This is a genomic window from Granulibacter bethesdensis, from assembly GCF_001889545.1.
GTDB lineage: Bacteria > Pseudomonadota > Alphaproteobacteria > Acetobacterales > Acetobacteraceae > Granulibacter > Granulibacter bethesdensis_B.
Genome location: NZ_CP018194.1, coordinates 2630001 through 2687671, shown reverse-complemented (window position 1 = coordinate 2687671; position 57671 = coordinate 2630001). Strand labels below are relative to the sequence as shown.

The window sequence follows — 57671 nt, the reverse complement described above, 5'->3', positions numbered from 1 at the left end:
TGGGAGAAAGCAGGCCTGCCACGCACTTCGGCGATGCTGGCGATGTTTTCATCCGTGGTGGCTTCATCGGAATAGATGAAATCCGCCTGTGTTTCTCCGGCTGCTTTCAGAAGATGATAGACGGCGTCAGGCTCCAGATAATCATCATGATCCATGAAGGTGACGTATTGCCCGGATGCGGCACGCAGGCCAAAATTCGTTGCCCGGGCAATGCCGACATTCTCACCGGTTCGCAGGATACGGATGCGGGGATCCTGCTGTGCATAGGCGCGCAGGATGGTTTCGACATGAGGCTCGGGGGAGGCATCGTTGATGCAGAGCAGCTCCCAGTTATCGCACCATTGGGCGCGGACGCTGTTCAGGGCCTCAATCAGCCAGCTCTGTGGTGTATTATACACTGGCATAATGATTGAAAGGCGTACTGGCCCGGCACGATAATTCATCATCCGCTTCAGACGAGGCACGACGGCAGGCGGAACCTCCCGCTGTGGCTGAAGATAGCGCAGAATATGCTTGTTCTGCTGTGCGACCCGCGGTGATCCGATCAGGTATTGGTCTGTTCCGGCAATACGCACCAGCACATCCTGTCCGAGAAGATCGAGCAGCTGTGTACCAATATCGATTTTGAACGCGCAGAGACCATTATTATATCCGGCATCCAGCAGATCGCCGCGAAACAGCTTGGCTTCCGCGGTGCCAATGATGTTGCCATTGCAGATGGCTTCAACTTTGACCGGTTTTTTGGGATTATCCAGATCAACGGCCCAGCCATGGGCGGACATGCCATGAAGAATGTCGAAACAGCCGCGAATGCTGGAAGGTGGTGTGGCCTGGAATGATCCATTGATCAGAGTCATCTCCGTTCCGGAGACGACGACCCGTGCCGGAGAGGGGCCTTTGAAACCCGGCTTCGATGTCAGGCTGAATGAAAAGGCCGAATGTCCATCACTGATTCCGGTATGTTGCAGGTCGGGCCGGAAATCATCTGCGATAATCTGTGAAATCACCTCATTATTGACGATCAGATCCAGCGCTACACGGCGACCGGCGCCGGTCAGATCAATGGCCCAGCCGGATACCAGCCCGGCCTGCACCAGATCCACGAAACCGAGCCATCCGATGTCCTTTGCCGTAATGGTCACAGGGGTATGAATGACGGCGCCGGCAATACGGATGATGGCGATGATTGTTTCATCCGGTCGACACATCAGGGAAAGCGGGATATCGAACGTATACTCTGCAAGACGGGCAGTTTTTTTCTGCCGTATGGCGAAACCACGTGCGACGATCACGTCATTTTCAGTGGTCAGATCGACCAGCAATCGGTCTGCCAGAAAGGCGCTGGCGGAAAAACGTCCGGTCAGCCGCCCGTCGCTCACAACATGTTCTTCGGCCTCAAGCCTGTAGAAATCTGCCAGTGAATAAGCGGCATCGAACAGGGACCGTCCGGAGAGGGGGTCCAGCAGTTCAAGCGTATGAAGAATCTGGGAATCCGGCAGGGCAATATCAGCGATGAGCTTGCCGCCTTTGCCAGGTTTCAGGGGGATGGTGGTGGTCAGTATCTGATCCAGCACGACGGAAGCAAATTCCGGCATTGTGGAGACCAGAAAAGGCTCAAACGTAATATTGAGGCCGGTTTCAACCCGCCTGGCTACGATCTTGCTCGTCAAAATCCGGCCTCATTTTCTTGATTGGCATGAAAACCCTCCATCAAAACAGATGGAGGCCGTCAGGCAGGGGGGGAACCATAATATGAATATAGAACTCAGAAAGACGCGGAAAAGGAGATTATTTTCTATCTCTGGCATTCTATGCTTTACCGCAGCGGGCGACCTTCCCGGTATCCTCTCAGCAGATAGTGGGCGAAGGGATTAATCTGTGCGTCCCGAACATCCGGGTTGGCATTTTGATAGGCTTCCGGGTCGAACGCAGCGTTGGGCTGCCGTCCTTCTCTCCAGCCAACAGTAAAGTAATGGTCAACTGGATCAATACCGGCTTCAGCGACATCAATATAACGCGAGCGGTAGAAATCAGGGTCAAAGATCAGCACGTTTAGAATGTTTTCCACAGCAGGTGTATCTCCACCCCGCAATGAAATCACATTTGACGGGGTTTCCGATGGCGGGGATTGCATGTCGCGAGCATTTTGGAACATTTTTTTCTTTTGCCAGACGGAAATAGCCATGGACTTGGCTCCTATGTTCGCGGACCAAAGAAAGCCAAAATCCTGTTTCTTGGCAAGAAATTTCTAACAAAAAAGAAATATAATTTTTTGGTTATTATGGTTTTTATTTATAAACTATTTGGATTTTGTAAACTTTAGGTTGAGTGTTCACAATTTTTTATCCCGCACCGGTAAAAAAATTCCGACACGATGAACACAATGAAGGGATTTCGCCTTCGGGGAGCGCACGCCCCCGAAAACGAAATCCCGCATACCGAATAATCAGCGTGTTCTGGCTGTTTTGACGGGAGCAGCTTTCGGCGCTGGAGGAAGATCTTCCTCAAGAATGGTCAGGTGCACGGAATAGGAAATTTCACCATCATCGGTGTCCTTGTGGATCGTGCCAATGACTTCATCCTGAACAGCCACTTCTACGGACAGTCCAGCCTTGGGCGGGACAATCAGCTGAATCCGGTCGGTGCCAAGCAGGCGGCGCAGGTAGGTCTGCACGCGGTCGATATCAGTACGGGTCATGGACATGAAGATCACTTATCGCTGTGAAGGAGAGCGATTTACCCAATCCTGGCCATCAGGGTCCAGCGTGGAAGGATAAAATAGCCCTGTTCCAACGTCTGTGAAGGGTCATGACAGCATGGGCGGACACCGGAAAATGGTCCGTACAGCACCGGATCATGGAGGTGTACCACGGATGATGTGAATGGCGGTCCAGGGGCGACAAGCGATTTCGGGAAGAGGCAGCCTCTGCTTGTCATGCGACTGATCAGCCGCTGTTAAGGTCAGTTTCTAGGCCGGATCAGCATTGGCTGCGACCAGGGCGCGCAGGCCGGACAGGATTGTGTCCGCTGCAGGGGGACTGCCTGGAATGACCAGATCAAGAGGGATGTCTTCCATAGTGCCGGTGCTGGCATAGCTTCCATGCAGCGGATTACCCTCTGCGGCTCCGTCACCGACGGCGATGGCCCATCGCGGGCCTGGCATCGCCTCCCATGCCTGATGGATGGCGCTCGTCAGGTTGTGGCAGCCATAGCCGGTGATCAGCAGGATATCGGCATGCAGCGGCGAGGCGACAAACCGTAATCCATGACGGGCCAGCAGACCGGGCGCGGCGCGCAATGCCTCCAGTTCAAGCAGGCAGGCGCTGCCTCCGCCGCTCTCTGCATGCAGGATGGACAGGGCCTGTCCCAGCCTTGGCCGTGCGCTGCTTCTGCGCCGGGCGATCAGTGCGGCGACGGTTTCCGCATGCGGCTGGCTGGCGGCATCATCCCACAGCCCGGGATGGGAAGCCTGAAGGGACGGAAACCATCTCATGAGTGTCTCACAGATCAGCCCCGGCGGGCGAGAGCGCGAAAGAGGCCAGCGCCACTCCCAGCAGATCAATGTCCGTGCCGGGCAGAGCGGCCTCAATAGCGGGAATCAGCCGCCATGATGGATCGGCCGCATGGGCGGAGACCACCATTCCGCCCTCGATGCGCAGCCAGTGCCAGCATGCGCCACGGGCCGATTCCACCCCGCCATAACCTTCTCCGCTGGCATTGCCTGTGCCGATCGGCATGGGATTGGCAATCGGTCCGACCGGCAGGGAATCCAGAAACAGCAGTGCCAGCCGCAGGCTCTCCTGAATTTCGGCCAGACGGACCCGCATTCTGGCATCCGCGTCGCCATTTGCCAGCACCAGCCTGTGCACCGTGCCATGCGGAGCCTGTTGCCAGGTGGTGCGCAGATCATGGGGCCGGCCCGATGCGCGTCCGGCGGGGCCAGGTACGGCGAGGGAAACAGCATCCGATCCGGACAGGACAGCACAGCCACGGAGACGGGCGCAGAATCCATGCCCACTCAGGCTGGCAGCCGTTTCATAGCGTTCGATCAGCTCCGGCATGGTCCGGCCGAGGGCCTGCAAGACTGTTTCCAGTGCGGTGCCGTCCAGAAGATCGGTCAGCACCCCGCCAGGAATAAGCTGGTCGATCATCATGCGGTTGCCAAACGCATCCTGAATGGCGCGCAACAGACGCTCCCGCCATGTGGACAGTTTCGCGGCATAGGTGTCGGCGCCGGCGGCGCTGGCCGTGGTGGCGAGGACATACAGATGGACGGTACAGCGTTCCAGCTCATTCATCAGGCCACGCAGCAGCAGGGCGCGGGGAGGCGGCTCCAGCCGCAAGGCGGCCTCGGCGGCACGGGCGAAGGCCAGACCGTGGGCGAGCGCTGCATCGCCGGTGATCCGGGCTGCGATCCTGATCGCGTCCCGCAGGGGTTTCCCGCGCATCAGCCACGGGATACCGCGATGAGTATAGCCAAGCCGCCATTCCGCCTGCCGGATGATGGTGCCATGCAGATGCAGGCGCAACTGTGCCGGCTCCCGCATCAATGGATGCACAGGCCCAATGCTGCGCTCGTGCAGCGTGATATCGGGCCGGGGCGATACAAAGGAGGAGGCAAAGGGCGAGGCCATCCGCCACTCCGCCTGCTCGGGCGGTGGCAAAGGCGGTCCGGGCCGGGCGGAAAGCGGGGCACTCATCGGCCATCTGCCGTGATCGAGCCATGGGCGGCTATCCACGCCGTGCTCGGCCTCATAGCCCCACAAATCGCGGATGGCCCGCTCCTGCCATGCCGCGGCGGGACGGAAGGGGGAAAGCGCGGGGAAGCGCCCCCCTTCGATCGGGGTTGCCACCGGCAGGATGCCATGCGCGGTGCGATACAAGGCATGGCAGCGCGCCTGATCGGCCCAGAGCGCCAGCAACCCGGCCTGGGGGCTGGCTGCAAGTTCCTGCCAGAGCGGGGCGGTCAGTAGCCTCCGTGCCACGGTATGGGTGGCGGCATCATGGTGGGTGGCCTCGGTGTCGGCGCCCTGCAACAGGGAGTCCAGACTACTCATTGTGTCACCGCAGCGGCAGCAGAGGCGAACCAGCGGGATGGCCCATTGCCAAGCCCCAGCAGGATGCAGGTCAGCAGCAGAATCAGGGCGGGCAGGGTTGCGGTCATATCAAGCGGCAGACAGGCGCGGGAGGGTGTCGGCGGCCTTCGGGCGGGTCGCAGCATCGGCGCCTGACGGAGCAGCGCATAGCCATTGCTTCCAAGCCCGGCCGCCAGCAGCAGGGCCAGAAGAGGATGCGTCAGGGCAGTCCCGGACAGCAGGGTGATCAGTCCCGCCAGAGTGCCCCCCGGCAGCCCCGCCAGACTGAAACGGGCCGCGAGTCGCAATGCATCCAACCCGCCATGTCCCTGCGGGGAGGGTGTATGGTCGGAGACAGCTCCCACCTGCCGTGCTCGGCCGTCGAGCAGCAGACAGGCGCTCAGGGCCAGCAGCCCGAGCGCCGGATAGAGCAGACCCTGACTCCCACCCGCCAGACAGCCGCCGCCGAGACAGGAGAGTGGTCCGCTCCAGCGCCATGAAAGGGTGAAGCCGCAGCGGATCGCCAGCACCGCACCGGCCAGTACGGAGAGAATCCCCAGCGTGCCATAGATAAAAGGCGGCATGCCCGCGCCGGACTGTTTCAGCATGAACAGCAGGGCGGCAGCAGGCAGCCCGCCGGTGATCAGCGCTTGTCCTGGCGGTGGCAGGGCGCTGACGGTCTCCCGCAGCCATTGATGCACCGGGGCGAGGCCGGCGGGGACGGCCAGCCCGGCGGCGAGGCAGATCAGGCCTGGCATGGTGCGGACCAGACCGTGCCCCTGTCCGGAGAAAAGGAGACCGGAGGAGGACGCCTGAAGGATGATCAGGCCGAACAGGGACAGCAGACAGGCCATCATCCCGACTGTCAGCGTCTCTCCCCGCCGGGACATGGCCGCGGAAGGGGAAAAGGCAGCCAGAACAGTCAGCACGGCCATGGCGATGCTGATCCCGGCCCAGCCTGCCCAGGGAGAGGGGGCAAAGGCCAGCAGAATTCCCGCCAACGCGGTTTGCTGCCCGACCGCCAGGATTTTCAGCCGGGTGAGGGAGATACGCATGGCAGCGACCTCATCCGCGCACCAGCCAAGCCAGGCTGTGGCGGCCATCACGCTGATCAGGGCCGTCAGCAATGCTCCTCCCGCGGCCGGATCAGCGGACATGGCGGTCAATGAAGCCCCTGCCAGCCCTCCTGCCAATCCCGCTGCCAATCCCCCTGCCAAGCCCAGCGTCAGACAGGCTGATACCAGACCGGCCCAGGCTGCTCCCTGCCAGCCGGACAGCGCCATGCTCAGTGCGGCGGTCAACAGCGACGGCAGTGGCAGCAGCCATGGCCACCATGCCGGATCGGTCAGAAGGGAAAGCCAATCGGGGGCATGATCCGTCATGGTGCAGCCTCCGTCTCAGCCCGTGCTTCCCGCTGGCGCAGGAGGCGGAAGGCTTCCTCCGTCAGCAGGGCGGGCAGCAGGCCCAGCAGACTGTAGAGCGGCATCAGCCGGTGAATATCCAGTGCACTCATGACCAGTGCGATTGCCAGCCCGGCCTGAAGCAGTGCCGGACCGAGGAAATCGACCCTGCTGTCACGGGCCAGCCAGAGCAGAGACAGCATCCCCATCGTCAGGCTGATGGCGATCACCGTTGCGGGATCGGGCAGTGATGTGGATAGCGTCGCGGTGGATACCGGAGCGTGAGAGACAATGGGCGTTAATCCGATGCCGCCGGAGACGACCAGGGCGATAATCAGGCCGGTTCCTATCATCCAGACCGTATCGGGCAGGGTTGGCTGACCGGTTTTGAGATCCGGTTCTGATGACAGGGCGAGCGACCTGCTCCGCCATCTTTGCCCAAGAAACAATCCTGCCAGAAGCACCGTGAGAGCAACTCCGGCCATGGGCCAGGCCGGACGATCAGGCAGACAGAAAGCCGTTAACAAGGCATTCATCGCGGCCACGATTGTCACCAGCATGGTCTGGGCCAGCACGACCTGTCGCGCGGCCCGAAGCCTGGTACAGAGCGCGGCGATCATGGCTGAGAACAGAATCATCGCCAGAAGCGGGAGGAAAACGGTGCCTGGTGTGATGGTCATGCCGGATATTGTCCCGCCAGCAGGCACAGGACGGCCAGAAGGGTAAAGACGCTGCCCAGCAGAAGGAACGCAGCCCCCCGTCCGGCCGCCGGAAAAGGCAGCCGCGCCTGCGCCAGACCCAGCAGGACGGCGAGAAACAGGATTTTGCCCCCCCATGTCAGAATGGCGAAGCCCCAGTGCAGGAGGCCGGCCTGAAGGGAGATCATGCCAAAAGGCAGAAACACGACCGCCATGATGCTGATCCAGGTCAGCAGACGCAGGGACTGTTCATAAGAAGCCATGGCCAGCAGCGGGCCGGAGAGATGCGCCATGTCATCCGATGGCGTGCCCAACATCCCTGCGCCGGCCAGCGCGGCAAGGCACAGGCCGGGCAGCAGCAGTGAGATCAGCAAGGCGCCACCGGGCATCATCCCGGTCGTATGCAGGGCTGTCAGGACCGGGTTTCCGCCCAGCATCGTCAGGGCGGAGAGGCTGAGGGTCACGATCAGCTCCATCCAGCCAGCCTCCCCGCCCTGTCGCAGCGTGCCAATGCTGTTCTGGCTCAGCCCCGTATCCATGCTCCCCATCACTCTGGCGATCAGGGACAGTGACAGCAGGCCCAGGATGAGGATGGCGTCACCCCCTCCGGTCACAGGGCCATCGATCAGAAAGGAAGGCGTCAGAAAGGCGGCCAGCGCGGTTGCAATCAGGGAGACGCATGGCAGGAGCAAGAACAGGCTGGTTGCCTGCGCGGGAATGACGATGCCGTGCTTTATCGTCGCCCGGAGCCATGTGTAAGGCGCGAGGGGAGACAGCCAGCCGCCTCCACTGGCCCTGATGCGGATGCTGGTGATGATCCCGGTCACCAGCGGTGCCAGCAGGGCCAGCAGGATGAGGTGCAGCACGATATACAGTCCGGGGGAAAAGAAGCTTCCCGTCATGGCCGTGCCTCCAGAGCGGCCATGGCCAGCAGCAGGCAGAGCACTGCCAGCAGCCCGACAGAGGCCCCGGCCGGGATGAAACGTTCTGCCCGACCCGGCAGCCTGGCTGTCAGGATCATCCGCAGCAGCGACTGCAGGCCGGACAGGGCCGGATGGGTGGGTTTCAGGGGCGGCAGCGGGGCCAGGAAAGTATCGGCCACCGAATCAGGATCGGGCTGGGTGGCCGGATCGCCGAAGGGTAGCCAGGGTGGTGCCGGTGCATCGCCATCATTCCATGGCGCGGCATTCCGGGTCGTGCTGCGCCGCCCGTGCAGGAAGTGCCGCAGCAGGGCGGTGCCGCAGATCAGCGCCAGCGCGATCCACAACGGGGTGTAGCTCAGCATGCTGTCGACCTGCGCGCTGATCCCGATCCAGCCAGTCCGATCATCCATGGTATGACCGCACAGCACTGCCAGCGCCCCGTGCAGGAGGTGCAGGACAGGGCCGGGGATCAGCCCTGACACGATACAGGCCGCAAGCCCTGCCTGCATGGCCCGTAGCCCGGCGGGACGGCGCGGCTCCGTGCTGGCGGCGGCCCGTGGCGCACGGGGGCGGCCGAGAATGGCGATGCAGATCAGGCGCAGCACCGCTGCTATTCCCAATCCCGAGGCCAGTGCCGTAGCGACCAGCCCGAGCGTCAGCAAGGCATCCAGACCGGCGTCCTGAATTCTCTGCCCGCCGATCAGGGCCTGAACCAGCATCCAACGCCCGGCATAAAGCGGGGAAGGCGGCAGCATTGCGCCGGCCAGGCAGGCTGCGCCGGTCAGCAGGGCGATGCGTGGCATCCCGATGATGATGCCGCCAAGCCGGTCCAGCATGGTGGTGCCGGCCCCTTCCTCGATCAGTGTGGTTCCGGTCCCCAACACTGGCATCAGCAGGGCGGCAGACAGGACGATGATCAGGACGGAAGCCAGGGCAAGGCTGGCAAGATCGGGCAGATCAACCGCCATGGCGGCCACGGCCAGCCCGCAGCCCAGAATCGCAAGACCGGTCTGGCTGTCCGCCATTCCATTCACGCAGCGGCCAATGCTGCGTCCCCGCAAGGTGCTGATTCCACCGGCCAGGGCCAGAATGGCTCCGGCCAGCATCAGTGGAGTGCTTTCTCCCGGTCCCCCCGCCTTACGCAGGAAATCGAGTCCCAGCCGTCCGAGCAGATAAACCGGCACAATCACCTGCAAAGCAGGCCGGACGATCTGCGCCGGCGTGGCAAGGGCCGGGGCCGGGCTGCGCTGTACCGGCAAAGCAGGGGTAAGGGTGGCAAGGTCCGGGGCCGCCGGTTCCGGCCCGGACGTGTGCTCCTCTGTCACGATCCGGGATAGCTCGGAGGAGGGGGCACGCAGGGCGGCCATCGTCGTCAGAACGACGATGGTCAGCAGTAACAGGGCAATCCAGACCAGCGGTCTGGCTGACTCGACGCCCTGTACCGGCCCCCTGCCTGCGGGAGAGACGTGCTGCATCAGCATGACCGTAGAGATGATCAGCAGCGGAATCCCTACAATGGCGGCCGCATTCCCCGAATGGGGCGGGGTATGGGCCGGGCTGAACGTGTTCGTTTCCGTGCCGGGGGACGCCCCGTCATGCGTAGGGCCGTCATGCGTAGGGCCGTCATGCGTAGGGCAGGCCCACAGGGCGACGAAAAGCAAGGCGATGCCTCCTGCCAGTGTCATGACATCGGCTGCCATGACGGTCAGCATCAACGCGGCTGTTACAAAGGCCAGCCGCGTGGCTCCTCCTCCGGGTCGATCCAGCCCGGTGGCGCTGGCCAGCCCGAGCGCACAGAATCCGGCCAGCGCTGTAAAGGCGGAAAATCCGTCCAGCCCCAGACGCAGGGCAACGGCATCCGACACCAGCGCGGGCAGGGCGCCGCCAACCCATGCTGTTCCATTCCATGACGCGCCCCCGAGCAGAACAGACAGGCAGGCCATGCCCCCCACGGCACACAGCACGATGTGGCACAGCATCAGCCGCTTCAGCCGTGCCGGCAGGATCCGGCGATCCTGCCGCGGCGGTGCGGCCATCAGCCTTTCGCCCGCCAGTCCCAGGCAGGCAAAGGCGCAGAGCAGGATGGGCAGAATGGCCATGCCTACAACCCTTTACAGGGACAGGTCAGGCGCGATTGAAAAACGGTGCATGTGATCACCGCAAAAACATAGCCGGGAGCCTCGTCATCACGGAAGCATCTTCCTGTTGAATTTAGCTGGATACGCGCCGAGACGGCTATTCCCCTTTTTACCGCCGGTCGAGCAGTCTTTAGTTGCGAATCACTATCATTATCGACATACTCGGCAGATCACCGGCTGGAGCGTGTGATGGAACGCACTTTTTCACTTGGCACTGCCACCCTTGTCAGCCTGATGGCCGCAAACCGGCCAGCGGCGCCACGATTGCTGGACGATACTCTGGAGTTTGGCGCCCCGGATGAAATAGGGGGTGATGAGTATACGCCGGAAACGGCCGCTCATTACGCTTTGCCTGCCTGACAGGGGCACGTGGACAGGATCAGTGGCGGTGCCGTTGACCGACCAGCGCGCGGCGCTCTGCCTCCGATAATCTGGGGCAGGTGGAGCAAAGCGTCATGCCCGGCACCCTGTCCCGCAGGCAGCAGATCCGCCGCTGACGCAGCGGAACCGCTTCTCCGTCCAGTATGACAGAGACGGTTCGCAATGGTGCATGCAGCCAGTTCTGGCGTGGAAACCACGGGGTCTGGCGTGGCTCCATGATCAGGGCCTCATACTGCGCGGCCTGATCGGCCAATGATGGCGTTTCGGCCATGCGGCGGAACAGGAAATCAGCCATGTTGCCCGCATTGGACCATGCCACGCGCGGGGAAAGGCCAGTGCAGTCCCGCAACGCGGTGAACACGCTTTGCATATGCTGCCCCAGCGCGATGGTCATGATCTGCTCAGGCGTTTGGCGTGGCGGGAGGGCTGCATCCAGTGCCAGTTGATCCGGGCGATCCTTGAGCAGAACCAGTCCGGGCGGCACGGCCTGTGCGGGATCAAGCGCGTTGCGCCCGTCCCGAATGGCCAGAATAAACAGCGATGGTAGCACGGCCCGCGTGTAGGCCTTGCTCCAGAGTGACCCGATGGCGCGTGGATCGGCGCCTGCAGGCAGGGTTTTGGCGAATCGCTCTATACCGGGGGCCAGTGTCTCCCGCCGTGTCAGCAGGGAGACGTCCACGCCATCAGCCGGAGAAAAATCGGCAGGAGAGGCCATACGTGCCTCGCACCATGCCGCTATGTCTTCGTCTTTACGCATCACCTGCTATCTGCCGATTATCGGACGGCTTTGTCCATGATTCCCGGAGCGGGAAAAACGGCAGGATCAGCGGCAGGATCACCAGGGCGGTCGCAGCGGGCCATGCATTGCCCAGGGTGAACAGAAAACCGCCCAGCGTGGCTCCCGCAGCATACCCCAGCGTCAGAACGGAGGATAACAGCCCGGAGGCAGCCCCCTGTCTTCCTCCGGCGGCAATGCTGACCAGGGCCGCGCAGGCCGGACCCGCTAAGGCCAGCCCTTGCCCGAGCAGGCAGACACCGGCCCCGAGGCTCCACACGCTCTGTCCGCAGGTCAGACAGAGTGCGGATAGCCAGATCACGGCTATGCCGACCGCCAGAGTGTGCCGGGGCCATGCGGTCAGACGGGGAATGACGCTCATCTGGTTTGCCAGCATCAGGGCTGCCATCAGGGCGGTGATCCAGCCCAGCCTGATTCCGGCCAACTGTGCGGTCCAGCCCAGCCTGTGCTGGAACAAGGGGCCAAGCACGAAATGCAAGGTGCCAAAAGCAATGTTGACGATGGCGGCCAATATCAGCAACCGCCGAATCGCCGGATCGCGCCAGCATGCAGTCCCTGATCGGGGCCTGATGTTCCTATGACCGCTTTCCGGGGGCGGGCGGCGCAACAGGATGCTGCCGAGTGGCAGGGGCAGCAGCGCCATGATCCAGAGCGGCATCGTGGCCCCCAGCGGTAAAGTGGCCGAGACCAGCAGCGGACCTGCCAGCCGACCGGCACTGAACCCGGCGCTGATGGCGGCAAGCCCCGCCATACGACCTTGAATTCCGGTCAGATCAGCGACCCAGGCCTGTGCCACTGGAAGCAGGCCACCTGTCGCGATGCCATGTAACAGACGGCATATCATCAACAGTCCGAGACAGAGTGAAGGGGTTAAAGTCCCGTTCATCGCCGCTGATACAATGCCCGCCAGAAAAAGCTGGGCTACGCAGAAAATGGCAAGGCAGGCCATCAAAGTCTGGCGTCGACCGGCCCGATCGCTCAACCATCCTGCCAGAGGCGCACCACCAAGCATGGCCAGCATTCCACAGCTGGTAACAATACCAAGTGACAGAACAGATAATCCTGTTTTGCTCGATAAAATCGGCAGAAATGCAATCAATGATGATTGCGTCAGCCCTACACAGCAGACAAGCGAAGCAAAGCCGAGACGATCTGAGCACGACAAAGTGATCGCATCGGGCGATGCTGGATCAGCAGGGCTGATGCCCGCGGAGAGGGAGGTGTTTCGGGGTTGCATTTTGGCATTAAATTAGGAATGAATATCAATTGCAATATGCCGCAAGGTGATTCTCCGCAAAGCGGCACGATATGCAACAGAAAGGGAAACGCCTGTGCTGGAAGCCATGGATACCCGCGATACGTCAGCATGCATTGAACGTCGTCCCTTTGAGGCCGGAATGGCGGCGACGACATTGCTGAACGGTTTACTGCGCGAATGGCGTGGCTGGAAAAAGCTCGATCCGCAGGAAGCTGCAGCACGATGTGGGGCATATGTGCATTGTCCGGCCGGTGCGGTTTCAGTTCCCCTGTTGTTGCAGGAAGGGGAGTTGCTGCTGCCGCTTGCCGCCTCCACTGAAACCGGGCGGTTCAGATTTGCGGGGTCTCCACTGCTGCGGCGTCATGGTACCACGCGATCGGTCGATATGCGTTTGCTGCTGGATCTTCTTCTGGATCACACGGCTTTTGCTCAGGCGGCATCCCTGCCGACCAGGATGACTTTCCGTAAACGTGTCATGGACAGCGCCGAACGTGTCTCAGCCGCCTTGCTCAGTCATCAATATAGAACACATGATCAGACAGAGAATGTGCCTGATTTTATCACGGCGGAACAGGGTCTGATCCTGGGCCATCCGTTTCATCCCGCGCCCAAATTCCGTGAAGGCTTATCCGAAAGTGAGGATGCGGCGTACGGACCTGATCATGGCAACAGCTTCGCGTTACGCTGGTTCGCAGTCCATCCGGATCATATGATTGGCGACAGTGTTCATGTGGCCGATATACAGTCCCTGCTGAAAGATATGGTTGCATCGACCGATGCTGGTCAGGAAATACTGCGTGCCGTTCCGGAAGGCTGGATCTTGTTGCCGGTTCATCCCTGGCAGGCCGGTCATCTTCTGTGCCTGCCCGAACTTGCCAGTCTGCGCATGGAGGACCGGTTGCGCGATCTGGGCGTCATGGGACCGCAATTCCGCGCGACTGCATCCCTGCGCAGTTTATGGAGTGCGCAGTCTCCACTGATGATGAAATTCTCGCTGTCGATGCGGATTACCAATTCAATCCGCACGATTCTGCCGCGCGAGCTTGATCGTGGCCTGCATCTGGCGCGTCTGCTGCGTGGCCCGGTCGGGCAGGATGTCTTTGCCCGCTATCAGGGTTTTTCAGTGATCGAAGAACCTGCTCATTTGTCGCTGAAAGGGCCCGATGGGAAGATTTTGATCGAAAGCTCTGTTGTCTTCAGGGAGAATCCATTTTCTGATAAAGCCAATGGAGTATATGCGGGTGGTCGTCATGCCGCGATGCTTGCGACGCTTTGTCAGGATGATCTGTTCGACAGCAGCGCTCCCAGCAGACTGGGCCATATCATCCATATGATTGCTACACGCGATAAACGCAGCCAGTCTGATGTTGCTGAGGAATGGTTCCGTCGTTTCCTCGGCATTCTGATGGAGCCTGTGCTGTATCTCCATGCCCGTCATGGTGTGATGATGAGTGCCCATCAGCAGAATGTCGTGCTTGGTTTGCAGAATGGCTGGCCGGAACAGGCCTGGTTCCGTGATTGTCAGGGTACGGCGATTGCAACTGATATGATCGAGACTCTGCGGACCCACGTGCCGGAGCTGGGACGATGGACAGACAATATCATTGATGCCGCACTGGGGCCGCAGCTGATCGGGTATTATCTGATCGGTAATTCCGTGTTCGGTGTTCTTGATACACTTGTGCTCGACAAAGTTGCACAGGAACAGACCCTTCTGGGTATTTTACGGCAAAGGCTTCAATCCATGAGTGATGATGGGCTGCGTGATCAGTCCGTCATTCGCTATCTGCTGGATTGTCCGTCGATCTGGATGAAAGGCAATGTGATGACGTATCTGAGGGATGTCAACGAAAACGCGGATACTGCCAGCCCCCTTGCCAGTTATGTATCTGTTCCCAATCCGCTGGTGCGGCCATGAGTGGTGTTCTGGAGCATCCGGTTGAGCGATCGGTTAAGGATATGACTCCGGTCTGGACATTCCGGGATGCACATGGCCGCTCTGTCATGATCATGAAAGAAGGCGAACTGAGCATACTGCTCAATGGGTCGGTCGCCGCCCATACGCGCCTTCATTTCGAGGAGGAATTTGCCAAAGCCATTGGCCTGTGTTGGTCTGTGCCGGAAAAGGACAGAAATTTTCTGATCTATGTACTGGCTGATTATGCTTTTTCAGAAGGGGCTGATTGTTTTTCAGTTCCTCTGGAATTAGTTTCCGATCCTGCCGATGCATCGTTTCCGATTCATGAGATACGGAATAATACCGCTCTGCTGTACCGGCAGGGGCATCGTCAGCAAAGGGATTTCTGGCAGGCCGGTCCGCCTGCACATCGCCAACCGCTTCTGCGTCGTACACTCGCAGATGGGCGTGATCATCCGTTGCGTCCGCCAGCCCCGAAAGGTGTGTTCTATCGACGGCGTGATGCCATAACCGGTCATGAATTTACCTTGCGTGCACTGGATATCGGCCGTGATCTTGAACTGTTCCATATGTGGCAGAACCAGCCGCGTGTGGCGAAATTCTGGGATGAAGCCGGCCCGATTGAAAAGCATGAAGCCTATCTGCATCGTATGGAGGCTGATCCGCATGCATTCTCCGTGATCGGCGAACTGGATGGGGAGCCATCGACCTATTTCGAGATCTATTGGGGCAAGGAAGACAGGCTCGGCCCGCATTATGAGGCCGATGATTATGATCGTGGCTGGCATGTACTGGTAGGCGAAAAACGCCATCTTGGCCGTGACCGTACGCTGGCATGGTTCCGGACGATTACGCATTGCCTGTTTCTTGATGATTGCAGAACACGAAAAGTCGTGGGAGAGCCGAGTGCCACTCATAGCAATATGCTGCGGCTCTGTGAGGAATCCGGTTACACGCTGGAATATGAATTCGATTTTCCGCACAAGCGTTCGATGCTGATTACCTGCACGCGTGATCACTTTTTCAGGGAGTGCATCAGATGAAGGTATCCAATGAATTCAGCGTGATGCGTGATCGTCAGGATGCTCTGCGCCAGGCCTCCTTGCAGGCCTCTCTGTGGCGGCGCGTCAATCTGACCTGTCTTGCCAAATCCCTGTCTGAGCTGGCCTATGAGGAAGCATTTCATCCCGAGGAAGAAGCGGGCGGATTATGGATGTTCCGCTTTGGTGATGTGCATTACCGGTGTGAAGCGGAGCCGCGTATCTGGGGACAGCTGACGATTGATCCTGATAGTATCGTCAGGATTGAAAAGGGAGAAGAAATACCAGCCCATGATGCTGCGCAGTTTTATGTGGATGCGCAGGCTGCACTGGGTATGAGTGATGCAACACTGGCAATGTATCTGCAGGAGCTGTACGCCACGCTGCAAACAGATATGGAACTGCTGAGAAGACGGGATGGTCTGTCTGCGACTTCCATGCTTGATCTCGACAATGATCGTTTGCAGGCCAGGCTGGATGGGCATCCCAAAGCCCCGGCCTCGAAAGGCAGGGTTGGCTGGGGATTGGAAGATCAGCGGGCCTATGCTCCTGAATATGATTCCGTGTTCCGCCTGCACTGGATTGCTGTGGCGCGTGAAGCCTGTCTGGGTGGGATGACGCGTGATATCAGCGAAGATGATCTTCTGTCGGAAATGCTGCGTGTCGATGATCTGCGGGAGATTGATCGTATTCTGTTCGACCGTGGATTCGACAGGATCAGTCATCGTTTGATCCCGGTGCATCCATGGCAGTGGCAGAATTATATCCAGACGCATTTTGCAGCCGATATTGCGTCAGGCAGGATTGTGCCACTGGGTGAACGGGGTGATCTTTATCGACCACAGCAATCCCTGCGGACGCTGGCCAATGCGGAAAGAGCGGCGACGCATGATATCAAATTGCCGGTAACCATTCTGAATACGTCTGCATGGCGAGGCTTGCCTGGTAAAGGCATTCTGACCGGTGTCGGCCTTTCATCATGGCTGAGTGAATGTGTCGCGAAAGATTCTGTTTTCCAGACTACGAAAGTCCTGATCCTGCGGGACATGGCCGGTTATGCGGTGCCGCAGACTGTATACGGAAAAATTGCTCAGGCTCCCTACCGTTTTCATGAACTGCTTGGTGCAGTATGGCGGCAGCGCGCGGAGCCGTCACTGGCAGCGGATGAGCGTGCCATCATGCTGGGGGCATTACAGGTATGTGGCGGGGATGGCGTGCCATTGATCTCGGCCTGTATCCGCCGTTCTTCCATGCCGTGCGACATCTGGCTGGAGAGGTTGTTTTCTTCTGTCGTGGTCCCGCTCTATCACCTGATGTGCCGGTATGGCGCCGGGTTTATCGCGCATGGGCAGAATGTCACGCTGTTATTGAAAGACTGGATACCCTGTGGTGTGGCGCTGAAGGATTTGCAGGGGGATTTCGATCTCGTCACGCCTGCTTTGCCGGAGCATGAAACCCTGCCGGAAGGATTGGCTGATCAGGTCGGCAGACGTCCGGCTGAGCATCTGATTCATCACCTCCAGACGGGCCATTTTGTCAGCGTCCTCCGGTTCCTGTCTGATGCTTTGCTGGTGCATGATGGATATCCCGAGCAGGCTTTTTATCAGGGTCTTGCCCGTGTCATCCGTCAATACCAGGCACGCTGTCCGGAATTGGCGGGGCGTTTTGAGATGTTTGATCTTTTTACCCCGACCATGATGCGTATCTGCATCAACCGCGCCCGTTTCTCCATCGGGTATGGCGACACGCCGGTCCGGCCGAAACCTGAAATCGGAACACCTCTTCACAATCCTCTTTATGATGACTGGTCACTGCGGGGTGATTGGAATCATTCCTTACACCAACATGCAGCTTTGCAGTCAGGGAGTATAGCCTGATGACGGATCGTTTTCAGTTTTCTGCGTCTCCGTTGCAGGATCTTGCGGCAATCGGGATCGGGCCGTTCAATCTGAGCGTCGCAGCCCTGCTGGATGCTGTGCCGGAGGTGCAGGCGCAGTTTTTTGATCGCAGCCCGCGCTTCGCCTGGCATCCTGGCATGATGCTGCCTGATGTGACCTTGCAGACGTCATGGCTGAAGGATCTGGTCAGCGCCGTGCAGCCGACCAGCCCGTTCAGCTTTACTTCCTATCTGGTGGCACGGCGCCGGTTCTACGAATTCATCACGGCTGGATTTGATGGAATCTATCGCCGGGAATTCGATGATTATCTAGGCTGGGTGGCGGCGCAGCTTCCATCGCTGCATTTCGGAACACCGGTGGAATCCGTTGATTTCGATGGCCGTCACTTTGTGCTGACGCATCGCCATGGTGAAGTCAGATCGCGCAATGTGTTGATCGGAACGGGACATCATCCCTATCTGCCGCGCTGGGCGGCTGGTCTGGAAGATATGTGCCTGCATACATCCCGTTTTGCCGAGAAAGACCGTGATTATACGGGCCGCCATGTCATTGTGGTCGGTGGCGGGCAGAGCGGCGCGGAAATTGTGCTTGATCTGCTGCGTCGGGGGCCGGACCGGGTGAGGGGGATAACCTGGATCACGCGCCGGATGAATTTCTCATCGTTGGATGAAGTGGCTTTCAGCAACGAGTATTTTACGCCGGCCTATGTTGCGCGCTTCCATGGATTGCCGCCTGATCTGAGGGCACGTCATGTTGCCGCGCAGAAGCTGGCAAGTGACGGGGCTTCCCCGACCACGCTGAACGAGATCTATCGCGCGCTGTACCAGATCCGGCATCTCGATGGCCGACGCGACTTCGTGCGGCTGATGCCATATCGGGAGGCGGAGGCTGCAAGGCGTCAGGGAGAAGGGATCACCTTGCATCTGCGTCATCATCTCGATGGCCAGATGGATGAGGTGACCGGGGATGCGGTGATCTGTGCAACCGGATACAAGTCAGTGGTACCAGCCTGTTTGGGGTCGCTCCAGAAGCGCCTCAAACTGGATGAGGAAGGGCGTTACACATTGCGGCCCGACTTTTCGGCTGTCTGGGATGGTCCTGCTTCCGCCCGCATCTTTGTCCAGAATGCCGGGCGTCACAGCCATGGGATTGCCGAGCCTCAACTCAGTCTGATGGCATGGCGGGCGGCGACAATCATCAACAGCCTGCTCGGCCGACCGCATTTCGATCTGGAGGAGCAGGAGCCGCTGATGGATTGGGGAGAAAGGGAGGATGAAACTTCCTGTCTCGCGGCTGAATAAAGGGCCGGGTTAGTGGTTTGTGGGGCGGGATGAGTGTTGTATCTGCCGCTCTGCAAACCAGCCGAAGCTGATACCGATCACTCCCCACAGCACGGCCTGGGTGCCAAAGGAAGCAACCCGGAAATGCCAGAGCAGATCAGCAGGAAATGTCACCGGTATTTCGTTGATGACCGGCATGGCATGCCCGATCAGAAGCAGGGCCAGCAGAGCGAAAACGATCCCGGCCAGCGTGCTGTTCCATCCGCCCCAGCGCGCTGCGAAACGCTGCCGGATCACAAAGGCCAGTGTCATGGCTGACAGGGAGATCAGCAGCATCTCGAAATGCAGGGCGGTGCGCTGGGTGATGGTATCAGCCTGTCCGATGGCGGGGGGATTGGGTGGATAGACCAGCCCAGGTATGAGGCAGATGGCGACAAATCCGCTTCCTGCCAGCAAGGCGGACAGGCCACGTGGACCAAGTGGCAGGCGGCCCAGCATGGCGGCAAAAACGAGGCTGAACAGACCGCCAAAAGCGGTCCCGTACACGGTCACCCCGGTCAGCAGCCCCAGCCCGGCCTGAGTGGTGCGGGATACCAGTTCAGGTTCGGCGTCTGCTTCCTCTGCGGTGCCGTCAGATGCCTGATGAGTGTGATGGGCTGCGTGTTCAGCGGCAGCTTCAAAGGCGATGGCGCGGTCTACCTGCGGTTCCCCATACAGGCGCGCGAACCCGAACGCGGCAATACCTGCCAGAAACCCGGCAAGCATGCCCCGGATCAACAATGTCCGGATCATGATACGGTCAGAATAGCGGCGTCAGTGGCAGGGAAAGCCGAGCAGATGCCGACCGTCATGCACGAATTCATGTACATACATGCCGGAAATCAGGGAGGTTGCCCCTTCCTCAACCCCGACGAAATACAGCGCCAGCAGCATGACCACCCCAAACAGCGTCCAGGGCAGAAGATCTCGCAGCGGAACAGGACGAGGCAGCGGGGTGTCGGTTGGACGGGGAATGGCTGAATAAATGGCAGACATTGGATAGAAACTCCTGACGGGGAGACGCGCCCCGGTGAAACGGGAGGTGAAATGGATAGAGTCTGCAAAAACAGGGTCTGACTTTCAGCCCTCTCAGGCTGATTACAGTGGCGCGACCGCACCGGATTTACACCGGCTTCCATATGTTTGCAGTGGACGGACCGTAGAAAATCCCGGCCTTTCCTGTCAATGCAAAGCGTGTTTTGCGAAGGGGAGAAGGCTGTGACGCTTCGTCTGATCCTGCTGTGTCATGCAGCCACCGAAGCTACCCGTCAGGCGCGGTTTCCACACGATGAGCCGATCAGGGAGCGGGAAAGACAGCGTCTGGCCACATGGAATTCCTCTCTGCCTGCCAAAATGGCTCACCTGTTCCTTTCCCCCGCATCAAGGGTGCAGCAGACGGCGGAGGCTTTGCACCTGCCTGAACGGGCCGGGCGGACGGAGATAACAGCGGCGCTGGCGGATCTGGATTACGGCGCATGGCGCGGCAGAACCATGGCTGATTGTGCGCAGTCCATGCCGTCGGCGGTCCAGACATGGATCAAAGACCCTGATGCAGCGCCGCATGGCGGGGAGTCGATCTCCGCTCTGCTCAGCCGTGTATCTGCGTGGCTGGATGGCGTGGCCGATCATTCAGATGGGTATGTCATGGCGGTGACGCATGCTGCCGTGATGCGGGCTGCTGTCATCCACGCGCTGGCTGCGCCGGCCGATGCATTCTGGAGGATCGACATTGCGCCGCTCTCGCGTGTTGAGATGAATGCGGGGGATAGACGCTGGCAGTTACGGGGGATCATCCCGGCTCATCATGAACCGGGATGATCGGAACGCTGTTCAGGCCCCGGCTTTGGCCTCCCGACGGCGACGATGCAGCACGAATTCGGTATAGCCATTCGGCTGCTCAGTGCCAGCGAAGATCAGATCCCGCGCGGCTAGAAAGGCTGGACCATCGAAGGCGGGTGCGATGGGTCGATAGGCGGGGTCGCCCGCATTCTGTCCATCCACCACCACGGCCATGCGGCGCAGTGTTTCCTCGACCTGTTCCCGGCTCACCACGCCATGGCGCAGCCAGTTGGCGATGTGCTGGGCGGAAATACGCAGCGTGGCGCGGTCCTCCATCAGGCCGACATTGTAAATATTCGGCACTTTGGAGCAGCCGATCCCCTGATCCACCCAGCGGACGACATAGCCCAGAATACCCTGAACATTGTTGTCCAGCTCGTCCCTGATTTCCTGAGCCGTGAGTTTTCCCGCCTCATCCAGCAATGGCAGGGTCAGCAGGGCGTGCAGGGAGGTGCGGGCCCCTTCTCTGGCAATGGCGGCCTGCCGTTGGGCCACGTCGATCTGGTGATAATGCAGCGCGTGCAGCGTGGCGGCGGTGGGGGAGGGAACCCAGGCAGTATTGGCTCCGGCGCGCTGGTGGTCGATTTTCTCGGCCAGCATCGCCGCCATGTTGTCGGGGGCGGCCCACATGCCTTTGCCGATCTGGGCATGGCCGGGCAGACCACAGGCCAGCCCGGTATCCACATTGCCGTTTTCATAAGCCGTGAACCACGCAGTCTGCTTCATGTCGTTCTTGCGCAGCATGGGACCGGCTTCCATGCTGGTATGGATTTCGTCTCCGGTGCGGTCCAGGAAACCGGTGTTGATGAAAAACACCCGGCTGCGGACTGCTTCGATACAACGCGCCAGATTGAGGCTGGTCCGGCGTTCCTCATCCATGATGCCCATCTTGATGGTGTTGCGGGGCAGATTCAGTGCATCTTCCACCGCGCTGAACAACCGCCCTGCCCAGGCCACCTCATCCGGTCCGTGCATTTTCGGCTTGACGATATACAGGCTGCCGCTCCGGCTGTTGGTGATGTGCCTGCCGGGCTGCCCGCGCAGATCATGCAGTGCGATCAGGCTGGTGATGAATGCATCCAGAATGGTCTCCGGCACCTCTGCCCCGTCCAGCGTGACGGCATCGGTCATCATGTGATGGCCGACATTGCGGATCAGCAGCAGGGACCGGCCGGGCAATGTCAGGCTGCTGCCACCGTCCGGAGCGGTGTAAACCCGGTCCGGATGCAGGCTACGCGCGACGGAGGCACCGTTTTTCTCGAACCGGACGGTCAGGTCGCCGCGCATCAGACCCAGCCAGTTGCGATAGACCTCGACCTTGTCCTCCGCATCCACTGCCGCGACAGAGTCTTCCGCATCCATGATGGTGGACAGGGCAGATTCTAGAAGCAGATCGGCAATACCGGCTTTATCATTGCGACCGACGCGATGGTCGCGATCGAACAGGATTTCCAGATGCAGTCCGTGCCGGACCAGCAGAATACTGCGCGGTGCATCAGGCGCGCCGGTATATCCGCAGAATCCGGACTCATCGCACAGCCCGGTCACATGTCCGTTGGCCAGCGCGATCCGTAACTTGCCATTATGCACCGCATAGAGCATGGCATCGGCATGGCTGCCTTCGGCCAGAGGGGCTGCGATGTCCAGCACGGCGCGGCCATGTCTTATCACCTCGGCTCCGCGTGCTTCATCATAGCCGCGCGTCGCGCTTTGCTGACGTCCGACGGCATCTGTGCCGTACAGCGCATCATACAGGCTGCCCCAACGCGCATTGGCGGCATTCAGAGCATACCGTGCATTGTTCACCGGAACGACAAGCTGCGGCCCGGCGATATGGGCGATCTCATCATCCACCTGTGCGGTATCGACCTGAAACGCGGCCGGTGGCGGCAGCAGATAGCCGATTTCATGCAGAAACGCGCGGTAGGCGTCGGATTGTGCCGCCAGTGCAGCGCTGACGCCGGATTGTGGCAGGGCATGGGTGTGGTGCCACTGGTTGATCTCGGCCTGCAACGCATTCCGTCGCTCAAGCAGGGCGGCGTTTGCGGGGGTCAATGTGCGCAGGGCGGCGGCGAGTGCGGCCCAGAATGCCTCGGCCGTGATGCCCGTTCCGGGCATCGCTTCATCTTCCACAAAGCGGTGCAGAACCGGCGCAATCTGAAGGCCGGAGGGCAGAATGGATCGGGTGGAAAGGGTGATCGCGTTCATCGTGATCCGGTTCCTCGACAAGATTGGGAACGCGACCGGTCACGTGTCTCTGCGTGCCCGTCGCCCCCGTCTGTCTTGGTGCCTGAGAGCGTCATCCGGCTGGCGTTTCCGCAAAAAGCCGGATTTCCCCTTCGGCGGACCCTGCCGGGCCTCTCTCCAGAGTGTCCTGAGCGTGCGGTTCATGGGCCTGAGAGGTTCCCGGGGGGTTGCTCCTTCGGCGGCCATTCTCCGTGAGGAGGGAAAGCACTCTCCCGCACGCCGTCATCAGACAGCCTTACTGTGTGAAGGCTGCACGGCACCGTCAATGGAAATTTAAAAAAATCTTATTATATGATTTATAATTTTTATCGATAAAACGAAGTCAGAATCCCGGTCCAATACCGCCGCTGACATAGCCACCCCGAATCCGACCGTCCTGGCTTTGGAAGCGCCCGGTATGGCAGGCGGTCAGTCCGAACAGAGTCAGTGTCAGCAGGGCAAGAATGAAAAGGCGGGAAAGCTGCTTCATTTGTCTGCATACATTTCGTTGACCAGTACCAGCCCCAATGTGTGACAGGCGGCAGCGATTGCAACCAGAATCAGCCCGTCAATAATCAGTCCCAACGGTGACAGTGTATGACCGGCGATGATGACATCATGGCCGAGAACGGATGTGGCCTGACTGATGGCTTCCTGCACATGCTCTTCCTGCACGTTGACCATTCCTGCGGCGTGCCTGACCGCCAGCCAGATACCGCCGACAACCAGCAGCAATGGTGCGAACAGGGCTGCGATCTGCTCGATCAGCGACAGGAAGAAGTGCAATGTGCCCCAGATGATGACGCGCAGGGCATGGGCCATCAGCCCGGGCATGGCGCGGCCGGCATCTTCCATGAGGCGCGGCGTTTCCTTGTGGTCGAACGGGCTACCGATATCGGACAAAACATGTCTCCGTTTCAGGGCGGGATCATCGGGGGGCGGTCCCTGTTGGCAGGGGCTGCTTGCTCCGCCGCGACCGCAGGTGGCAATCGGACAGGGGTGGGTCTACGCTAGTCGCGCCTTTCCTGTCGCGCGAAAAAGCGGTTCAAGGAGGCAGGACGGGATGAAGGATGCGCGGATGAAACGGGATGGAAGGCGGATTGGTTCTCTGGCCGGGCTGGCCGTCATGATGGCGGTGAGCGGATGCTCGACACATTCCAGACCGCCCCGCAATCCGCTGGTGGCTCTGCCGGGACCGTATAAATCGCTGGCAGAGTATCGCAGTGATGGCAAAAGCTGCCGCGACAAGGCGGGTGATCCGGCTTTGCTGGCCCGGCTGCCGGCTTCTGAACCAAAGCGGACTTATTCCTATCCGGATTATCTCACCTGCATGCAGGAGCACGGCAATGTGCTCATGGCCGCCGGATATGTCGCCGCCATGATGAAGGCCAAGGCGGCCAGTCAGCAGCCTGCCGCTTCTGCTCAGCCCACCCCGTCTCCCGCCATGGTCTCCCCCATGATGATGGGAGGGGGCATGCCGACCTATTCCGGGTTCAACGACTACTATCCCTGGCTGACCGGGGAGGATGTCGTGAACGGAGTAGGCTTTTTCCCCTGAAGCCGACGCAGACAATCCGCGATCGTGGCGATGGTGTCCCCGGCTGCGGATAAATAGCGGCCAATGGTCAGGAAGCCATGGATCTGCCCTTCCAGACGCTGCATCGAGACTGCCACCCCGGCTTCGCGCAGTTTGATGGCATAGTCTTCCCCCTCATCACGCAGCGGGTCGCAACCGCTGGTGATGATCAGGGCTTCCGGCAGGGCATCATGGCGTGGTGCCAGCAATGGAGAGGCGCGCCAGTCCCGTATATCGTGCGGTGAGCTGAGGTAATGCGTCAGGAAATATCGCATTGTGTCGGAGGTCAGGCCAAATCCCTGTCCGAACAGGGTGTGACTGGCCTGCCGTCCTCTCATATCCGTGCTGGGATAGAGCAGGATCTGCTGGCGGATCGGATGGGGCAGGATGGGCTGGTCCCGTGCCGTCAGACAGAGCACAGCCGCAAGATTGCCACCGGCACTGTCACCGCCGACCGCGATGTGCGCCGGGTCGATGCCCAGCATCGCGGCATTGTGTGCGATCCACTGGCAGGCGGCGATGGCATCATTGACCGCGGTCGGGAATTTATGCTCCGGCGCCAGGCGATACCCGACTGAAATAACGGTGATTCCGGCGGCAATGGCAATCTGGCGACAGGGCACGTCATGCGTGTCCAGCGTGCCGAGCACCCAGCCTCCGCCATGGAAGAAAACGAATACGGGATCGCCTTCCGGAGAGGGCGGTGCATTGCGGTAAAGCCGCAAGATGATCTCGCCCCCTTCCACCGGGCAGGCCAGGTCGTGGCGCTCGGCAATTGGCGGCGGGTCCGGGTTCAGATGCAACTGACCGCGATCATAGATCGCCCGTGCCTGTTCCGGTGGCATTGTGTGCAGGTGTGGCCGGTCCGGTTGCTGCATACGGGCCAGAAATCCGGCCGCTTCCGGGTCCAGCAAGGTCTGCGGATCGTAAGAGAGGTCGGTCATGACGGGAAGGCTGCTCCTGCAAGCCGGGCATGGTCCAGATCGGCTGGAGTATTGATATTGATGAATGGATCACCTGCGTCGGTCATGGCCCATTGGGCATGAGCCACCGGAAAAGCGGCAGTGAACTGGCCGATGCGCCGCATGCCATTGTGCAGCGCCTGCGACAGGGCATCTTTCAGCATGACTGGCCAGATGCCGATGACAGGATGGGTGCGGTCCCCGGAACGGGCAAGGGCGATAGCGGTTCCGGCTGCTTCCTGTGAGGTTTCGGTCAGGCTCTGCCGGGCAATCCAAAGGCGGTGGACCAGATCGGGCGGCAGGTAGGGCGTATCGCCTGGTACACTCAGCATATGGGTGAAACCATGCGACTCGGCCCATGCCAATCCTGCCAGCACACCCGCCAAGGGACCGGGAAAGTCCGGGATCTGGTCGTGCAGGATTGCGGCCGGCGCCCATGCCGAATAATCCGGCTCACGGCTCAGAACCTGCGTCAGACGGGAGGGATCGCCATTGGCATTCAGGGCCAGCATGGTCACCTGAGGTCGGATGCGGGCGCAGATATGGGCCAGCAGCGGACGGCCATGAAGCAGGCACAGACCCTTGTCGCCACCGCCCATTCTGCGGGCCAGACCACCGGCCAGAACGATGCCGGGTATGGCAGGACCATCATCTGCCATCGTGATTCTGTTCGCTTCCTGTCTGGCGCCCGGCCATACAGACATGCCACGATGCGGTGAAAGCAGCGGGGCAGGGTACATGGACCGGACAGATGAGACCTTCCCAACTCTGACAGTGCTGCGTCACCCGCTGTTGCAGCACAAGCTGACCTTGCTGCGGCGTCATGACACGTCCACCGGGGAATTCCGCCGTCTGGTGCGGGAGATGAGCCTGTTGATGGGGTATGAGGTCACGCGCGCCCTGCCTGTCGAGGATATCGAGATTGAAACGCCGCTGGAGAAGATGCGGTCCCCGGTTCTGACTGGCAAGAAATTGTGTCTGGTCTCGATTCTCCGGGCTGGCAACGGGCTTCTGGATGGATTGCTTGAGCTGATCCCCGCTGCCCGGGTCGGCCATGTCGGTCTGTATCGTGATGAGGCGACGCTGATGCCGGTGGAGTATTATCTGAAACTCCCCGCCGATATTGCCGAGCGGCTGGTGGTGGTGGTTGATCCGATGCTTGCCACCGGAGGGTCGGCGGTAACGGCGATCACGCGGTTGAAACAGGCCGGAGCGGTACAGATCGTTTTCCTGTGCCTGCTGGCAGTGCCGGAAGGGGTGCGTCATCTGGCCTCCAACCATCCGGATATCGAGATCGTTACCGTCGGGCTGGATCGGGAGCTGGATGCGAATGGCTATATCCGGCCCGGCCTTGGTGATGCGGGGGATCGCCTGTTCGGCACGAAATAAGGGCGCCTGAAAAAAGAGGCTTGACGAGACTCATTCTCATCTTTAAATGCGAATCATTATCAATCGCTGTTTCCGGAGGGCGACTGATAAGACTGTGGGCGATGTTCCATCCATCCGAACGGTGCTGGCCCCCGCCGGTACATCGGTCATCAGACCGGTTTTCGTCCCGTTCGGAAGGAAGGAACAGATTGATAGGGAGATGTTCTGTTCCGCAAAGCCCCCTGCTCGGCGGAAGGGAACGCCCGGACGGCCTGCCATAAAGGGGTTGGCGTGTCGTCTGGAGGCGAGGGGAAAGCGAGGTGTGGCATGGTTTCCCCTTGCTGTCGGGGCGGTTGGCACGGGAGGGCCAGCCGCCCCGATCTGATTCACCATGAATTCAGGAGCAGCGTTACAATCCGTTCAGCCCGCACGCTGCTCCGCGATTCGTAACAGACGCAGGAAATTGCCACCCCAGAATGCCTGGATGGCGGCTTCATCATAGCCGCGCTTCACCAGTTCGGCGGTCAGGTTCGGGCTGTCCGCTGCATTTCGCCAGCCGGTGATTTCTCCGCCGCCATCAAAGTCGGAGGAAATGCCGACATGCGCGATGCCGATGCGGCGCACCACATAATCAATGTGATCGACAAAATCCGCGACGCTGACCGTTTCCAGCGTGCCCCCCTTGCGCAGGAATCCGTCCATGGCGGTGATCTGGATCAGCCCCCCCGTGCTTTTCAGCACATCGAGCTGTTCGTCATCGAGATTGCGCGGATGATCGCACAGCGCCCGGACACAGGAATGTGTGGCCACGACCGGCGTGGTGGAAAGATCGGCCGCCTGAATCATGGTCTCTTTCGAGGCATGGCTGACATCGACCAGCATCCCAAGCCGGTTGAGGCGCTGGATGACGTCCCGCCCCAGTGCGGACAGGCCATGATGCTCCGGCCCGTCATCACCCAGTGCCGGAATGGGGCGGGCTGAGTCGGCAATGTCGTTATGGCCGTTATGGGTCAGGGTCAGATACCGCGCCCCCAAAGCACGGAACCGGTCCAGCACGGTCAGATCGGTGCCCATGGCATAGCCGTTCTCGACCGCCGGAAGAATGGCGATGGCCTTGTCGCGATGGGCCGCTTCGATGGCGTCGGCGGTATCGACCACGCGCACGGATTTACCGTGGGAGGCAGCCTCTTCGCCGATTCGCCGGATCGTTTCCAGCATGGCCATGGCGCGGTCGCGGGCAGCGCTGCGGCCTTCATCGGTGCGCGGCCCCTGCGGCACATAGGCCACCAGACATCCGGCGGAGAGCGAGCCGCGCTCCATTTTGGGAATATCGACATGCCGCCTCGGGCTGTCCTCGAACGCTCCCGGCCCGTCCGGCCATGGGATGTCGATATGGCTGTCGAAAGTCAGCAGGGAATGATGCAGCGTTTGCGGGTCCATATCAGGAGCATCGGCGCTCGCTCGACGAAGTCAAGACGGCGCTGTCCGAGTGCGGGCCGGGGCGGCACGGGGTAGCAAGAATTTCAGGATCGGGTATGATGAGAAGCAGTGTCTCCGTAGCTCAGCAGGATAGAGCACAGGATTCCTAATCCTGGGGCCGTGGGTTCGAATCCCGCCGGGGACACCACTCCCCTCCCTGTCCTCACCGGATCATTTCGACTGCTGCTGAAGCTGCAAGGCGCGCGCATAAACCTGTTTGCGCGGCATGGCGATGGCGGTTGCCACCAGGGCGGCCGCATCCTTGACGCTGTGGGTTTCCAGCGCCTGCAACAGGGCGGTATCCAGATCCTGCGCCGTGGCCTGTTCTGCCGGGGCGGGGCCGAGCAGCACGGTGATCTCGCCGCGTGCTTCATGGGCCTGATAATGCCGGGTCAGGTCGGAGAGAGAGCCGCGTCGGACTTCCTCGAACCGCTTGGTCAGTTCCCGCGCGACGGCGGCGGGGCGATCCCCGAAAACGGCCAGCATGTCATGCAGGCAGGCTGCCAGCCTGTGAGGAGCCTCGTGCCAGATCATGGTGGTGCTCAGCCCGGCTGCCTCTGCCGCCCGTAAGCTGGTAAAGCCGGTGCGTCGCGCGGCCTCCTTCGGGGCGGGGAAGCCCAGGAACAGGAAGGGATGCGGCGGCAGGCCGGACAGGGTCAGGGCCAGCAGGGCCGCATTGGCGCCCGGAATGCCGGTTACCGGAAGCCCTTCGGCAAGGGCGGCACGCACCAGCCGGAATCCGGGATCGGAGACCAGCGGTGTGCCGGCATCGGAGACGAGCGCCAGCCGCTTCCCGGCCCGCATCATGCCCAGCAGGGCGGGAATCCGGGCTTCCTCATTATGCTCATGCAGGGCTTCCAGACGGCGGTTGATGCCGAAAGCAGTGCAGAGGCGGGTGGTGGTGCGGGTATCCTCGCACAGGATCATATCGGCGTGTCTGAGTGTCTCAATGCCACGTGTCGACATGTCCTGAAGGTTGCCGATCGGCGTGGAGACGAGCACAAGACCGGAAGGCGCAAGACCAGCGGGAAGAGCACGGGCCTGTTCGTCCGGATCGTCCTGTTCCGTCGTTCGGGCGGGTTGTGCAACAATGGCCGGGTTCTCTGCGTTTGCCTGCCGGATGTGGGCATCGGGCAGAGATGTACCGGTGGAAAGGGGATCGCATGCGGCGTCGGACATTGTCTCTCCTCGTGGCCAGTCTGGCACTGGCGGGGTGCTCGAACACCCTTTCAGGGGGTAGCGGCCCATTCCGTCTCAGCGGTAGCGCAGGGCAGGGTAACGGTAAACTGGACCATCTGGCGATTCTGTTGCCGCTCTCCGGTCCCGAGGCTCCGCGCGGGCAGGCGATGCTCAAGGCGGCGCAGCTGGCGCTTGATGTCCCCGGTTCCCCGCGTCTGGAGCCGATTGATACGCATGGCACGCCCAACGGTGCGGCACAGGCAGCCCAGGCAGCGGTAGCGGGCGGTGCCTACATGATTCTCGGCCCGTTCAGCGCGGCTGAAACCGGCGCGGCGGCAGCGCCCGCCCGGCAGGCCGGGATACCCGTCCTCGCCTTTACCTCCAGCCCGTCCCAGGCCCAGCCCGGTGTATGGGTGATGGGGCTGACCCCGGATCAGCAGGTAGAGCGGCTGGTGCAGGCCGCACGCGCACAGGGCAGGACCCGTATTGCAGCTCTGCTGCCGAATACCGAGCTGGGCTCTGCCATGGGCCGGGCGCTGGTGCAGTTTGCGCCGGATGCCACGGTGCGGCATTACTCCGGCGGGATGGAGGCCATGAACGCCACCGTGCGTGACCTGTCCGGTTATGCCAGCCGTCGCGGGCCACTGGAGCAAAAAATCCGTGCGGCCAAAAAGAGCGGTGATCGCAAACTGGCAGCAGAGTTGTCGCGCAGCTCCGTTCCGCCGCCGCCTTTCGATGCGCTGTTGCTTGCAGATGTCGGAACCCGTCTGGCCGAGATCGGCAGTCTGTTGCCCTATTATGATATCAACACCCCGACGGTGCGTATCATGGGGCCTGCCTTGTGGTCATCGGAACGTGCCCGTGCGGGGGCTGGCAATACGCTGAACGGAGCATGGTATGCGGCCCCTGATCAGGCCACGCGCACTGATTATGTGCAGCGTTATCAGGCAAAATATGGCTCGGCACCGCTGGCTTTGCAGGATTTGGCCTATGATGCCGCCTCCATCGCGCGGGTCATTGCCAGTGAAGGCAGCGTGTCGGTGGACAGCCTGACCCGACCGGCCGGGTTTGCGGGCGTGGATGGGGTGCTGGTGCTGCATCCGGATGGAAAGGTCAGCCGCGGGCTGGCGTTGTATGAGATAGAGTCGGGCAGTCCCAAAATGATTGAACCTGCTCCGCAGAAGCTGAACTCTGCCGGAAGCTGATGACAGAGCCGGGCGCTGGTTTCATTGTGTTTGAAGTGTCACACGGTGTGACTGCCGCCCGGAGCGTAACTGAGTTAGGCTGACGCCCTGTTTTCATTGAGCCTGCCTCCGTGCCCCTGACTTTTCCTCCCCCCCCTCCGGCGATCAAACCGCCGGGCATGACGTTGTTCTGGCAGACGGCCGTGCGGCTGAGTCTGCCCTTCCTGCTGCTGCTGGGCGCACTGGCCGCGTTTCAGCTTCTGGCATGGCGGGAATGTGCGATCACCGCGTCGATCATCGTGGCATTGGCGCTGTTGGCAGCTTCATTGCGGGTCATCGAATTGAGAGAATTGTATACTGCTCTTCGTGCGGGTGACGGCATGAAGGCGGATGCGCCGCATGATGGGCGGGTGACATGGGGGGCGCCGCACTGGTTGAAAGCGGAAACCCGCCGCGTGACCGGCGCTTTTGCGCTTCAGGTTGCGGCAGCCGATGATCGCGCCCTGCTGAACGAAACGATTGTTGAAAAACTGCCCGATCCGCTGATCATTCTGGACGAGCGTCGCATGCCTGCGCGCCGTAACGAGGCGGCCCGCACGACTTTTGGCCGCGATCTTCCGGCTGTGCTGCGTCATCCTGGCATTCAGGCGGCGGTGACGAAAGCGTACGAAACCCGCATCCGCCAGAATGCCCGGATCGTGCTGGCTGCGCCGATGCAGCGGGAGGTCGAGGCGACAATCCTGCATCTGGAGCCTGATCTTCAGAAAACGGGTAATGCCCTGCTGGTTCTGTCGGACCGCTCAAGGGAGGCGGCGGTGGAGCGGATGCGAGCCGATTTCGTCGCCAATGCCAGCCATGAGTTGCGTACACCGCTTGCCAGCCTGATCGGTTTTATCGAGACCTTGCGTGGCCCCGCCGCCGAAGATCTTCCAGCCCAGGCCCGTTTCCTGGGCATCATGGCAGAGCAGGCCGAGCGGATGAACCGGCTGATCGATGATCTGCTCAGCCTGTCGCGGATCGAATTGATGGAGCACCAGCGCCCGGACCGCCCGGTCATGCTGAATGAGCTGATCGAACGTCAGATCGAGGCGTTCGAGCCACGCCTTCAGGAACGGAACATGCGGTTGCAACTGAACCTGCCGCCTCTGCCGAAAGTGGCCGGGGATGCGGATCAGTTGACGCAGGTTTTGCAGAATCTTTTGGACAACGCGATCAAATACGGGCGTGACGGCGGAGAGGTCACGATGACCGCCATCGAGACCGGCCTGGAGACGGGCATTTCGACTGCCCAGCCTGAGCAGGATGTTTCCCTGAATGCTTACGGCCTGAAACGGCGTGGTGTGCTGGTGAAGGTCAGGGATGATGGTCCCGGTATTTCACGCATGCACCTGCCGCGCCTGACGGAGCGATTCTACCGGGTGGACAAGGCACGGTCCCGTGCGGCCAGCGGCACCGGGCTGGGCCTGGCGATCGTCAAGCACATCGTCAACCGTCATCGTGGCCAGTTGTTCATCGAGAGCGAGCAGGGGAAAGGCAGCATTTTCGCCTTTTGGCTTCCCGTGTGGGAGAAATCACCGACCGGGATGCTGCCCAGAGACAATGACACAGGTGCCGGGGATTCAGGCGTGGGGGATTCAGGTATCGGGCTGGCCTCATCCGCTTTTCAGACCCCTCCGCCCCATCAGGACAGTGCGGTGTCCCTGTAGGCCCTTCAAAAAAACGAGGATTACAGGATCTCGCAGGCTTCCTCGAATGTCAGACGCGGTGCGCGGGGAGGGAGGTCTTCAGGATCGCCATAGCCGAGATTGATCAGAAATTCGCTGCGCCAACCCTGCGGCATCAGAAAAGCGGAATCGACCTTCGCCCGGTCGAAGCCAGACATGGGGCCGGCATCCAGCCCGATTGTACGGGCAGCCAGCAGCAGATAAGCCCCTTGCAGGGTGGCATTCCGGATCGCGGTTTCTTCGGCCAGCGCCGCATTATGCACGAACCAGTCGCGGGCATCCTCATAAGGCCACAAATGCGGCAGTTTATCGTAAAATAACGGATCATGCGCGACGATGACCGTGACGGGCGCCTGCATGGTCTTTTCGACATTCCCGCCGGACAGGGCGGAGCGCAGCTTCTGCTTCGCTTCCGGATGGCGGATGAAAACGAACCGGGCCGGACAGGAATTGCCGGATGTCGGGCCGAGCCGGGCCAGATCATAGACGGCGCGCAGGGTTTCATCACTGACCGGCTGGGGTTTCCAGCGGTCAAAGGTTCGCCCCTCCCGGAAAATGGCAGCTGCCAGCCTGTCATCCAGTGCAGGGAGGGCTGCCGGGATAGAGCTGTCTGGCTGGGAAGAGGTCGCTGTATCGGTCATGCTGCCGTTCTCATCACTGGACCGGATGTGGAATTGCCCGGCCTTGCCGTCACGCTGCCTGTCAGGCAGGTGACCTTTAAAGGATTTCGTGCTGCCCTGACTATGGACCGGCATGAAGCGATGCAACAGGATAGGAGCGAATAAACCGGTCAGGAGAACGGGGCTTCCCTGTTCCTGATCCCTCATCAGGTGATGCCGGAAAAAGCGAAGGTTCGAATGTCCGATCCAGACTTAACCTCTTCCTCTCATGCTGAGGATCCTGAACTGTCCGAAGGTGAAGGCCCGCCCACCGAGCCGCCCATGATCCGTACCATCGCCATGCCGGCGGATACGAATCCGGCAGGTGATATTTTCGGCGGCTGGCTGATGTCGCTGATGGATATGGCAGCCGGAAATGTGGCCACACGCTATGCGCGGGGCCGCTGCGTCACGGTCGCTGTCGACTCGATCGCCTTTCTGGCTCCGGTGGTGGTGGGAGATGAGGTCAGCCTGTATGCGAAGCTGCTCTCCACCGGTCGCAGTTCGATGCGGATTGCGGTGGAGGCGTGGCGACGCCCGCGCGTTGCGGAAGATTACCGCAAGGTGACGCGGGCCGTGTTCGTGTTTGTCGCCATTGATGAAAATCGGCGGGCCCGTCCGTTGCCTACGAGCACTCTCGAACTCGAATAAAGCTTCCGTGCCTTAGCCCCTGTTATAGGAGATGACCATGGAGCGCCCGCCCGAGCGGCGTCCGTTGCTGGCCGAGCGGGCGTTTGCACCGCTGTTCTGGTGTCAGTTCTTTGCGGCGTTCAATGATAATTTTCTGAAGAATGCGCTGGTTTTCCTGATTCTCTGGGGTGTCGGTGGTCATCAGGGTGCCTGGCATGGTGGGGAAGCTCTGGTCACTTTGGCGGGCGCGGTGTTTATCGCGCCCTTTTTTCTGCTGTCCGGTCTGGCGGGAGAGCTGGCGGATGGGCATGACAAGGCCCGCGTCGCCACATGGCTGAAGGCGGCAGAAATTCCGGCGGCAATTCTGGCCGTGACAGGATTTCTGCTGCACTCTTTGCCATTGCTGTTTCTGGCGCTGTTCTGTTTCGGCACTTTGTCTGCCCTGTTCGGGCCGGTGAAATACGCCATCCTGCCGGATCATTTGCCCCAGACCCGTCTGGGGGCTGCGAATGCGCTGATCGAGGCGGCGACTTTCGTTTCTATCCTGCTGGGAACTGTTGCGGGCGGACTGGCGGCAAGGGGGGCGCCCCCTGCGGTGTTCGCCGTGGTGGTGACGCTGTTTGCCGTGCTTTCCTTCCTGTTTGCGCGGCGTATTCCGGCGACCGGTGTTGCTGTACCGGGCCTTCGGGTCCGCGCTAATATTCTGGCCTCCACCGGTTCCCTGCTGTGTCAGTTGTGGGAAGAAAAGCGGCTGTGGCGGACTGCATTGATTGCTGCATGGTTCTGGGTATCGGGGGCTGTGGCCCTGTCGTTGCTGGGGCCGCTGGTGAAATCCGTGCTGCATGGCAATGAACTGGCGGTGACGCTGGCGCTGACGGTGTTCTCCATTGGTGTGGCGCTCGGCTCCTTTCTGGCGGCGGCATTGGGTGGGGGACGGATCGCGCTGCTGCCTTCGGTGCTGGGGGCGGTTTTGCAAGGGCTGGCCGGTCTCGATCTGTGGCGGGTGATTGCGCATGTCCCGGCGGGTACCGGGTATGATCTGCCGCTCGGAATGTTCCTGCACCAGCCCGGCGTGCCGCATGTGATGGTTGATCTGGTCCTGCTGGCGGTGTCGGCTGGTCTGATTGCCGTGCCGTCTTTTTCCGCCTTGCAGGCATGGGCTGCTGAATCCGAGCGCGCCCGGGTGGTGGCGGCCGCGAATATCATCTCGGCGGGTGGTATGGTCGCTGGCGGTCTGCTGGTGGCGGTGCTGCAACTGATGGGTTTGGGCAGTGGTATGCTGTTCGGACTGCTCGGCATGGCCAGTCTGGGGGTGGCTGGTCTGGCTCTGGCATTTCTGCCCACCAATGCGCTGCGGGATGCCATCTGGCTGTTGTTTCGCATCGTCTACCGGGTCGAGTTGCAGGGGGCCGAATATCTGTCCCGCACCGGTCCGCGTACTGTGATCGCGCTGAACCATGTCAGCTGGCTGGACGCCGTGCTGTCTCTGGCCTTGCTGGAACAGGAGCCGGTTTTCGCGATTGATCGCTCCGTGTCTGAAAAATTTTGGGTGCGGCCTTTCCTGCGTTTCGTGCGCGCGCTGCCGATCGAGCCAGCGAAGCCGTTTGCCACCCGCACGCTGATCAACGCCGTAAAAGCGGGCGATCCGCTGATTATCTTCCCGGAGGGCCGTATCACCGTCACCGGCAGCCTGATGAAGGTCTATGACGGCGCGGCGATGATCGCGGAACGGAGCGAGGCGGACGTTATTCCGGTCCGTCTCAGCGGTCTGGAATACACACCGTTCAGTCGCCTCAACCGGAAACAGGCACCGCGTCGCCTCTTCCCCAAGGTACGGGTCACGGCGCTGGCGCCGCAACGTCTGGAAGTCCCCGCCGGTCTGATCGGTCGTCGTCGCAGGGAGGTTGCGGGCCGTGCGCTGAATGATGTGATGACCGATCTCATCTGGCGCACGACCCCGGTCGATCACACGCTGTTCGATGCGGTGCGACAGGCGGCCCGCCTGCATGGCTGGCGGCGCGTGGCGATTGAGGATCCGGTCACCGGTCCGCTGACCTACAGCCGCCTGATGACAGGTGCGGCGGTGCTGGGCCGTGCGCTGAGTGTGTATGCCGGACCGGATGAGGCGCTGGGTGTTCTGTTGCCAAACGCCAATGCCACCGCGGTGACGTTTTTCGCGCTGCAATCGGCCCGCCGGATTCCGGCGATGCTGAATTTCACGGCGGGCGCGGCCAATCTGCTGGCGGCTTGTCAGGCTGCGCAGGTGAAAACAGTGATTACTTCTCGCGCTTTCATCAGCAAGGCGGCGCTGGAGCCGGTGATCGAGGCCCTTTCTGCCAGTCAGCGCATCGTCTATCTGGAAGATGTGCGGGCCGGTCTGAGCAAAGGGGAAAAGATCCGCGGGCTTCTGACCAAATCCCGGGCGTTGGTGCCGGGTCGGAACCCTGATGCGCCGGCGGCCATTCTGTTTACCTCCGGTTCGGAGGGGACACCGAAGGGCGTTGTGATCAGCCACCGGAATATTCTGGCGAATTCCGCACAGACGGCTGCGGTGATTGATTTCGGTCGGCAGGACAAGGTGTTCAATGTGCTGCCCGTATTTCACTCTTTCGGGTTGATGGCGGGACTGGTCCTGCCGTTGTCTTTCGGGGTGCCGAGCTATCTGTATCCCTCGCCCCTGCACTACCGCATCGTGCCGGAGCTGATTTACGCCACCAATGCGACCATCCTGCTGGGCACGGACACGTTTCTGATGGGCTATGCGCGTATGGCGCATCCCTATGATATGCGCGCCCTGCGTTATGTCGTGGCAGGGGCGGAGCCAGTGAAAGCGGTGACCCGCCATGTCTATGAGGAAAAATTCGGCGTGCGTGTGCTGGAGGGGTATGGCGTGACGGAGACCTCACCGGTGCTGGCCCTGAACACGCCGATGCATAATCGTTACGGCACGGTCGGGCGTCTGCTGCCGGGGATCGTGCCGCGTCTGGAGCCGGTGCCAGGGGTTGAAACGGGGGGGCGTCTGTGGGTGCGGGGACCGAATGTGATGCTGGGTTATCTGCGCACCGATGCACCGGGCGTCATTGAGCCCCCACCGGATGGCTGGCACGATACGGGTGATATCGTCACCATCGGCGCGGACGGTTTCGTCACCATTCAGGGGCGCGCCAAACGTTTTGCGAAGCTGGGCGGAGAAATGATCTCACTGGCGGCGGTGGAGGCTCTTGCCTCCGATCTCTGGCCGGATGCAATGTCGGCCGCGACGTCTTTGCCGGATGGCCGCAAGGGGGAGAGGATTGTGATGCTGACCACGCAGGCTGATGCGTCCAAACAGGCGTTTCTGGCCCATGCCAGGGCCGCCGGTGCCTCTGAAATGATGGTCCCGGCGGTGATCATGACGGTGGATGCGCTGCCCCTGATGGGCAGCGGCAAAATCGACCATCCCGCCGTGCGGCGTCAGGCGGAAACTCTGCTATGATAGGGATGCGTTTATGCCGTGATGGTGTCGTCCGTCGTTCTTTTCTGCTGCTGGCCTTCGGTCTGATGTTGGCCGGATGTGCGCAGAATGAAGGATATGAAGGAGCCGGCTATAAGCCGGGCAATGCCAGCGGTCCTTACGGGATTGATCCATATGCCCCTGGAGTCAGGAACTTGACGGGGGCACCGGCTCTTCCGCCGGGAAGACCGGCTGATCCTCCTCCCTGATTGCTCTCATACATTTTTGTGCATGCAGAAAAGGGGTATCTCAGCCTGGAAACTTTACGATCGGTAAACGTTGGAATCCTCACGCCCCGCCGCCATGATCTGGCCACTTTATAGGTGTCTAAAGGTGTCATGATTCATCGTATCGCTCTTCGCTGGATGACACGTTGCCTGCTCCTCTCCTCTGTGCTGGTGGTGGGAGCTTGCTCGGATGTAGGGGGCTTTGGTGGCTACGGGGGTGGGTACGGCGGCCCTTACTGGGGCGGCGGGTATCCCGGTTATTACGGCAACCCCTACTGGAGTGGGCCTTATTGGGGAGGCGGCCGCCGCTGGGGCGGCCCGCCTCCTCCCCCTCCTCCGGGTCCACCACCGCCGAGACCACGGCCCGGTCCGCCGCCCGGACCTCCCCCGGGGCCACCGCCTGGTCCTCCGCGTGCGAGCGGGCCTGCGGCAGTATTCTTTAAATAAGCAGATCATTCTGATCAGAACCGGCGCCGTGAAAATGGCGCCGGTTTCAGTATTGGCCCATTGATTCCGTAAGGATGGATAATTCGCGGTCCAATTTCAGATCGAAAACACAATGTTGCGTCTTGAATTTTGTATTGTGATCCTTCTTGCTGCTTTCTGATTGAAAGCACCGGAGGATGAAAAAATGTCTGCCAGGGCTGCAACACGATTCTGGACTGCGGCTCTGTTGGCGGGATTGGCCGCAAACCCTGCCCTTGGGCAGGAGGCGTTGCAGTTTCGGGGTGTGGCCCCCGAGCAGACAGCCGACCGCTCCGGTCTGTGCCTGAGATTCGATGACAAGCTCTCGACCGAGGCAGGCGCCAATGAAGCCGGCTTTCTGAAAGTATCTCCGGCCGCCCGGATCGTCACCCGCGTGACTGCAAACCGTCTTTGTGTGGATGGCCTGTCCCCGGGCCGGGATTATACCATCACCGTTCTGCCCGGTGTGACGGGCAGCAAAGGTCAGAAGACCAGCCGTGCCTTTACCGTCAAGGCGACAATGCCCGATCGCGATCCGATGATTGCAGTTGGTGGCAAAGGCTGGATCCTGTCGCGCGCCACCTCCTCCGGCCTGACGATCCAGACGGTGAATACGCGACGGGTGCGGGTCCGGGTGTTCCGTATGGGCGAACGTCTGCTGTCCAGCAAACTGACGAATACGGGGCAGTACGGACGTGATATCGATCTCGGCAAACAGAGTTTCTCGGTATGGGACCTCCGCCGTCTGTTACAGAGCGATGCGACACAAATCTGGTCCGGCACGATGGAGACCGGAACCGGTGCGGCGTCGGAGAAGAACGCGACCGTTGAAACGGCCTTCCCGATCCCTTCCATCATCAAGCCGGAAGAGGCTGGCGCGTATCTGGTCATCGCGGAAAATGCGGATCGTCCGGCTGCTTCCCTGTTGCCCGGCAGTGATGAGGGAAGCAGCGATAATGGTGATGTGTATGAAAGCAGCATTGCGGGGCACTGGCTGATCGCCACCCGTACCGGCCTGTCCACATGGCAGGGTGAGGATGGGCTGACTGTGGTGGCACGCGCGCTGTCTGATGCGATGCCGCAGGCCGGGCTGACCCTTCATCTACTCTCGCGCGGGCAGGATGTGCTGGCCACTGCGAAAACCGATTCCTCCGGCAAAGCGCATTTTGCGGCCCCATTGCTGGCCGGAGTCGGAGCGGCTGGGCCAGCACTGCTGATTGCACATGGGGAGAAAGGGGATATCGCGGTCCAGAGTCTGGAAGGTCAACCTTTCGATCTGTCTGACCGCGGTGTGTCCGGGCGGCAGCCTCCCGGCCCGATCGAAGCCTATCTTTACGCGGATCGCGGCATTTACCGCCCCGGCGAGACGATCCATGTCATGGCGTTGTTGCGTCAGCGTTCGCTGGATGCAGCCGCCGCCATGCCGTTGAGTCTGGTGTTGCGCCGTCCGAACGGGATGGAGGCAAAGCGCATCACGCTGGATGCCAAATCCAGCCCGTCTGGCGGTTTCCGGCATGATTTTACGCTGCCTGACCCATCCTCTCACGGCAACTGGACCATCGAGGCGCTGACCGATCCCACCAGACCGCCGATTGGTGCGCTGCAGGTGCAGGTGAGGGATTTCGTGCCGCAGACGCTTGCGGTGACGCTGGATGGATTGCCGAAAGAAGTTGGTCCGACCCAGCATATCACCGGCACGCTGACGGGCCGGTTCCTGTATGGTGCTCCGGCTGTCGGGCTGCATGCGGAAGCGCGGCTGGAATTTGCCCCTGACCCCGAACCGGTACCCGGTCTGAAAGGCTGGCATTTCGGTGTGGTGGATGAGACCGTGGCCCAAAATGCCACGCCGGTCGAACTGCCTGATGCCGATGCGGCGGGAAAGGTGGCAATCGACGTCACCCCCAAACTGCCCGATTCTGTTGCCTCCCCCCTGATCGCGACATTCGTCGCCGGTATGGCGGAGCCGAGCGGGCGGGTGGTGGAGGCCAGCCAGCAGATCAGGCTGCGGACAAAACCCCTTCTGATCGGCTTGCTGCCGGAATTTTCCGGCGATCAGGTAAAGGAGGATACGCCCGCCCGTTTCCGGGTTGGCACGTTCTCCACCGATGGCAAACCGGTGGCGCATCCCGGCCTGCACTGGGCTCTGGTGGAGGAGGAGCGGCACTGGGACTGGCTGCGTGAAAACGGCAGCCACTGGACGTATCATTATCATGTCGTGGATCGCACGGTGGCGTCCGGCACGGTGGACAGCACTGCGGACGGCAAGACTGGAATCGCGCGTTCCCTGCCATGGGGCACCTACCGGCTGATCGTCTCGGATGAGGCCAGCGGGGCTGTCACCAGCATGAGATTTTCTTCCGGCTGGCAATCCTCCACCGATATGAATGCAGATAGTCCCGATAAGCTGGCTGTCTCCGCTGATAAAAACACTCTGAAAGCAGGAGAGACAGCCCGGCTGCATATCGACGCGCCTTTTGCCGGTCGTGCGGAGATCGTCATTGCCAACAGTCGGGTGCTGGAAACCCGTGATATTGCGGTTCCTGCGGGCGGCCTGACAGTCGATGTGAAAGCTGCGGAGGATTGGGGGGCAGGGGCGTATGTTCTGGTGACGCTCTACAGGCCGCTGGATCAGAAGCGTCGGGCGCATGATCCGGTGCGGGCGGTGGGGCTTGCCTGGATCGCCACGGATACCTCCGCGCATCGCCTGACCGTGGAGATGAAAGCCCCGCAGCAGACCCTGCCGCGTCAGTCCATTCAGGTGCCGGTGCATGTCGCTCGGTCGAATGGCGACACACCGCAATCCGCGTATGTCACGCTGGCCGCAGTGGATGAGGGTATCCTCCAGATTACGAAATTTCACGCGCCGGATCCGCTGGGTGCGCTGGCCGCAAAACAGCGTCTGGGCGTGTCCATGCGCGATGATTACGGTCGCTTGCTGGATGATGATGCCCGTGTCGGCGCGGTGCATGAAGGCGGTGGCGGCGGGGATGATGATCTGGGCGGGGCTGCCCTGCCGGTGCGCAGCAGCCGGACCGTGGCGCTGTTCCGGGGACCGGTGGCGCTGGATGCGAAGGGCAATGCCACCATTGAACTGAACATACCGGATTTTCAGGGTGAATTGCGCCTGATGGCGGTGGCCTATGATCCGCAGGCGCTGGGTCATGCGGATGCACCGCTGACGGTGCGTGATCCGGTGGTGGTCACTCTGGCACTGCCGCGTTTTCTGGCACCGGGCGATGTCGCGCAGCCAGTGTTGCAACTGCATGATGTTGACGGAGCGGCAGGCCGCTACACCGTGAAAATCACGACTCAGGGGCCCGGCCAGGTCAGTGCACAACATGCGCTGGACTATGATCTGAAGCCGGGGGATCGCGTGGCTGATCCGCTCACTCTGACTGCCAGTGGTGACGGCATCCTGACCATGGAGACCGAGGTCACGGGCCCGAACGGGTTCCATGTCACCCATCATGACGAGATTGCGGTACGGGAGCCTCATTTCCCCTTCAGCATTGCGCAGACCGCCATTCAGACACCGGGAGAGTTATGGAGCTACGATCCGCTTGCACAGAAAAGCTTCGCCCCCGGCAGTGTGTCGGTTTCCGTCGGCTATAACCGTTTCGGCGGAATCGATGTCGTCGGTCTGCTGCGGTCGCTGTACCAGTATCCGTATGGCTGCACGGAGCAGTTAGCCTCTGCGGCCCTGCCCCTGCTCTATTTCAATGATCCGACCCTGATTGGGAGGGACGGAAAGGAAAGCCGCGCCGTCATTCAGCGTGTGCAGGGAGCGATCGACACGATTCTCGATCGTCAGGGCGCAACCGGCCGGTTCGGTTTATGGCGTCTGGGCGATAACGGGGCTTCGGATTGGCTGAACATCTATACCGTTGATTTTCTGGTGCATGCACGGCAGGCCGGTTTTGATATTCCCGATGCGGCGCTCGGTCGCGGGCTGGCCAATGTTCAGGCCATCGTATCCGGCTCCGGCAACGAGGAAAGCGGTTATTATCACGCCAGCCGGGATGTGACGGTCGTGTATGGCCTTTATCTGCTGGCCCGCTCGGGTGGTCAGGTGGATGCGGCCCTGCTGCACCGTATCAGTGACAGTCTCGGCTGGATGGGTGGCGACAAGCCGGAGTCGGGCAGTGTGACGTTCGAGAACGGCAAACCGGCCCCGGCGATTGCGCTCGCTCAACTCGCGGGGGCTGCTTCCCTCACCGGCGATACGGAGCGGGCGAAAAAGCTGTTCCGGCTGGCATCCGCCAATCTCAAACTGTCCTCTGTACCCGGCGAGTGGATGGGTGGTTTCTACTACACACCGCTGCGTGATATGGCGGCGCTGATCGCGATTGCGGCGGAAACGCGCAATGACGATCTTGCGACCTCCCTGCTGGCGAGCGTGCAGAATCAGAACCTTCAGCCGGAGAGCCTGAATACGCAGGAAAAGGCATGGCTGCTGATGGCGGCGCATGAATTACAGAACGGAGCGCCGATCAAAAGCGGATCGTTGCTGACAGTGAACGGCGTATCCCGGCCAGGTGCGCTGCCGATGGCGCTGTCACCCACGCCGGGGCAACTGGCCAGCGGATATGCGGTCCGCAATGACACGCAGGCGCGGCTTTTCCGTACAGTGACTGTGACGGGAACGCCGAAAGCGTCACCGAAGCCGATCGAGGCTGGCTACACCCTGACCCGCACGTTGCTGAACATGGATGGATCGCCGGTTGATCCGCAACGTCTGCGGCAGAATGACCGGCTGATCGTCGCGTTGTCCGGTCAGGTCAGGGATGATGGCAATCATCAGACGGTGCTGGTGGATATGCTACCGGCGGGCTGGGAAATCGAGGCGCCGATGAGCAGCGTGAAAGGGTATGAATTCCTTCAGGATCTGTCTTCGCTGCAAAGCTGGCAGGCCCGCGATGACCGTTTCGTGGCTGCTTTTGTGCTGGGGCAGGAGGGAAGTCGGCGCTACGAGGATCACGATGACGACCATCACGGCCTGTCAGGCCGGGAATTCCGGGTGGCCTATATTGTGCGCCTGGTAACCCCCGGACAGTTTACCCGTCCCGAAGCGATTGTCGAGGATATGTATCGCCCGTCCGTCATGGCCCGCACGGAAGCCGGTGTCACGCGGGTCGGTGTGCGTTGATCCATGCTGGGTAAAGGGCGGCTGGCTGTGCTGGCGGTCGTGCTGCTGCCGTCAGGTTTGCTGGCGCTGGACGTGGCCTGTCCGCCCGATCTGTCCCGTGCGGCGCGGCTTTCGACGGAGCTGCGTGACTCCTCGGACGGGATTCTGAACGTTGCCGTGACGTCCGACGGGTTCTGGCGGCTGCGCCCACGCATGGAAGGGGTGGCGCCGCTCTACCGCTCTCTGTTGCTGGAGCGCGAGGACCGGTGGTTTGCATGGCATCCGGGCGTGAATCCTCTTTCCGTCTTGCGGGCGAGCTGGCAGGTGCTGCGGCATGGCAGGGTGGTGTCGGGCGGCTCGACCATTGCCATGCAGACCGTGCGTTTGCTGCATCCGGAGTATCGCCATGCCCGCAACTGGCGGGGTATTCCCGCCAAACTGCTGGAAATGGCGCGGGCGGTGCAGTTGCAGGCGCATCTCGGGCGGGAGGGGGTGCTGGCCCTGTATGAGACGCTGGTTCCCATGGGTGGCAATGTCGAAGGGGTGCGCAGTGCATCCCTGATCTGGTTCGGCCATGAACCGGATCACCTGAGCAGGGAGGAAGCTTCCCTGCTGGTCGCCATTCCGCAAAGCCCGACCAGTCGCCGCCCCGACCGGCATCAGGAGGCTGCCCGTCGCGGGGCCGCGCATGTCCTGGACATCGTGGAGCATGGAAAACCGAATGGCTCTGCTGCCATCTGGCCCGCTATGCGCTGGCACAGATTTCCGGTTTTTGCGCGGCACCTCATCGCTCGCTTCGGGCGCGATGCCGGACCGGTGGAGACGCTGCTGGATCGCCATCTTCAGTCCGGCACCGAGCAGATTATCATCAGCCAGCTGGAGCAATGGAACGGATCAGGTGCCGATATGGCGGCGCTGGTCATCCGCAACAGGGATCGCGCCGTGCTGGCCTATGTCGGAGGCGGCCATTATTTCGGCCCGGCCGGGATGGTGGATATGGTGCGGGCGATCCGTTCCCCCGGCTCCACGCTGAAGCCGTTTCTGTATGCCATGGCGTTCGACCATGCGCTTGCGGCTCCTGATACGCTGATTGCTGATGCGCCTTTGCAGGTCAGCACCTATGCCCCGCATAATTTTGATCATCGCTGGCATGGCGATGTCACGGCCCGTCGAGCCCTGCAAGGATCGCTCAATATTCCGGCGGTGGCCTTGCTGGCGCGGCTCGGCCCTGATCGTTTTCTGGCGGCTCTGCGGGCTGCGGGTATGACAGTGCGGCTGCCAAGGGGGGCTTCCTCCGCCGGTCTGTCGCTGGCGCTGGGCGGGGCAGGGGTGCGAATGGAGGATCTGGCCGCACTCTATGCCGGGCTGGCGTCCGGGGGGATCATGTCTTCCCTCACACTGCGCCGGGATGGTCCGGCGGTGGAGAATGGGCGGCTGTGCTCTGCTGCTTCTGCTGCGGCGGTGCTGGATAGTCTGCGTGATACTTCCCTGCCGGATGGCGTGGCGAAGCCGGAGCGCCCCATCGCCTATAAAACCGGGACATCCTATGGATTCCGGGATGCATGGTCGGTGGGCGTATCCCCCCTCTACACGATCGTGGTCTGGAGCGGGCGAAAAGACGGCGCCCCTCGACCCGGTGCGTACGGTCTGACCGCCTCAGGCCCCGTGCTGTTCCGGTTGTTCGATCTTCTGCCGCCGGAGGCACCTCTGACGGTGGCGGCCCCGGAACGAAAAGGGCGACTGGGGCCAGGGCTGGCCCGTCTTGGGCAGTCCGTGACAGCGCCGGGGCCGCGCATCCTGTTTCCTCCCAGGGGAGCAGTCATCGACAGCAGCGATGGGCAGCCGGTCGATCTGCGGGCCGCGGAGGGCAAGCCTCCCTACCGGTGGATGGTGGATGGCCGGACTCTGCCGCCCTTGCTTCCCGGGCGGAGTCCGGTCTGGACGCCATCAAAGGGACAGGATGGGCCGGGCTTTCATCACCTGACTGTGCAGGACAGCGCAGGACGATCGGATTCGATAGACGTCAGGTTGATGGTGGAGGCGCAGGACGTTGCGGCTCCGTAAGCCCTGATAATGAAAAACCCCCGCCTGAAAGCGGGGGTCTTCATCCTCGCAATCCGAACAGGATTACTTCTTGTCGTTGATTTTCTGATCAACCCACTGGCCGGCATTGTTCAGGGCCTTGCCGGTCTTGTCGGCGGCGGTGCCGACGGCCTCACCGGTTTTGGTCCCGGCCCGGTCCAGCGCGGCCCCGGCGCGTTCCATGGGGGCTTCGCGTTCACAGCCCGTCAGGCCAAGCAGGCCGGATGTCGCAATCAGGGCGGGAATGGTCAGAAAAATCGCGCGGGAAAGGCGCATCGAATAATCTCCTTTAATGAAATCCGTCAGCTCCGGATGGCCATGAAGCCGGGTCTGACGGGATGTATGCAGGTCAGCGAGCCAGCCTGGCACGATGCCGGGCCAGATCTGCCTCCACCATCTCACTAGCCATATCTTCCAGAGAGGTCTCGGGTTCCCAACCAAGTTGGGTTCGCGCCTTGGTGCTGTCTCCGAGCAACACATCGACCTCGGCCGGGCGCATGAAGGCGGCGCTGGTGACCACGTGCTCTTCCCAATCCAGTCCTGCATAGCCAAAGGCGATCTTGCAGAAATCACGGATTGAGGTCGTGCGTCCGGTGGCGACGACATAATCGTCCGGCGTGTCCTGTTGCAGCATCAGATACATGGCGCGAACGTAATCGCGGGCGTGTCCCCAGTCGCGGGTTGCGTCCAGATTGCCCAGTTCGAGCGTTTTCGCCAGCCCGAGTTTGATGCGGGCCACGCCATCGGTGATCTTGCGCGTGACGAATTCGATGCCGCGCAGCGGGCTTTCATGGTTGAACAGGATGCCGGATGAGGCATGCAGCCCGAAGCTCTCACGGTAATTCACCGTCATCCAATGCGCATACAGCTTGGCTACCGCATAGGGGGAGCGCGGATAGAACGGGGTTTTCTCGCTTTGTTTCGGTTCCTGGATCAGGCCGTACATCTCGGAGGAGGAGGCCTGATAGAACCGTGCTTTCGGCGCGGCGATTCGCACGGCTTCCAGCACGTTACCGGCGCCCAGCGCTGTGACACTGCCGGTCAGCAAAGGCTGCTGCCAGCTTGCCGCGACGAAGCTCTGGGCGGCGAGATTGTAGACCTCGTCCGGGGTGTGATCGCTCATGATGCGGATCAGGCTGGACAGATCGGTCAGGTTGCCGTCAATCAGCTCCACGCGGTCCAGGACGCCGAGCCAGCGCAGGCGCTCCCCGATCACATCCGAGGAGGCCGAGCGGCGCATCATCCCCAGAACGCGGTAGCCCTTGCTGAGTAGAAGCTGGGCCAGATAGGCGCCATCCTGGCCGGTAATGCCGGTAATCAGAGCGGTGGGCATATGTGATAGCGATCCCGTGCAATGGTGTTACTCTTTTGAGCCATAGCATGAGGAGACTGGCAAGTCTGCCTCCGGTCCATGGTCATCTCATGCTGTGGCGGATGCACATGCCGGATATGGGAAAGCGGGGCATATCCGATCTGGTCATCCCATGTTACAGGCCCGCGGCCGGGCTGCCGGGAGGTGGCCCTTTGGGTGGGCCGGGATAGTTTTTGAGCATGAACAGACGCAGAAAAGGCCGGCCTCTGGATGGCTGGCTGATCATTGACAAGCCGCAGGGCATGACCAGCACCGATGTGGTGAACAGGGTCAAGCGCGGTTTCGACGCCCAGAAAGCGGGGCATGGCGGCACGCTGGACCCTCTCGCGACCGGTCTGTTGCCGATTGCGTTCGGGGCGGCGACCAAGACCGTTCCATACGTCATGGATGGCACGAAACTGTACCATTTCACCCTGAAAATGGGCGAGTCGCGCGACACGGACGATGCCGAGGGCGCAGTAACGGCCACCAGCACGGTGCGCCCCACCGATGATGCGCTGCGTGCGGCGCTGGAGGGGTTTCGCGGTACGATCATGCAGATTCCTCCCGCCTATTCGGCCATCAAGGTGGCGGGGGAGCGCGCTTATGACATGGCGCGGGATGGGCGTCCGCCCGATCTGCCGCCCCGTCCCGCACGGGTGGACCGGTTCGAACTGATCGAGCGTCTGAATGATGATCTGGCGGTGTTCGAGGTCCAGTCCGGCAAGGGCGTCTATATGCGCAGCCTTGCCCGCGATATCGCCCGCGCCTGCGGAACAGTGGGCCATATCGCTGCCCTGCGTCGGCTGCGGGTCGGCCCCTTTACGGAGGCGACGGCTATTTCACTGGACAAGGCGCTTGCTTCCGGCGATACCCCCCACGCTTCCCCGGACCTTTTGCTTCCGGTCGCGACCGCGCTGGCCGACATCCCGGCGCTGGCCCTGACCGAGCAGGAGGCCACCGGCCTTTCCCATGGGCAGGCGCTCAGCCTGATCCCGTTGATGGGCCGTATTCCAGACCGGATCGATCCCGATGGTGGATTGGTGCGTGCCATGGCGGGGAGCCGCGTCGTTGGTCTGTGTCGCTTGCAGGATGGTCTGCTGCGGCCTGAGCGCATGATGTGACGCGTCCACTGCAACCCTGAATCATGGAGTGACCGATGTCGATTACCGCAGAGCGCCGTACGGCGCTGATCAGCGAATATGCCCGCGCCGCCAACGATACCGGCAGCCCGGAAGTGCAGATTGCCCTGCTCTCCGAGCGTATCGCCAATCTGACCGAACATCTGAAGACCCACGCGAAGGACTTCCATTCCCGTCGTGGCCTGCTGATGCTGGTTGGCCAGCGTCGTGGTCTGCTGGACTATCTGAAGCGTAAGGAAGTTGCCCGTTATGACGCGCTGATCAAGCGTCTGGGCCTGCGCCGCTAATTTTGGCGTTGCCAACCGGAATAAAGGGGGTCAGCCCAGGCTGGCCTCCGCCGGACTTCTTCAACCCTATGCTCCGGCAGGGCCGGATGCCAAAAGGGATGGAGCATGGGAGAAGCATTTTTCTCCCCCGCGCACTCTGGACCCCGCACCCTGGACAGGGTGCGACGATTAGGATTTGGGCTATCGCGCCTGTTCCTGTAAGAGAGTGACCGAACCGCGCCGGGTGGCGGAATTTGATCGGCGTCTCCGGCTACACGGCAAGCGGCTGCATCCATGCAGGCCGCGATCCCTGTAGCCCGAGCCGCCGGACTCCGCCTCGCAGCGCACTCAAAACACCGCAAGAGACGGAGACTGCATGTTCAATTATTTCCGCAAGGAACTCGATCTGGGTGGACGCACGCTGGTACTGGAAACGGGCAAGATCGCCCGTCAGGCCGACGGTGCCGTTCTGGCCCGGCTGGGTGACACCATCGTTCTGTGTACAGCGGTCGGTGCGAAATCCGCCAAGGCCGGTCAGGATTTCTTCCCGCTGACCGTCAACTATCAGGAAAAAGCCTTCGCCGCGGGCAAGATCCCCGGTGGCTTCTTCAAGCGTGAGGGCCGTCCCAGCGAGCATGAGACACTGGTCTCCCGCCTGATCGACCGTCCGATCCGCCCGCTGTTTCCGGAAGGGTTCTATAACGAGGTTCAGGTCATCGCCACCGTGCTGTCGCACGATATGGAGAATGACCCGGATATCGTCGCCCTGATCGGTTGCTCCGCGGCGCTGACCCTGTCCGGCATTCCGTTCTTCGGCCCGGTCGCGGCGTCCCGCGTCGGTCTGGTGAATGGCGAATTCGTACTGAACCCTACCCTTGAGCAGCGCGCCGAAAGCAAGCTGGATCTGGTGGTCGCCGGCACCGCGGAAGGTGTGCTGATGGTTGAGAGTGAGGCTGAAGAGCTGAGCGAAGATCAGATGCTGGCCGCTGTTGAATTCGGCCATAAAGGCTTCCAGCCGGTGATCGATGCGATCATCGCCCTGGCTGAACACGCCGCCCGCGATCCCTGGAGCCTGCCCGAGCAGAATCCGGAGCATGTCGCGCTGAAGCAGCGCCTGAACGAGGCTGGCCGCACCCTGCTGAGCAATGCCTATCAGGAAAAGGTGAAGCAGCTTCGTCAGGAGAAGATTTCCGCCGCCAAGAAGCAGATCATCGAAACGCTGGGTATCGGCGGTACGCCGGAGGAATCCATTGCGAAGTCGATGCTGAAGGATCTGGAAGCGGATATCGTCCGTAACGCGATCCTCGACACCGGTATCCGCATTGATGGCCGTGATACCCGCACTGTGCGCCCGATCATCGGCGAGGTCGGCATTCTGCCGCGCGCCCATGGCTCCGCGCTGTTCACCCGTGGTGAAACGCAGGCGCTCTGCGTGGCCACGCTGGGCACCGGGCAGGATGAGCAGGTGGTGGACGCCCTGACCGGCGAATATCGCAGCCACTTCATGCTGCACTACAACTTCCCTCCCTACTCCGTGGGTGAGGCCGGTCGTATGGGCAGCCCGGGCCGTCGTGAAATCGGCCATGGCAAGCTGGCCTGGCGTGCCGTTCATCCGGTGCTGCCGGCCAAGGACGCCTTCCCCTACACCCTGCGCGTGGTCAGTGAGATCACGGAGAGCAACGGCTCGTCCTCCATGGCGACCGTGTGCGGTTCCTCTCTGGCGCTGATGGATGCGGGCGTGCCGCTGAAGCGTCCGGTGGCGGGTATCGCCATGGGCCTGATCAAGGAAGATCGCGCCTTTGCCGTGTTGTCCGACATTCTCGGCGATGAAGATCACCTTGGTGACATGGACTTCAAGGTGGCCGGAACCGAGCAGGGCGTGACCTCCCTGCAGATGGACATCAAGATCACCTCCATCACCACCGAGATCATGCGCATCGCCCTGCAGCAGGCCCGTGACGGCCGCATGCACATTCTGGGCGAAATGGCGAAGGCGATCACCGGTGCCCGTGGCTCCGTCGCCGCGACTGCGCCGCGCATCACCGTCATCAACGTGCCGAAGGAAAAGATCCGCGAAGTGATCGGCACCGGCGGCAAGGTGATCCGGGAGATCGTTGAATTCTCCGGTGCGAAGATCGATATCGAGGATGATGGAACCATCAAGATCGCCTCGACCAGCGAGGAAAGCACCCAGAAGGCGATTGATCGTATTCAGGGCATCGTGGCCGAACCGGAAGTGGGCAAGATCTACAACGGCAAGGTGGTGAAGACCGCTGATTTCGGCGCCTTTGTCAATTTCCTCGGCTCTCGCGACGGGCTGGTGCATATCAGCGAGCTTCAGCAGGGCCGGGTCAACAAGACCTCCGACGTCATCAATGTCGGTGATGCGGTGAAGGTGAAGGTTCTCGGCTTTGACGATCGCGGCAAGGTGAAACTGTCCATGCGGGTGGTTGATCAGGCCACGGGCGAGGACATCTCTGACAAGGTCGGCCCCAAAGGTGGCAGAAATGGTCGCGGCGAGGGCGATCTGGCTGAGTAAGACGTGATCTGGCGGGCTGTTCCGTTCAGGGGCAGCCTGCCGGAGACGCTGATAAGGACCGGAGACGGTCAGGATCGGTCAGACCTCCTCCCGGGTTCTGGCAGATTGCGGAAGAGAGTGAGTGATGAAGGCCATTAACGCGATCCGTATGGGCGGTGTTGACGTTCTGCCGCTGGTGGAAGGCGGCAAGGGCATTGCTGTTTCCAACGGACGTTCTTCCGGCTGCTGGGCGTCTGCCGGTGGGGTGGGAACCTTCAGCGCGGTGAACGCTGACAGCCATGATTCCAGTGGCCGGCTGATCGAACAGATCTACCGGGGCCGTACCCGTCGGGAACGGCATGACGAACTGGTTGATTACGCCATTCGCGGCGGGATTGAGCAGGCCCGGCAGGCGCATGAGGAATCCAACGGCCGGGGCCGCATCCACGCCAATATCCTGTGGGAGATGGGCGGGGCGGAGCGGGTGATCACAGGCATTCTGGAAGGCGCGAAAGGTCTGGTGCATGGCCTGACCTGCGGTGCCGGCATGCCGTATCGCCTGTCCGAGATCGCTACCCATTTCGGCATTCATTATTACCCGATCGTTTCCTCCGCGCGCGCCTTCAATGCGCTGTGGAAGCGCGCCTACCACAAGGCCGCCAGTCTGCTGGGCGGCGTGGTGTATGAAGATCCCTGGCTTGCGGGCGGCCATAACGGGCTTTCCAATACGGAAGATCCGAACCGGCCGGAAGATCCCTATCCCCGCGTGCTGGCGCTGCGCAACCAGATGCGTCAGTTCGGCCTTGGCGAGACCCCCATCATCATGGCGGGTGGCGTCTGGTGGCTGGAGGAGTGGGAAGACTGGATCGATAATCCCGAACTCGGCCCCGTCGCCTTCCAGTTTGGCACCCGTCCCCTGCTCACCCGCGAAAGCCCGGTATCGGAGCAATGGAAGGCCAAGTTGCTTTCCCTGAAACCGGGGGATGTGTTCCTGAACCCGTTCAGTCCGACCGGGTTTTACTCGTCGGCCGTGAACAATCGTTTTATGCAGGAACTCCGCGCCCGCAGCGACCGTCAGGTTGCCTACACGGGTGAGGCGATCGGCGAGCATACGGCGGTGTATGGGGTGGGGCCACGCAAGCGTCCCGTCTATCTGACCCCAGCCGATCTCCGGCGGGTGCAGGAATGGGAACAGGCCGGATTTATCGAGGCTCTGCGCACACCCGATTCCACGCTGATTTTCGTCACCCCCGATCAGGCTGCCACAATCCAGGCCGATCAGGTCGCGTGCATGGGGTGCCTGACGGAATGTCGTTTCTCCAACTGGAGCCAGCGTTCCGAGAACCATACCAATGGCCGCAAGGCTGATCCGCGCAGTTTCTGCATTCAGAAGACCTTGCAGACGATCGGGCATCACAAGAATGACCCGGACGTGATCGAGGACAATCTGATGTTCAGCGGTCACAATGCCTATCGGTTCGGCACTGACCCGTTTTATGCGAACGGCTTCATCCCCACCGTCAAGCAGCTTGTTGACCGGATCATGACCGGGCGCTGAGCTGGATTTCTGGCGGTTGTTAATCCCTCGCTTGGGCGAGGGATTTTTTTGCGCAGGGTAAATTTGCAGAGCGCATACTGCGCCTGTTTCGTGCATGCTCAGTACCCTGCAGCAAAGGGACAGAGCTTCTGATGGCCGAATCAACAGTCGCGGAAATACTGGCTGAGACACTGCACGTGATCGGTGTCCGGCGCGTCTATGGTGTTGTGGGCGACAGCCTGAACGCTATCACGGAGGCATTGCGACGACGGCCGGACATGGACTGGATCCATGTGCGCCATGAAGAATCCGCGGCCTTTGCGGCCGGCGCGGACTCTCAATTGACTGGCCAGATCGCAGTCTGCGCCGGTTCCTGCGGGCCGGGCAACCTGCATCTGATCAACGGCTTGTATGATGCGCAGCGCTCTCGCACCCCGATGCTGGCGATTGCCGCCCATATTCCGACGGCGGAAATCGGTTCGAACTACTTTCAGGAGACCAGACCGGAAGCATTGTTCCGGGAATGCAGTGTCTATTGCGAAACAGTCTCTGACCCCGATCAGATGCCCCGTACCTTGAACACCGCGATTCGGGCCGCTATCGGCCATCGTGGTGTGGCGGTGATTGTGATCCCCGGTGACGTCGCGATGAAGAAGGTTCCAGCGCCGGTGGTCGCGACGAAAACGGCGCTCTGTCCGGAGCCCCCGGTGACGTCTCCCTCTGAAGAATCGCTGAATGCCCTGACAGCACTGCTGGAGGCAGCTGGTAAGGTCACACTGATGTGTGGACGCGGCTGCCGCGGTGCGCATGATGAGGTGGTGGCGCTGGCGGAGCATTTGAAAGCTCCTGTCGTGCATGCGCTTGGTGGTAAGGAATGGATCGAATACGACAATCCCTATGATGTCGGCATGACGGGATTAATCGGATTTTCGTCCGGTTACTACGCCATGGAATCATGTGACATGCTGCTGATGCTCGGGACCGATTTTCCGTATCGGCAGTTTTTCCCGGAAGAGGCAAAAATCGCGCAGGTCGATCTGCGTCCGGAAAATCTGGGCCGTCGCACCCGGATTGATCTCGGTGTTGTGGGTGATGTCAGTGCCACGATCAGTGCCCTGCTGCCGCGTCTGAAAGCCAAACAGGATACGGCGCATCTGGATACCTGCCGTAAGCATTACCTGAAGGCCCGGAAAGGTCTGGATGATCTGGCTGATGGAAAGGCGGGCCGTCCCCCGATACATCCGCAGCACGTGGCCCGGCTTCTCAGCGAGCACGCCAGTGAGGATGCTGTCTTTGCCTGTGATGTCGGCACGCCGACCATCTGGGCCGCACGCTATCTGAAGATGAATGGCCGCCGCCGCCTGCTCGGTTCTTTTGCGCATGGATCGATGGCCAATGCGCTGCCTCAGGCGATCGGAGCGCAGGTGGCTGAACCTGGACGGCAGATCGTTTCCATGTCGGGCGATGGCGGTTTCGCCATGTTGATGGGCGATTTCCTGACGCTGGTTCAGCATCGCCTGCCTGTGAAAATCGTGGTGTTCAACAATGGCACGCTCGGCTTTGTCGAAATGGAGATGAAGGCGGCAGGTCTGCTGGAAAGCGGCGTGGCGCTGGACAACCCCGATTTCGCAGCCATGGCCCGTGCCTGCGGCGTGTATGCGCGCAGGGTCGAGGATCCGGGCAAGCTGGATGAGGCCGTGCGGGATATTCTGAACCATCCCGGGCCGGCTTTGCTGGATGCGGTGGTCAATCGTCAGGAACTGTCCATGCCGCCGAAAGTCAGCCCGGAGCAGATCAAGGGCTTCAGCCTTTACATGCTGCGCGCGGTGATGAGTGGCCGTGGCGATTCCGTGCTGGAGATGGCGCGCACCAACCTGTTCCGCTGAGGGGACGCCCTGATACATGAGGGGGAGGATACGTCATATGACGTATCCTCTGTCCTGTCTGATCCACTCATCATCACGACAGAAGAACGAATGCGCTTTTCAGAACGCATCGAATCAATCTGATCGGGAAGAAAAGTCAGTCGTCCTGCTTCTTTACTGGGGGGAGACGAGTGATGGCGATGGGTAGGCAGACAGGGCGGCGGGCCGCTGTGACGGCCATGGTGATGATCAATATGGTGCTGGCCGGCGGCAGTATTGCCCATGCCCAGACATCGGGCGTTTTACGCAAGCCGGATGCAGAGGGTAATTTCAATCCCCGCGTGGTGGAGGGGCTGACGAAGCCGAGGCTGACACCGGAGGAGAAAAAAGAGGAAATCCTGGCCCCGTTCTCGCGCAGGCTTCGCGCATCAGGGCTGAAGCTGCACGGGACGTTTCTCGATTTCATGGAAGCCAATCCGAGCGCGGGTACCTATACCGGCAATACTGCGAATTCAGGTTATCTGATTGTCGGAGCCGATGCTGATCTGGAAAAAATTCTTGGCATCAAGGGTGGAACGTTCCATTTCGAGGAAACGATTTTCACCCTGCGCTCCAACGTTCTGATCTCGGGTGAGATCGGCGATAACAGTATCGGTTATCCGCCTCCCTATAATCTTCGTCCCAATCAGTTGTCTCTGTTAACCTATGAACAGCATCTTCTGGATGACAAGCTGGTCATCGAAGCGGGCCGCACACATCCGAACCGGTATTTCGCGGCTCCGAACTGTCAGGTGATCAACAGCTGTTATCAGGACGTTCTTTATATCAACGCGGGCTATATTTCTCCGCAGTATTCAATGTGGGGCGGCAGGGTCAGCTACGCTTTCAGCCCGGGCTGGTATGTTGAGGCGGGATCTTTCGCCACCAATCCGAATGCGAACAGCCGCAGCGGGTGGGATTGGGGTCTGGAAACGCCGAAGGGCGCGTTGACCATGGTTGAAATCGGCGAGAAAACCGATTTCAGTAATTCAGCCTATCCTGGCAGCTATTCTTTGACCGCATTTTACAACAATGCGGATCATAATTCCTTCAAGACCGCCTCCGGTCAGCCTAAAGCCTATTTTCCGGGTGATCCGCTCCGCCAGACCCATGGTACGCAGGGGCTGGTGCTGAATACTCAGCAGACAGTGTGGCGTGCGGATGGCGGCAAAGTTAAAACTATGACCCCGACTGCGCTGGTGCTTTACAGCGGACTTGGGCTGGGTCTGGATGCAACGGCTCCTATTCAATCTGATCTCTATGTCGGGGCGACCTTGCAGGCACCTTTCCAGAGCCGTCCCAATGATCGTTTCGGCGTCAAGATCAAGTGGGAGCGGATGACGGGCGCGCTGGCCAACTATCTGGCGCAGGCCAATGCCGTGGCCGGAGGCACCGGCGGTGACTTCTCCCGCGACAAGGCGATTTTCGAGCTGAACGCGCATATCCAGCTTTACTCCGCCGTCGCGTTCGAGCCGGTGTTCGATTACATCGTCAACCCGAACTCCTACTATACGCCGACCGCCGCCAAGCGTCCGCAGGATGGCGTCTTCGTGGGTGGCACGTTCATTCTGCCGTTCGGGGCTATGCTGGGCCTGTAAGAGCAGTCAGATTCCTCATGGTTTGCGGAGCAGGCGGTAAAAAACCGCTTGTTGCCGTGTAGAGTATGCAGAGCTCTGACCATGAGGAGACGCGGAATGGAAATCGGATTTCTGGGGCTTGGCACGATGGGCAAGCCCATGGCTGCCAATCTGGTGAAGGCTGGCTATCGGGTCCGGGTCTGGAACCGCTCCCCGGACTCTGTCTCAGCGTTGGTGGGCGAAGGCGCTGTGGCCGGGGTGACGCCTCGCGATACCTGCGCGGGGGCAGATGTGGTCATCTCCATGCTGTCGGATGATGTGGCCACCCGTGCTGTTATGATTGATGCTGGCGGGCTGGAGGCGATGAAGCCGGGGGCCATCCATATCAATATGGCCACAGTATCAGTGGCCTGTGCTGTCGATCTGGAGCAGTGCCATCGTGAAAAGGGCGTGCGCTATGTCTCGGCGCCGGTGCTTGGGCGTGTGAATGTTGCCGAGGCTGGTCAGCTCAACATCCTGACCGCCGGCGAGGCCGGGACTCTGCGTGATGTCCAGCCTCTTTTTGATATTCTTGGCCAAAGAAAATGGACATTCGGGGATCGTCCCGAGCAGGCCAATGCCGTCAAGCTGGCTGTCAACACCATGATTGCAAGCGCTATCAGTGCGATGGGGGAAGGTATTGCCTTGTCCCAGGGATATGGAATCGCGAAAGCCGATTTCATTGACCTGATTACATCCACGCTTTTTGCGGCTCCGGTTTACAAGGGATATGGGGCCGCCATTGCTGAAAACCGGTATGAGCCGGCGGGGTTCAAACTCTCTCTTGGCCTCAAGGATGTACGCCTCACGATGGAGGCGGCGGAAAATGTCCGTGTGCCGCTGCCGATCGCCAGCGTGCTGAGGGACAATCATCTCGACAGCCTCGCCCATGGTGAAGGGCATTGGGATTGGGCGGCGCTGGCCCGGGTCTCAACCCGTAGGGCCGCGCAGGCGTGATGGAGAAGCAGCAATCGCGTAGCTGTTCTGCAATCGAATCAATATAAGAATACCTGTTTGAATATAACCTGCCTTAGCGTTAGGGTGTTGCCACCAAAGATGGGAACAGGAACGCCCTATGCTGACATGTACGGGTTTCAGCGCCGAAGCTGCTGACAGGCCTTTGGCCAGAACGGTTTTTCAACGTCGCGATACCGGACCACGCGATGTCAGGATCGACATTCGGTATTGCGGCGTTTGTCACTCTGATCTCCATACGGCGCGTAATGAGTGGCACAACACGGTCTATCCCTGCATTCCCGGCCATGAAATCGTCGGAGTCGTGGTGGAGGCCGGGGCCGAAGTCACAAAATTCCGGGTCGGTGACATGGTGGGTGTCGGCTGTATGGTCGGGTCCTGCGGCAGTTGCGTATCCTGCCGCGACGGTCTGGAGCAGTATTGCGAGACAGGCTTCAACCCGACCTATAACGGCCAGGATCCCGTGATCGGTGGCCCTACTTTCGGGGGCTATGCCGACAGTATCGTCGTGGACGAGTCCTTTGTGCTGCGTATTCCGGAGGGGCTGGATCCGGCTGCGGCTGCGCCTTTGCTCTGTGCCGGGATCACGACCTATTCCCCACTGCGCCATTGGAAGGTCGGACCCGGTCAGGTCGTAGGAGTCGTGGGACTTGGTGGCCTCGGCCATATGGGCGTGAAGCTGGCAAGAGCTATGGGTGCACATGTGGTGCTGTTCACCACCAGCCCCGGCAAGAAGGAAGATGCACTCCGTCTCGGCGCCCATGAGGTTGTGGTGTCCCGCAATGCGGAGGAGATGGGGCAGCAGGCCAATCGCTTTGATCTGATTCTCGACTGCGTGGCGGCACAGCATCCAATCGACGACTATCTCGCGTTGCTGAAGCGCGATGGCACGCTGGTTCAGGTTGGTGCGCCGGAGCATCCATTGCCGGTGGCCGTGTTCAGCCTGATCTTCAAGCGCCGCAACTTTGCCGGCTCCCTGATTGGTGGAATCCCGGAAACCCAGGAGATGCTCGATTTCTGCGCCAGCCGAGGTATTGCGGCGGATATCGAGGTGATCCGGATACAGGACATCAACACAGCCTATGAGCGGATGCTGCGGAGCGACGTGAAATACCGCTTTGTCATCGACATGGCCTCGCTACGAGAGGAGTGAGGCAACTTTTTAAGCCATGCGTTTTACGCATAGGCTTTAATTGGGTGGAAATTTTGATTTTTTAGGTTGGATTGTGATGTGTCTGGGGTTGTTTTGGCAGGTATGAGTTATTGTTTATCAGTGGCTTAGGGTTAGTTTTGGGTATTT

Annotated in this window: 45 protein-coding genes, 1 tRNA gene and 3 riboswitches (1 of these 49 only partly in view); of the genes, 23 read left to right on the top strand and 23 right to left on the bottom strand. The window is 60.9% G+C overall.

The genetic code is table 11. The features are described 5' to 3' along the window. The 9 genes from GbCGDNIH8_RS12355 to GbCGDNIH8_RS12315 all read right to left on the bottom strand — a co-directional run. Window positions 1-1670, bottom strand: partial view of a glycosyltransferase family 2 protein gene (locus GbCGDNIH8_RS12355; RefSeq protein ID WP_072573416.1) — the 5' portion only. Its footprint begins 1297 nt before the window's first position; the window shows 1670 of its 2967 coding nt (coding positions 1-1670); it begins with the start codon at window positions 1668-1670; the stop codon falls past the left edge of the window. 146 nt (window positions 1671-1816) lie between these two features. Next, window positions 1817-2185 (bottom strand): hypothetical protein, encoded by a 369-nt coding sequence (locus tag GbCGDNIH8_RS12350; RefSeq protein WP_072612702.1) that lies wholly within the window; start codon window positions 2183-2185, stop codon window positions 1817-1819. Window positions 2186-2446: 261 nt separating this feature from the next. After that, window positions 2447-2698 (bottom strand): DUF3126 family protein, encoded by a 252-nt coding sequence (locus GbCGDNIH8_RS12345; RefSeq protein WP_081369063.1) that lies wholly within the window; start codon window positions 2696-2698, stop codon window positions 2447-2449. A gap of 270 nt (window positions 2699-2968) precedes the next feature. Further along, complete coding sequence (locus tag GbCGDNIH8_RS12340; RefSeq protein ID WP_072573414.1) at window positions 2969-3493, bottom strand: NADH-quinone oxidoreductase subunit B family protein; 525 nt, start codon at window positions 3491-3493, stop codon at window positions 2969-2971. A 7-nt stretch (window positions 3494-3500) separates the two neighbouring features. Beyond that, entirely contained in the window at window positions 3501-5057 is a 1557-nt protein-coding gene (locus tag GbCGDNIH8_RS12335) for a hydrogenase large subunit (protein WP_072573413.1), read from the bottom strand. Beyond that, complete coding sequence (locus tag GbCGDNIH8_RS12330; protein WP_072573412.1) at window positions 5054-6457, bottom strand: proton-conducting transporter membrane subunit; 1404 nt, start codon at window positions 6455-6457, stop codon at window positions 5054-5056. Before GbCGDNIH8_RS12330 ends, GbCGDNIH8_RS12335 begins: the two co-directional genes overlap by 4 nt. Next, window positions 6454-7155: a hypothetical protein gene (locus tag GbCGDNIH8_RS12325; protein WP_072573411.1), complete on the bottom strand. Its 702-nt coding sequence runs from the start codon at window positions 7153-7155 to the stop codon at window positions 6454-6456. Before GbCGDNIH8_RS12325 ends, GbCGDNIH8_RS12330 begins: the two co-directional genes overlap by 4 nt. Further along, on the bottom strand, window positions 7152-8075 hold the full coding sequence (locus tag GbCGDNIH8_RS12320; RefSeq protein ID WP_072573410.1) for a hypothetical protein: 924 nt from the start codon (window positions 8073-8075) through the stop codon (window positions 7152-7154). Before GbCGDNIH8_RS12320 ends, GbCGDNIH8_RS12325 begins: the two co-directional genes overlap by 4 nt. Further along, on the bottom strand, window positions 8072-10195 hold the full coding sequence (locus tag GbCGDNIH8_RS12315) for a hypothetical protein (RefSeq protein ID WP_072573409.1): 2124 nt from the start codon (window positions 10193-10195) through the stop codon (window positions 8072-8074). The genes GbCGDNIH8_RS12320 and GbCGDNIH8_RS12315 overlap by 4 nt, the downstream gene beginning before the upstream one ends. Before the next feature lie 228 nt (window positions 10196-10423). Here GbCGDNIH8_RS12315 and GbCGDNIH8_RS13015 point away from each other — a divergent pair, with 228 nt between their 5' ends. After that, a complete protein-coding gene (locus GbCGDNIH8_RS13015; protein ID WP_157692655.1) occupies window positions 10424-10594 on the top strand; it encodes a hypothetical protein in 171 nt (56 codons plus the stop codon). A gap of 19 nt (window positions 10595-10613) precedes the next feature. On the opposite strand, the gene fhuF is transcribed toward GbCGDNIH8_RS13015, so the two are convergent. Both fhuF and GbCGDNIH8_RS12305 read right to left on the bottom strand, forming a co-directional pair. Continuing rightward, window positions 10614-11372, bottom strand: coding sequence for a siderophore-iron reductase FhuF (gene fhuF / locus GbCGDNIH8_RS12310; RefSeq protein WP_081369015.1), 759 nt, complete (start codon window positions 11370-11372; stop codon window positions 10614-10616). Continuing rightward, window positions 11365-12648 (bottom strand): MFS transporter, encoded by a 1284-nt coding sequence (locus GbCGDNIH8_RS12305; protein ID WP_072573407.1) that lies wholly within the window; start codon window positions 12646-12648, stop codon window positions 11365-11367. The genes fhuF and GbCGDNIH8_RS12305 overlap by 8 nt, the downstream gene beginning before the upstream one ends. 94 nt (window positions 12649-12742) lie before the next feature. Here GbCGDNIH8_RS12305 and GbCGDNIH8_RS12300 point away from each other — a divergent pair, with 94 nt between their 5' ends. The 4 genes from GbCGDNIH8_RS12300 to GbCGDNIH8_RS12285 are packed head-to-tail and all read left to right on the top strand — an operon-like array spanning window position 12743 to window position 18826. Beyond that, window positions 12743-14587 (top strand): IucA/IucC family protein, encoded by a 1845-nt coding sequence (locus tag GbCGDNIH8_RS12300; protein WP_157692653.1) that lies wholly within the window; start codon window positions 12743-12745, stop codon window positions 14585-14587. Then, on the top strand, window positions 14584-15630 hold the full coding sequence (locus GbCGDNIH8_RS12295) for a GNAT family N-acetyltransferase (RefSeq protein WP_081369014.1): 1047 nt from the start codon (window positions 14584-14586) through the stop codon (window positions 15628-15630). The genes GbCGDNIH8_RS12300 and GbCGDNIH8_RS12295 overlap by 4 nt, the downstream gene beginning before the upstream one ends. Next, window positions 15627-17504 carry an IucA/IucC family protein gene (locus GbCGDNIH8_RS12290; RefSeq protein ID WP_253736048.1) on the top strand — a complete coding sequence of 626 codons (1878 nt, stop codon included), beginning with the start codon at window positions 15627-15629 and terminating at the stop codon, window positions 17502-17504. The genes GbCGDNIH8_RS12295 and GbCGDNIH8_RS12290 overlap by 4 nt, the downstream gene beginning before the upstream one ends. Continuing rightward, the gene (locus tag GbCGDNIH8_RS12285; RefSeq protein WP_072573404.1) at window positions 17504-18826 is read left to right on the top strand and encodes a lysine N(6)-hydroxylase/L-ornithine N(5)-oxygenase family protein; all 1323 of its coding nucleotides are present in this window, start codon (window positions 17504-17506) and stop codon (window positions 18824-18826) included. The genes GbCGDNIH8_RS12290 and GbCGDNIH8_RS12285 overlap by 1 nt, the downstream gene beginning before the upstream one ends. A 9-nt stretch (window positions 18827-18835) precedes the next feature. Here the strand turns inward: GbCGDNIH8_RS12285 and GbCGDNIH8_RS12280 are convergent, their stop codons facing one another. Beyond that, window positions 18836-19597 (bottom strand): CbtA family protein, encoded by a 762-nt coding sequence (locus GbCGDNIH8_RS12280; RefSeq protein WP_072573403.1) that lies wholly within the window; start codon window positions 19595-19597, stop codon window positions 18836-18838. A 21-nt stretch (window positions 19598-19618) separates the two neighbouring features. After that, on the bottom strand, window positions 19619-19840 hold the full coding sequence (locus GbCGDNIH8_RS12275; RefSeq protein ID WP_072573402.1) for a CbtB domain-containing protein: 222 nt from the start codon (window positions 19838-19840) through the stop codon (window positions 19619-19621). A 62-nt stretch (window positions 19841-19902) separates the two neighbouring features. Further along, window positions 19903-19993, bottom strand: a riboswitch (adenosylcobalamin (AdoCbl) riboswitch). Between the two features lie 69 nt (window positions 19994-20062). Between GbCGDNIH8_RS12275 and GbCGDNIH8_RS12270 the strand changes: the two genes are divergently transcribed. After that, window positions 20063-20662, top strand: a complete 600-nt coding sequence (locus GbCGDNIH8_RS12270; RefSeq protein ID WP_095206499.1) for a histidine phosphatase family protein — start codon at window positions 20063-20065, stop codon at window positions 20660-20662. 12 nt (window positions 20663-20674) lie between these two features. Here GbCGDNIH8_RS12270 and GbCGDNIH8_RS12265 read toward each other — a convergent pair whose 3' ends face one another. From GbCGDNIH8_RS12265 to GbCGDNIH8_RS12260, 3 genes are all read right to left on the bottom strand, one after another. Beyond that, window positions 20675-22891: a malate synthase G gene (locus tag GbCGDNIH8_RS12265; RefSeq protein ID WP_072573400.1), complete on the bottom strand. Its 2217-nt coding sequence runs from the start codon at window positions 22889-22891 to the stop codon at window positions 20675-20677. A gap of 69 nt (window positions 22892-22960) precedes the next feature. Next, a riboswitch (glycine riboswitch) is annotated at window positions 22961-23052 on the bottom strand. A gap of 4 nt (window positions 23053-23056) precedes the next feature. Further along, window positions 23057-23155: riboswitch (glycine riboswitch) on the bottom strand. Window positions 23156-23252: 97 nt separating this feature from the next. Next, complete coding sequence (locus GbCGDNIH8_RS13010) at window positions 23253-23399, bottom strand: hypothetical protein (RefSeq protein ID WP_157692652.1); 147 nt, start codon at window positions 23397-23399, stop codon at window positions 23253-23255. After that, a complete protein-coding gene (locus GbCGDNIH8_RS12260) occupies window positions 23396-23812 on the bottom strand; it encodes a hypothetical protein (protein ID WP_072573399.1) in 417 nt (138 codons plus the stop codon). Before GbCGDNIH8_RS12260 ends, GbCGDNIH8_RS13010 begins: the two co-directional genes overlap by 4 nt. A 175-nt stretch (window positions 23813-23987) precedes the next feature. On the opposite strand from GbCGDNIH8_RS12260, the gene GbCGDNIH8_RS12255 reads away from it, so the two are divergent. Further along, window positions 23988-24467, top strand: coding sequence for a hypothetical protein (locus tag GbCGDNIH8_RS12255; protein WP_157692651.1), 480 nt, complete (start codon window positions 23988-23990; stop codon window positions 24465-24467). On the opposite strand, the gene GbCGDNIH8_RS12250 is transcribed toward GbCGDNIH8_RS12255, so the two are convergent. Then, window positions 24413-25429, bottom strand: a complete 1017-nt coding sequence (locus GbCGDNIH8_RS12250) for an alpha/beta hydrolase (RefSeq protein ID WP_072573397.1) — start codon at window positions 25427-25429, stop codon at window positions 24413-24415. The two genes, GbCGDNIH8_RS12255 and GbCGDNIH8_RS12250, sit on opposite strands and share 55 nt — an antisense overlap. Then, on the bottom strand, window positions 25426-26106 hold the full coding sequence (mobA, locus tag GbCGDNIH8_RS12245) for a molybdenum cofactor guanylyltransferase MobA (protein ID WP_072573396.1): 681 nt from the start codon (window positions 26104-26106) through the stop codon (window positions 25426-25428). Before mobA ends, GbCGDNIH8_RS12250 begins: the two co-directional genes overlap by 4 nt. Before the next feature lie 79 nt (window positions 26107-26185). Here mobA and upp point away from each other — a divergent pair, with 79 nt between their 5' ends. Then, window positions 26186-26836 carry a uracil phosphoribosyltransferase gene (gene upp, locus GbCGDNIH8_RS12240; protein WP_072573880.1) on the top strand — a complete coding sequence of 217 codons (651 nt, stop codon included), beginning with the start codon at window positions 26186-26188 and terminating at the stop codon, window positions 26834-26836. A 399-nt stretch (window positions 26837-27235) separates the two neighbouring features. On the opposite strand, the gene GbCGDNIH8_RS12235 is transcribed toward upp, so the two are convergent. Next, the gene (locus GbCGDNIH8_RS12235) at window positions 27236-28255 is read right to left on the bottom strand and encodes a dipeptidase (RefSeq protein ID WP_072573395.1); all 1020 of its coding nucleotides are present in this window, start codon (window positions 28253-28255) and stop codon (window positions 27236-27238) included. Window positions 28256-28365: 110 nt separating this feature from the next. Here GbCGDNIH8_RS12235 and GbCGDNIH8_RS12230 point away from each other — a divergent pair. After that, window positions 28366-28442: transfer RNA gene (locus tag GbCGDNIH8_RS12230), tRNA-Arg, on the top strand. A 23-nt stretch (window positions 28443-28465) separates the two neighbouring features. Here GbCGDNIH8_RS12230 and rsmI read toward each other — a convergent pair. Next, complete coding sequence (rsmI, locus tag GbCGDNIH8_RS12225; protein WP_301335565.1) at window positions 28466-29473, bottom strand: 16S rRNA (cytidine(1402)-2'-O)-methyltransferase; 1008 nt, start codon at window positions 29471-29473, stop codon at window positions 28466-28468. On the opposite strand from rsmI, the gene GbCGDNIH8_RS12220 reads away from it, so the two are divergent. Together GbCGDNIH8_RS12220 and GbCGDNIH8_RS12215 are read left to right on the top strand one after the other, a co-directional pair. Continuing rightward, the gene (locus GbCGDNIH8_RS12220) at window positions 29458-30678 is read left to right on the top strand and encodes a penicillin-binding protein activator (protein ID WP_157692650.1); all 1221 of its coding nucleotides are present in this window, start codon (window positions 29458-29460) and stop codon (window positions 30676-30678) included. The two genes, rsmI and GbCGDNIH8_RS12220, sit on opposite strands and share 16 nt — an antisense overlap. 110 nt (window positions 30679-30788) lie before the next feature. Continuing rightward, a complete protein-coding gene (locus tag GbCGDNIH8_RS12215) occupies window positions 30789-32363 on the top strand; it encodes a sensor histidine kinase (protein ID WP_216635438.1) in 1575 nt (524 codons plus the stop codon). Between the two features lie 20 nt (window positions 32364-32383). Here GbCGDNIH8_RS12215 and GbCGDNIH8_RS12210 read toward each other — a convergent pair whose 3' ends face one another. Continuing rightward, the gene (locus GbCGDNIH8_RS12210; RefSeq protein ID WP_072573879.1) at window positions 32384-33022 is read right to left on the bottom strand and encodes a malonic semialdehyde reductase; all 639 of its coding nucleotides are present in this window, start codon (window positions 33020-33022) and stop codon (window positions 32384-32386) included. A 216-nt stretch (window positions 33023-33238) separates the two neighbouring features. On the opposite strand from GbCGDNIH8_RS12210, the gene GbCGDNIH8_RS12205 reads away from it, so the two are divergent. From GbCGDNIH8_RS12205 to pbpC, 4 genes are all read left to right on the top strand, one after another. Beyond that, window positions 33239-33691: an acyl-CoA thioesterase gene (locus GbCGDNIH8_RS12205; protein WP_216634460.1), complete on the top strand. Its 453-nt coding sequence runs from the start codon at window positions 33239-33241 to the stop codon at window positions 33689-33691. Window positions 33692-33728: 37 nt separating this feature from the next. Continuing rightward, window positions 33729-37145, top strand: coding sequence for an acyl-[ACP]--phospholipid O-acyltransferase (locus tag GbCGDNIH8_RS12200; RefSeq protein ID WP_072573391.1), 3417 nt, complete (start codon window positions 33729-33731; stop codon window positions 37143-37145). A gap of 876 nt (window positions 37146-38021) precedes the next feature. Continuing rightward, a complete protein-coding gene (locus tag GbCGDNIH8_RS12185; protein ID WP_072573388.1) occupies window positions 38022-43001 on the top strand; it encodes an alpha-2-macroglobulin family protein in 4980 nt (1659 codons plus the stop codon). Window positions 43002-43004: 3 nt separating this feature from the next. After that, a complete protein-coding gene (gene pbpC, locus GbCGDNIH8_RS12180; RefSeq protein WP_072573387.1) occupies window positions 43005-45044 on the top strand; it encodes a penicillin-binding protein 1C in 2040 nt (679 codons plus the stop codon). Between the two features lie 63 nt (window positions 45045-45107). On the opposite strand, the gene GbCGDNIH8_RS12175 is transcribed toward pbpC, so the two are convergent. Beyond that, window positions 45108-45338 (bottom strand): hypothetical protein, encoded by a 231-nt coding sequence (locus GbCGDNIH8_RS12175; protein ID WP_157692649.1) that lies wholly within the window; start codon window positions 45336-45338, stop codon window positions 45108-45110. A 73-nt stretch (window positions 45339-45411) separates the two neighbouring features. Further along, the gene (gene gmd, locus GbCGDNIH8_RS12170; RefSeq protein WP_072573385.1) at window positions 45412-46395 is read right to left on the bottom strand and encodes a GDP-mannose 4,6-dehydratase; all 984 of its coding nucleotides are present in this window, start codon (window positions 46393-46395) and stop codon (window positions 45412-45414) included. Window positions 46396-46613: 218 nt separating this feature from the next. Here gmd and truB point away from each other — a divergent pair, with 218 nt between their 5' ends. From truB to GbCGDNIH8_RS12130, 8 genes are all read left to right on the top strand, one after another. Beyond that, window positions 46614-47537: a tRNA pseudouridine(55) synthase TruB gene (truB, locus tag GbCGDNIH8_RS12165; RefSeq protein ID WP_072573384.1), complete on the top strand. Its 924-nt coding sequence runs from the start codon at window positions 46614-46616 to the stop codon at window positions 47535-47537. A gap of 35 nt (window positions 47538-47572) precedes the next feature. Next, window positions 47573-47842, top strand: coding sequence for a 30S ribosomal protein S15 (rpsO, locus tag GbCGDNIH8_RS12160; RefSeq protein WP_011633052.1), 270 nt, complete (start codon window positions 47573-47575; stop codon window positions 47840-47842). Between the two features lie 355 nt (window positions 47843-48197). Then, window positions 48198-50360, top strand: coding sequence for a polyribonucleotide nucleotidyltransferase (gene pnp / locus GbCGDNIH8_RS12155; protein WP_072573383.1), 2163 nt, complete (start codon window positions 48198-48200; stop codon window positions 50358-50360). 124 nt (window positions 50361-50484) lie between these two features. After that, the gene (locus GbCGDNIH8_RS12150) at window positions 50485-51897 is read left to right on the top strand and encodes an NAD(P)H-dependent flavin oxidoreductase (RefSeq protein WP_072573382.1); all 1413 of its coding nucleotides are present in this window, start codon (window positions 50485-50487) and stop codon (window positions 51895-51897) included. A 131-nt stretch (window positions 51898-52028) separates the two neighbouring features. Further along, window positions 52029-53762, top strand: a complete 1734-nt coding sequence (gene poxB / locus GbCGDNIH8_RS12145; protein WP_072573381.1) for a ubiquinone-dependent pyruvate dehydrogenase — start codon at window positions 52029-52031, stop codon at window positions 53760-53762. 173 nt (window positions 53763-53935) lie between these two features. Next, window positions 53936-55378, top strand: a complete 1443-nt coding sequence (locus GbCGDNIH8_RS12140) for a carbohydrate porin (protein WP_253736047.1) — start codon at window positions 53936-53938, stop codon at window positions 55376-55378. 81 nt (window positions 55379-55459) lie between these two features. Further along, entirely contained in the window at window positions 55460-56353 is an 894-nt protein-coding gene (locus GbCGDNIH8_RS12135; protein WP_216634459.1) for an NAD(P)-dependent oxidoreductase, read from the top strand. Window positions 56354-56471: 118 nt separating this feature from the next. Then, the gene (locus tag GbCGDNIH8_RS12130; protein ID WP_072573379.1) at window positions 56472-57524 is read left to right on the top strand and encodes an NAD(P)-dependent alcohol dehydrogenase; all 1053 of its coding nucleotides are present in this window, start codon (window positions 56472-56474) and stop codon (window positions 57522-57524) included. Window positions 57525-57671 lie beyond the last annotated feature (147 nt).

Bases quoted from the DNA above. Each gene is read 5' to 3' on its own strand.
- GbCGDNIH8_RS12350 (WP_072612702.1), bottom strand. From the start codon at position 2,185: ATGGCTATTTCCGTCTGGCAAAAGAAAAAAATGTTCCAAAATGCTCGC.
- GbCGDNIH8_RS12345 (WP_081369063.1), bottom strand. From the start codon at position 2,698: ATGACCCGTACTGATATCGACCGCGTGCAGACCTACCTGCGCCGCCTG.
- GbCGDNIH8_RS12340 (WP_072573414.1), bottom strand. From the start codon at position 3,493: ATGAGATGGTTTCCGTCCCTTCAGGCTTCCCATCCCGGGCTGTGGGAT.
- GbCGDNIH8_RS12335 (WP_072573413.1), bottom strand. From the start codon at position 5,057: ATGAGTAGTCTGGACTCCCTGTTGCAGGGCGCCGACACCGAGGCCACC.
- GbCGDNIH8_RS12330 (WP_072573412.1), bottom strand. From the start codon at position 6,457: ATGACGGATCATGCCCCCGATTGGCTTTCCCTTCTGACCGATCCGGCA.
- GbCGDNIH8_RS12325 (WP_072573411.1), bottom strand. From the start codon at position 7,155: ATGACCATCACACCAGGCACCGTTTTCCTCCCGCTTCTGGCGATGATT.
- GbCGDNIH8_RS12320 (WP_072573410.1), bottom strand. From the start codon at position 8,075: ATGACGGGAAGCTTCTTTTCCCCCGGACTGTATATCGTGCTGCACCTC.
- GbCGDNIH8_RS12315 (WP_072573409.1), bottom strand. From the start codon at position 10,195: ATGGCCATTCTGCCCATCCTGCTCTGCGCCTTTGCCTGCCTGGGACTG.
- GbCGDNIH8_RS13015 (WP_157692655.1), top strand. From the start codon at position 10,424: ATGGAACGCACTTTTTCACTTGGCACTGCCACCCTTGTCAGCCTGATG.
- fhuF (WP_081369015.1), bottom strand. From the start codon at position 11,372: ATGCGTAAAGACGAAGACATAGCGGCATGGTGCGAGGCACGTATGGCC.
- GbCGDNIH8_RS12305 (WP_072573407.1), bottom strand. From the start codon at position 12,648: ATGCAACCCCGAAACACCTCCCTCTCCGCGGGCATCAGCCCTGCTGAT.
- GbCGDNIH8_RS12295 (WP_081369014.1), top strand. From the start codon at position 14,584: ATGAGTGGTGTTCTGGAGCATCCGGTTGAGCGATCGGTTAAGGATATG.
- GbCGDNIH8_RS12290 (WP_253736048.1), top strand. From the start codon at position 15,627: ATGAAGGTATCCAATGAATTCAGCGTGATGCGTGATCGTCAGGATGCT.
- GbCGDNIH8_RS12285 (WP_072573404.1), top strand. From the start codon at position 17,504: ATGACGGATCGTTTTCAGTTTTCTGCGTCTCCGTTGCAGGATCTTGCG.
- GbCGDNIH8_RS12280 (WP_072573403.1), bottom strand. From the start codon at position 19,597: ATGATCCGGACATTGTTGATCCGGGGCATGCTTGCCGGGTTTCTGGCA.
- GbCGDNIH8_RS12275 (WP_072573402.1), bottom strand. From the start codon at position 19,840: ATGTCTGCCATTTATTCAGCCATTCCCCGTCCAACCGACACCCCGCTG.
- GbCGDNIH8_RS12265 (WP_072573400.1), bottom strand. From the start codon at position 22,891: ATGAACGCGATCACCCTTTCCACCCGATCCATTCTGCCCTCCGGCCTT.
- GbCGDNIH8_RS13010 (WP_157692652.1), bottom strand. From the start codon at position 23,399: ATGAAGCAGCTTTCCCGCCTTTTCATTCTTGCCCTGCTGACACTGACT.
- GbCGDNIH8_RS12255 (WP_157692651.1), top strand. From the start codon at position 23,988: ATGAAACGGGATGGAAGGCGGATTGGTTCTCTGGCCGGGCTGGCCGTC.
- GbCGDNIH8_RS12250 (WP_072573397.1), bottom strand. From the start codon at position 25,429: ATGACCGACCTCTCTTACGATCCGCAGACCTTGCTGGACCCGGAAGCG.
- mobA (WP_072573396.1), bottom strand. From the start codon at position 26,106: ATGGCAGATGATGGTCCTGCCATACCCGGCATCGTTCTGGCCGGTGGT.
- upp (WP_072573880.1), top strand. From the start codon at position 26,186: ATGGACCGGACAGATGAGACCTTCCCAACTCTGACAGTGCTGCGTCAC.
- GbCGDNIH8_RS12235 (WP_072573395.1), bottom strand. From the start codon at position 28,255: ATGGACCCGCAAACGCTGCATCATTCCCTGCTGACTTTCGACAGCCAT.
- GbCGDNIH8_RS12220 (WP_157692650.1), top strand. From the start codon at position 29,458: ATGCGGCGTCGGACATTGTCTCTCCTCGTGGCCAGTCTGGCACTGGCG.
- rsmI (WP_301335565.1), bottom strand. From the start codon at position 29,473: ATGTCCGACGCCGCATGCGATCCCCTTTCCACCGGTACATCTCTGCCC.
- GbCGDNIH8_RS12210 (WP_072573879.1), bottom strand. From the start codon at position 33,022: ATGACCGATACAGCGACCTCTTCCCAGCCAGACAGCTCTATCCCGGCA.
- GbCGDNIH8_RS12205 (WP_216634460.1), top strand. From the start codon at position 33,239: ATGTCCGATCCAGACTTAACCTCTTCCTCTCATGCTGAGGATCCTGAA.
- GbCGDNIH8_RS12200 (WP_072573391.1), top strand. From the start codon at position 33,729: ATGGAGCGCCCGCCCGAGCGGCGTCCGTTGCTGGCCGAGCGGGCGTTT.
- GbCGDNIH8_RS12185 (WP_072573388.1), top strand. From the start codon at position 38,022: ATGTCTGCCAGGGCTGCAACACGATTCTGGACTGCGGCTCTGTTGGCG.
- pbpC (WP_072573387.1), top strand. From the start codon at position 43,005: ATGCTGGGTAAAGGGCGGCTGGCTGTGCTGGCGGTCGTGCTGCTGCCG.
- GbCGDNIH8_RS12175 (WP_157692649.1), bottom strand. From the start codon at position 45,338: ATGCGCCTTTCCCGCGCGATTTTTCTGACCATTCCCGCCCTGATTGCG.
- gmd (WP_072573385.1), bottom strand. From the start codon at position 46,395: ATGCCCACCGCTCTGATTACCGGCATTACCGGCCAGGATGGCGCCTAT.
- truB (WP_072573384.1), top strand. From the start codon at position 46,614: ATGAACAGACGCAGAAAAGGCCGGCCTCTGGATGGCTGGCTGATCATT.
- rpsO (WP_011633052.1), top strand. From the start codon at position 47,573: ATGTCGATTACCGCAGAGCGCCGTACGGCGCTGATCAGCGAATATGCC.
- pnp (WP_072573383.1), top strand. From the start codon at position 48,198: ATGTTCAATTATTTCCGCAAGGAACTCGATCTGGGTGGACGCACGCTG.
- GbCGDNIH8_RS12150 (WP_072573382.1), top strand. From the start codon at position 50,485: ATGAAGGCCATTAACGCGATCCGTATGGGCGGTGTTGACGTTCTGCCG.
- poxB (WP_072573381.1), top strand. From the start codon at position 52,029: ATGGCCGAATCAACAGTCGCGGAAATACTGGCTGAGACACTGCACGTG.
- GbCGDNIH8_RS12140 (WP_253736047.1), top strand. From the start codon at position 53,936: ATGGCGATGGGTAGGCAGACAGGGCGGCGGGCCGCTGTGACGGCCATG.
- GbCGDNIH8_RS12135 (WP_216634459.1), top strand. From the start codon at position 55,460: ATGAGGAGACGCGGAATGGAAATCGGATTTCTGGGGCTTGGCACGATG.
- GbCGDNIH8_RS12130 (WP_072573379.1), top strand. From the start codon at position 56,472: ATGCTGACATGTACGGGTTTCAGCGCCGAAGCTGCTGACAGGCCTTTG.